Raw genomic sequence first — 57671 nt, 5'->3', positions numbered from 1 at the left:
TGAGCCTGCTGTCCGCTGATGTTTTTTTCGCTATGCGATGAGCTGCCGCCATCTTCCCGAGGACGTGTCATGCAACACGAAAAAAACCATTTCATCATCAAGATCACCTGTCCCGCGGTGTCCGGCATCGTCGCGGCCGTTACCACTTACCTGGCGGACAACGGCTGCTACATCGGGGAGATGGCGCAATTCGACGACGACTTCAGCGGCCGGTTTTTCATGCGCGCGGTGTTCCGTTTCAACGACGACTACCCGGGCGATATCCAGCAGATCAAGGACGGTTTCAGCGACGTCGCCAAGGCGTTCGACATGAGCTGGGAACTGCATGACACCCGCGAGCCGATGCGTGTGTTGCTGATGGTCAGCAAGTTCGACCATTGCTTGACCGACCTGCTCTACCGCTACCACAAGGGCGAGATGGACATGACCATCACCGCCATCGTCTCCAACCATTTGGATCTGCGGCCCATGGCCGAGCGCGAGGGTATCCGCTTCATCTATCTGCCGGTGACGAAAGACACCAAGGCCCGGCAGGAAGCCGAGCTGATGAAAGTTGTCGACGACACTGGCACCGAACTGGTGGTGTTGGCGCGCTACATGCAGATCCTCTCCGATGACCTGTGCAAGCAACTCTCGGGCCGGGCGATCAACATCCATCACTCGTTCCTGCCGGGGTTCAAAGGTGCCAAGCCTTATCACCAGGCCTACCAACGCGGGGTGAAACTGATCGGCGCTACGGCGCACTACGTCACCAGCGACCTCGACGAAGGGCCAATCATTGAACAGGAAGTGCAGCGCGTCGATCACGTCTATCTGCCGGACGATCTGGTCGCCACCGGCCGTGACACAGAAACCGTGGCCCTGTCCAAGGCGGTCAAGTACCACCTGGAACACCGGGTTTTCCTCAATCAGGACAGAACGGTGATCTTTCGATGAGCACGCCCAGACTGATTGACGGCAAAGCCGCCGCCGCTCGTGTGTTGATCCAGGTTCGCAAGGACGTGGACGATCTGCGCGAGCAAGACATTCAACCGGCCCTAGCGGTGATTCTGGTGGGCAGCGACCCGGCCAGCCAGGTCTACGTGCGCAACAAGATCCTGCGCGCCGAAGAGGTGGGCATTCGCTCCGTGGAGCAACGACTGTCCAGCGACACCAGCACCGAACAACTGCTGAACCTGATTGGCAGGCTGAATGCCGACCCTTCGATCAACGGCATTCTGCTGCAATTGCCGTTGCCGGCTCACATCGACGAATTGCACGCCCTGGAGGCCATCGCCCCGGCCAAGGATGTCGATGGTTTTCACAGTGAAAACGTCGGTGGCCTCAGCCAGGGCCGCACGGTGCTCGCCCCCTGCACACCCAGCGGCTGCCTGTACCTGCTGGAACAAACCTGCGGTGATCTGCGCGGTAAACACGCGGTGGTGATTGGCCGCTCGAACATTGTCGGCAAACCCATGGCCGCCCTGTTGCTCAAGGCTGATTGCTCAGTGACCGTGCTGCATTCACGCAGCCCGGATCCGAAGGCCTTGTGCCGTCAGGCCGACATCGTCATCGCCGCCGTAGGACGACCGCGACTGATCGACGCCAGCTGGCTGAAGCCCGGCGCGGTGGTGATTGATGTCGGCATCAACCGCATCGACGACCAGGGCCGCAGCCGTCTGGTGGGCGACGTCGATTTCGACAGCGCCCTGCCCCACGTCGCGGCGATCACCCCGGTTCCCGGTGGCGTCGGCCCGATGACCATTGCCTTTTTGATGAAAAACACCGTGACCGCAGCCCTGGTGCAACATCAGGCTCAACGCAGCCAATCGGAGGCCCTATGCCGTTCAATCTATTGAAGTACGGGTTGAGTTCGGAGTATCCGGTGGAAGTCGATCTACCGCCGCCCCGGGAACTCAAATCGAGCTATGACGTAGTGATCATCGGTGCCGGCGGCCACGGCCTGGCAACCGCTTATTACCTGGCCAAGTACCACGGCATTACCAACATCGCGGTACTGGAGAAGTCCTATCTGGGTGGTGGCAATACCGCGCGCAACACCGCGGTGATCCGCTCCAATTACCTGACCAGCGAAGGCGTGCGTTTTTACGCCGAGTCAGTGCGGATGTTCCAGGGGCTGTCCAATGAATTCGATTTCAACATCATGTACTCCGAGCGCGGCCAGCTGACCCTGGCCCATACCGATGCCACCGTGCGTTCGTTCCGTCAGCGGGCTGAGGTCAACAAGCACTTTGGCGGCCGAACCGAGATGATCGACCGCCAGCAGATTCGCGAACTGGTGCCCAGCCTCAATCTCGACCCCGGTCACCTGCCGGTCATCGCGGGCCTCTGGCACATCGACGGTGCCACCGCGCGCCACGACGCAGTCGCCTGGGGCTACGCCAAGCAGGCGGCCAAGCGCGGCGTGGAAATCCACCAGCTCACTGAAGTGCAGGACCTGATCATCGAGAATGGGGCAATCACCGCCGTGAAGACCAATCGCGGCACCATCAAGTGCGGCTGCGCCGTGCAGGCAATCGCCGGGCACAGTTCGTTGTTGATGGCCAAGGCCGGGATCCGCTCGCCGATCCAGACCTTCCCGCTGCAAGCCATGGTCACGCAACCATTCAAACCTTTTCTCGATCCACTGGTGAGCTCCTCTGCGCTGCATTGCTACGTGCAGCAGACCAGCCGCGGCGAGGTGGTGTTCGGCGGCGGCTCCGATCCTTATCCGCTGTTCAACACCCGTTCCACGCTCGATCTGAAGGAAAGCCTGCTGGCCCACGCCATCGAAATGTTCCCCTTTCTGGCCAACGCCAAGCTGATGCGCCAATGGGCTGGGATCACCGACATGACCCCGGATTACAGCCCGATCATGGGGCTTTCGCCGGTAAAAAATTACTACCTCGACGCCGGTTGGGGCACCTGGGGTTTCAAGGCGACACCGATCTGCGGCAAGACCATGGCAGAACTGGTGGCCAGCGGCGGCAAGGTGCCGGATCTGATCAAACCTTTCGGCCTCGAGCGCTTTTCGACCTTCCAGCAAGTCAACGAAATGGGCGCTACGGCGGCCAGCCACTGACGGAGAGCGGACCATGAAAATCATCAATTGCCCGCTCAACGGGCCACGCAACATCAGCGAATTCACTTATGGCGGCGAGTTCAAGCCAATGCCCGATCCCGTTCGCTGCAGCGATGCCGAATGGGCCGACTACGTGTTCAACACCGACAACCTCGCTGGCGTGGTACGCGAATGGTGGATGCATACGCCGTCGAGCTACTGGTTTCTCGCGGAGCGTCACACCGTGAGCGATGAAATTCTTCGCACCTTCGACCCCAAAGAACTCTTCACCGCCCGCGTCGACTTCAGCGCCGCCCAGGAGATCGCAGGATGAATCGCCTACCCGCCCCAATGGGCTTGTTGATCGACCGTGATCAGCCGCTGGATTTCAGTTTCGACGGTCATCGCTATCAAGGCTTGCAAGGTGACAGCATCGCCAGTGCCCTGTTGGCCAATGGACGCTTCCTGATCTCGCGCTCGTTCAAATACCACCGCCCGCGCGGCCCGTTGACCATGGCCGGACAGGACGCCAACAGCCTGGTGCAACTGCCCCAGGAGCCCAATGTGCTGGCCGATACTCATACGCTGTCGGCCGGTCTGCAGGTCACGGCGCAGAACGTCAACGGTTCGCTGGACAACGATCGCGATGCCTACCTGGGCAAGTTCTCCAAATTCATGCCGGTGGGCTTTTACTACCGTTCCTTCTACAAACCCAAGGGCATGTGGAAAGTCTGGGAACCGATCATTCGCAAGAAGGCCGGCCTCGGTGTACTCGACCTGAAGTTCCAGCCCGAGTATTACGACAAGTCTTACCTGTTCACCGACGTTGCCGTGATCGGTGCCGGGCCTGCAGGGCTGCAGGCGGCGCTGACAGCGGCCAATGCCGGGGCGAAGGTGTTGCTCATCGAACAACAACCGATTCTCGGTGGTTCGTTGACCTATGCCCGTTTCGATATCGAAGGCAAAAGAGCCGAAACCCTGCGCCGCGAGCTGCTGTCTGCGGTGGAGCAACACGCCAATATCCGGATCCTCACCGAGGCGACCTGCAATGCCTGGTTCACCGACAACTACCTGCCGGTCATCCAGGGCAAGCGCATGTACAAGGTGCGTGCCCGCCAATGCCTGGTGTGCAGCGGCGCTTTCGACCAACCGGTGGTGTTTCGCAACAACGATTTGCCGGGCGTGATGCTCACCAGCGCTGCGCAACGCTTGATGAAGTTGTATGCGGTCAAGCCGGGCAAACGCGCGGTGGTGCTGACGGGTAATGATGACGGTTACCTCGCCGCTTTGGATCTGCACGATCAGGGCGTGGAAGTCGCCGCAGTGGTGGACTTGCGTCATGGTCCTGGCGATGAGTCCCTGCTGCAGGCACTGGCTCAGCGCAAGATCCCTTGCCAGCGCAACAGCACAGTGTATGAAGCGCTGCACGAGAAAGGCATGCGTCATATCAATGGCGTCGATGTGCGCAAGATCACCGCCCAGGGTCAGGTCGCCACAAGCGGCCAACGCCTTGACTGCGACTTGCTGTGCATGTCCGCCGGTTACATGCCGGTCTATCAACTGCTCTGTCAGGCGGGCGGCAAACTCGCCTACGACGATCAGCGTGCCGAATTTACCCTCAGTAGCCTGCCACAAAACCTTGCAGTCGCAGGCTCGGTCAATGGTCGTCACCGCCTCGACAACGTGATCGCTGATGGCATGAATGCCGGAGCTGATGCCGCGCTCGCTTTAGGGCTGGCAGTCAGCGCACAACGCACACCATTGGGCAGCGAGGTTCGGGTCAACTTCAACTGGCCGATCTTCCCCCACCCCAAGGGCAAGGACTTCGTCGACTTCGACGAGGACCTGCAAGTGGCGGACATCGTCAATGCCACCCGGATCGGCTATCGCGACGTGCAACTGGTCAAGCGTTACTCCACCGTGGGCATGGGCCCTTCCCAGGGACGTCACTCGGCGCTGCCAACCGCACGGTTGGTCGCCTGGGCTACCCAGCGCAACATCAGCGAAACCGGGGTCACCACGGCACGCCCACCGTTTGTGGCGGAAAAGCTGGCGCATGTTGCCGGCAGGGCTTTCGACCCTTACCGCCAGACACCGATGCACGCCCGGCATGTACAAGCCGGGGCGAAGATGATGCCCGCCGGGATCTGGCAGCGGCCGGCCTACTATGGCAGTGCCAAGGATCGCGACGCCTGTATGCAGGCCGAAGCACTGCACGTGCGCAACAAGGTCGGGATCATCGATGTGTCGACTCTGGGCGGTCTCGACGTGCGTGGCCCGGACGCCGCCGAACTGCTCAACCGCATGTACACCTTTGCCTTCCTCAAGCAGCCGGTTGGCCGCTCTCGCTATGCGCTGATGACCAATGAACATGGGGTAGTGATCGATGACGGTGTGTGCGCTCGTTTCGCCGAGAACCATTTCTACGTCACCGCCACCACCAGCGGCGTCGACCGCATCTATCAGCAAATGCTCAAGTGGAACGCACAATGGCGCCTGGACGTGGACGTCGCCAACGTCACCGCCGCTGTCTGCGCGGTCAACGTCGCCGGGCCCGACTCGCGCAAGGTGCTGGAACAGGTCTGCACCGATCTGGATCTGAGCGCCGAAGCATTCCCTTATCTGGGCGTGCGCCAGGGTACGGTCGCCGGGATCAAGGCGCGTATGCTGCGGGTCGGTTTTGTCGGCGAACTGGGTTATGAAATCCACGTACCCGCGCGTCACGGGCTCAAGCTTTGGGACGCGCTGATCTCGGCTGGCAAAGCACACGACATACGTCCCTTCGGCGTCGAAACCCAGCGTCTGCTGCGCCTGGAAAAAGGCCATGTGATCATCAGCCAGGATACCGATGGCATGACCCATCCGGCGGAAATCGACATGGGCTGGGCGATCAGCCGCAACAAGCCATTCTTCATCGGCCGGCGCTCGGTGGATATCCTCGAAGCCCAGCCACAAAAACGCAAACTCGTTGGCTTCACTTTGCCCAAGGGCAGCCTACAACCGCTGGAAGGCCATCTGGTGCTCAATGGCCCGGACATCAGTGGCAACGTCACCTCCTGCGAATATTCCGCAAGCCTGGGCAAGATCATCGGCCTGGCCTATGCCGGCATCGACCAAAGCTTGCCGGGGCAGCGCATTCCAATCCGCGTCGAGGGTGGCATTGTGATCCAGGCCGAAGTGGTGCAATTGCCCTTCTTCGATCCCGTCAACCTACGCCAGGAGCTTTGAGCCATGACCAGTCTGATAGAACAACATAGCCTCGGCCAGCCGTCCCTGGCCCTATTGTCTGCCTGTACGCTGACAGACCTCACCGATCTGCCTCGGCTCGGTTTTCGCGGCGCCCATAGCGCGCAGTATTTGCTCAGCCGCCACTTCGTGCTGCCCGACGCCCCCAACCGCGCCATCACCCAGGAGGACAGCAGCTGCGTGGCGCGCCTGTCCCAGACCGAGTACCTGTTGCTGGGAAGCCATCGGGATCAGGGTGAACGCATTGCCGCTGAAGAGGCCCGCTGGGAGCTGGATCACAAGGCCAATTACCTGCTGCCACGCCAGGACAGCCATGCCTGGTTTCAGCTCGGTGGTGAACACCTCAGTGACGTAATGGCCAAACTCTGTGGTGTCGACTTGAGCCCTCAAGTCTTCGGCCCCGGAGCAGTGGCACAAACTTCGGCGGCACGCATCAACGTTATCGTGATCAACGCCAGTACCCTGCAACAGCCGAGCTTGTTCATCCTGTGTGACCGGGCATCGAAGGCTTACTTTAACGAAGCGTTGCTGGATGCAATGGAGGAGTTTTCGGGGTTGGCAACGGATGGGACGCCAGGCTGACGCTTGTCAGAAACAGGGTGAACCGAAGATCACCCAGGCGTTACAACAGAGGACGTCCGCTCACACGAAAGCAGTGAGGATTCCACCAAGTGCCAGTCGTTTCGTAGGGGCAAAAACGCCTAAAAATAAAAAGGGGTCGCGAGATAAAATCTCGCCCCCCTTGAATTATATGATCTGGGCGGAGTGATTCGAACACTCGATCCCTAGCACTCCATCTCCTTTTCCATACCTCTTGAAAGACTCCAAAGTTCCACCCTGGATTCGTCGAATCCAGTATTTACTTGAGCTCCAGCGGTGTTCAGCTCTACGAGAGTCCAGGAACGCCCATCAAGAGCCGACGTTTTTGTGGGGGGAAAAGTGGGGGGAACCCATTTCATGGCCAAAATTACCATCAAAGAACTCGAGTCGCTGACTACAGGCCCAACTCGCTACGAGGCCGGGTCAGGGTGTCGATCAGTGCGTACATGATTTTCTTGGCGCACGGCAGCAGAAAGTGGTTTTTCGGCCCTTCTTCGACCATTACTGCTCGGTTATTGGGTTGGTTTGAGGTTTTTTGCTTAGTGCAGACGCACCTATCCCGTGAGCGGTGGCCCTTGAGATGTAATTTTGGCCAACCGTTGCAGGTTCTGCACCGCGGCGGAGTGTTTTTCTACGCTCTGGGCCAGAAGCGACATTTATAGGACTCGGATAACCATGTAGGTACCGGGACAGCCGCTATCAATCCTGCTTAAGCTCATCCAAACGCCCTATCACAAACAAGCTGACAATCAGGTCCAGATGCGCCCCACCCGCATTCTTGTACACGGTAATCTCCTCCTCTCCCCGCTCAAAGGCCAGCAATTGACTCAGATCGAAAAGATCCCCCTCGATCTGCGCATCACTGATCGCTCCCGCTTCCAGCGGAATCAAGATATCCCCCGCCACTGCCGCCGACTGGCGGTCATCGACAAAGATCCGCGCCTTGCCCAGCAACACGTTATCCGCCTCCTGCATGTCCGGACGGAAACCACCGACCAGGTCGACGTGAGTACCCGGCCGCACGCAACGCCCGAGGATCAGTGGAGCAGATGAACTGGTGGCCGAAGTGATGATATCAGCCTTGGCTACCGCCTCGTTCAGATCCTGCACGATAGTCGCCTCAAGGCCCCGGCGCTGCAAGTCAGTGCAGGCATCCTGCAATTTCTCTGGTGAACGATTCCACAGCAGGACCTGGCGAATCGATGGACGGATGTGCAGGTAGGCGTCTGTCAGCGACCGAGCGACCGGCCCTGCGCCGACTACCAGCAGCACCTCGCTGTCCTCGCGGCTCAGCCGGCGTGCAGCCAGGACCGAATCTGCGGCAGTCTTGATGCTGGTGATGGCCGGGCCGTCGAGTACGGCGGCGATGGCTTTGGTGGTCTGGTCGATTACCATGAATGCAGCATGTTCGGTAGGTAGTGGCGGCGTGGACTTGGCGTTGGCGGAATAGATCGAGGCGAGTTTTATGCCTGCGCCAGCCCCTGGCAGAATCACGCCGCGACTGAACAGCCCGTAGTCGGCGTCGCCGATGAAGTAGCTATCGCCCAACGGGCGTGAGCCGAGGTGTGCCTCGTGCAGCGCCTGTAGTACGCCTTCCCAATCCAGTACCGATTGAATCTGTTGTGCGCTGATCATTTGCATTGTGTGTTTCCCAAGCATGAATCAGGCAGGGCCTGCTGTTCGCAGGTCCTGCTTGATTGTTCAGGTTGGCGCTGGATGATCTGGCATTTTCCGCCGATCACCAGCACCGGTTTACCAAGGACCGCCATGTCAGGCGTCCCCCCAAGCCCGGCGCGGACGAGGCAATCATGTAGTCGTCTTTGATCACCGGCGCACAGTCGGCGATTTTGAGACTGTGGTACTCGTGGACTGCTGACGACAGACCTCCAATGCGGCTGACGAAGTCCTTCTCGTGAGAACGCATACATCGAGCGAGTTCTATTCACAACCCTGCCACTAAAAAATCGCCAATGCAGCGCCAAAGAGACTTTCATCGGGCACTACGCCAAGCCCGACGCCCTTTGGTCGCTTAATATGGCCGCCCTCAATACGAATACCGTTTTCTGGATCGTAGTGGCCTTTGATATATGGAGCCGCTAACCACACACCCTCAAGCAGTTCAGGGGCTACCGTCGCACCAATATGGGTGCAGGCGGCCGCAATGATGTCTCCGCCCCAAGAGTCGTCGCAGGTATGAGGCAGGTTCCGCGCCGCACAAAGGTCGCGGAATGCACGCATCGGATGCAACCCACCGATCCGAGTGACCTTCATCCCGAAACCGTCGACCAATCCGGTGCCAGCGGCTGTAATGGCGGTATTCAGGTTGATGCCGCTTTCATCCATATAGATGCCGTGGCTGACTTGCTGGCGGATTTTTTGCAGGTCCTCGATAGTGTTGCAAGGCTGCTCCATGATAAAGGGGATATCCGGGCATTCGCGGCTTATCCGCAGGGCATCGCGGGTGGTCAAACTCCGATTGCCATCGATGGCAAGTCGCATACCCGAACCGCGGATCACTTCCCAAACTTTGCGGATGGTTTCAACGTCTTCTTCGACCGCTCTGCCGCCAACTTTTACTTGAATACGCAGGTAACCCTCGTCAAGTTTTTCCGCTGCGAGACGGGCTGTTTCATCCGGCGCGCCAATAACGGTAGAGTAGTAAGACGGCACGCGATCCGTCACAGCGCCCCCCAGTAAATCGGAAATACTGACACCAAGATGCTTGCCCAGTAGATCATGCGCTGCGATATCTATAGCGGCTTTGGCGTAATTGTGGCCAGTAAGCAAAGTGTCCATGCGGCGGTGCAATGGCACTGGCAACACCTCAGCGCCGATCAGGCCTGGGGCCATTTCTTTTAGTGCTGCCAACGCTCCTGCGGAGTTGCATTCGGCATAGGTAGGGCCTACCGGACAGGTCTCGCCCCAGCCGTACAGACCATTGTCGGCCACCAATTTGACTAGCGTAGTAGTCAGTGACCAAACTTCTGAGAGGGCCATCTTGTAGGGGCCATTAACGACCGGCAAATTGTACTGATACAGATGGACTTCGGTAATTTTCATTGATCGATCTCCGGAATGGTGAGGACGAGCTTCCCAATGAACCCCTTACTCAGGAATTCCTGATTTTTATAAATTTCCTTAAGAGGAAAGGTTGGAAGATTTGGCCTACGCCACTCAGGCCGCTATCAGCATGGTGCTGTCGCAGGCAGAAAATCTAATAGCCTTTAGACCGATCAACCACATTCAAGAGAGGCATTCCCTCACACTCTCTTCGGAGATTCTCAACAATCACCGCCACACCACCTTCAATCTGCACATCGCTTGCAATATGAGGAGTCAAGAGCACTCGAGGGTGTTTCCAGAGTGGGTTGTCTTGAGTGGGAGGCTCTTGTACCAAAACATCCAGTACGGCACCTCCCAGACGGCCTTCATTCAACGCAGAAAGCAGAGCTGTTTCTACAACGTGGGCGCCACGTCCCACGTTAATTAGTCCAGCTCCATGAGGCAGACAATCGAGCTTCGCAGCATTGAGTATCCCGTCTGTTTCGGGAGTCAGTGGCAACATGTTCACAAGGATGTCGCACTGCCCTAAAAACGCCTCCAGTTCGTCCGGGCCGACGTAACAGTGACCACCTGGCACCTCCTTCAAAGAACGATTCCAGCCACTGAGCTGAAATCCCAATGGCTGAAGGCGATCAAGCGCGGCACGTCCGAGATTGCCAACCCCCATGACACCAACACGCCGCTGTGAGGCTCGCACAATTGGTCGAGGTTGCCAGCGACCACTGCGCTGATCTTCTTGGTAAGCGAGGATGTCTCGATGCAAGGCAAGAACACCAAACAAAACATACTCGGCCATGATGTCAGCCATCGAGCTATCTACTAGCCTTATTAGCGACACGTGAGCAGGCAAACGGGCCAGATCAAACTGGTCGACTCCAGCCCCGGCAGCGTAGAGGAGTCGAAGATTACCAAACTGCTCCGCCATGTCGGCAAGAGGCTCCCAAGCCAGGATGTAGTGCACCTCTGCCGGGTTACCGATATCAGGCCATTGGCGGAACTCTAGTTCAGGGGCGAGCGTTGACAGGCAATCTCGCCATTTCTGCGCATCGGCGGGGTCGGCCATGTATAGGATGCACATAGAAAACTCCCTATTCGACTTTCAGATGCGCATAGCTATCAACGAAACGCTTAAATTTGTGTTTGCCACAAGTGTACGCTTCATACTTCGCGGGTAAAGCCTCACTCACGCAGGTTGGCACAGGCTCAACAACCGCATCGAAATCCAAATCAATAAAGAAAGGTATTGAATAGCGCTCTAGACCGCTAGTATTTATGACGCGATGCATTGTCGAGGTGTAGCGATCGTTGGTGAGAGTTTGAACTAGATCACCAATGTTGACGATAAACGTCCCTTCAACTGGTGGGGCAGTAACCCACTCCCCTGCACGGTTCTTGACTTGTAAACCGCCAACCGTGTCTTGAGACAGGACTGTCAGGAAGCCGTAATCCGTGTGAGCACCAATACCGATCTCTTCCAGGGAGACCTTTCCTAACTGAGGCGGATAACGCAAAACACGCTGAATAGTGATGGGCTTACGTTGGCGTTGTTCAAAATAATTTTGCGGCAAATCCAGACTCAGCGCGATGCCGCCGATGAGCGTTCTCGCAAGCGCCAATACGGCTGAATGATAAGCCTCGGCAACCGTTTCGAATTGCGGCAGTCCGGACGGCATTTGATTAGGGCCAAAAAACGGAGAAACTTCATCGTAATGGGCGCCGTAATCAAAGCACTCTTTGAAGTCGCGCGTATTAGCAGGATCTACGTTTTCCGCATACATCGGGATGTAACCACGTAGCGTAAGCCCGGAGTTCACGATGTTAAGTGTGTTCTTCTCTTCGGATGGAAGCTTGAAAAAAAGTTTGGTGAACCTGTACATCTCATCTATCAGTTGCTGCGAAACGCCATGGTTTTTTATATAAAAAAAACCCACTTTTTCGCACGCTTCGCCTATCTGGCTTGCCACCCGCAGCGGATTTTCGCCGTTTATGAGTGGCGAAATATCTATGACCGGGATTTCAGTAAAGGCAGTTTGTTTGCTGGCCAAACGAATATCAAATAACTCAGTCACGCTTCTCTCCTTTCTAAATGGATGACAGACGCGGACGAGCCACATTCGTCCTTGTTTGGGCGGATGTTAATCCTGGTTTTTTTGGCACGCAAGCAAAATGTACACCTGTGTCACCAAACGTTGACACAGGTGTACATTTATCCTAATTTTAAGTCACCGAGCCCGATGAAGCCCACTTTGGAGCGCACCACGATGTCCAGCGATCCCTTGCTGCAACCCTATAAAATCAAGAATCTGACCCTCAGAAACCGGATCATGACCACCTCCCATGAACCGGCCTACCCTGTGGACGGCATGCCCAAGGATCTCTACCGCGCCTACCACGTGGAGCGCGCAAAGGCCGGTGTTGCCTTGACCATGACTGCCGGTTCCGCTGCCGTATCCCGAGACAGCCCGCCGGTATTCAACAATGTGCTCGCCTACAAGGATGAAGTGGTCGGATGGTTGAAGGACCTGACCGATGAATGCCACGAACATGGCGCAGCAGTGATGATCCAGTTGACTCACCTGGGCCGCCGTACCCGCTGGGACAAGGCCGATTGGTTACCGGTGGTGTCACCGTCACACCGTCGGGAGGCTTCACACCGCTCTTTCCCGAAGAAAATGGAGGAATGGGACATCGAGCGGATCATCAAGGACTATGTAGACGCCGCGGAGCGCATGAAGGCGGCAGGTCTCGATGGTCTGGAGCTTCAGGCTTACGGGCATTTGATGGATCAGTTCTGGTCGCCGTTGACCAATGACCTCGACGGCCCTTACGGCGGCTCGCTGGAAAATCGCATGCGCTTTACCTTCGACATCCTGCGTGGCATCCGCCAGCGGGTAGGCGAAGATTTTCTGCTGGGAGTTCGTTACACCGGTGATGAAGAATTACCCGGCGGCTTCACTGCCAGTGAGGGCATGCAGGTTTCTCACATGCTCAAGGACAGCGGACTGGTCGACTTCCTGAACGTCGTGCGCGGTCACATCGATACGGATGCAGGGCTGACCGATGTCATCCCGATTCAGGGTATGCGCAACTCACCCCATCTCGACTTCGCTGGCGAGATCCGCTCGTCGACAGGCTTTCCGACTTTCCACGCGGCGAAGATTCCCGATGTCGCCACCGCGCGCTACGCGATCGCCTCGGGCAAAGTGGACATGGTGGGCATGACCCGCGCGCACATGACCGATCCGCACATCGTGCGCAAAATCATCGAGAAGCGCGAAGAAGACATTCGCCCGTGCGTCGGCGCCAACTATTGCCTGGATCGCATCTACCAGGGCGGCGCGGCCTACTGCATCCACAACGCAGCGACGGGGCGGGAAACCACCATGCCTCATGACATTCCCAAAGCCGCAGTCAAGCGCAAGGTGTTGGTGGTCGGTGCCGGCCCTGCTGGGCTGGAAGCGGCGCGGGTCGCCGGTGAGCGCGGCCATGATGTAACGGTGCTTGAGGCGGCTGACCAACCTGGCGGGCAGATTCGTCTGACTGCGTTGAGCGAGCGTCGTCGCGAGATGATCAGCATCATTGATTGGCGAATGGCGCAATGCGAACGGCTGGGGGTGAAGTTTCACTTCAATACCTGGGCCGAAGCCGACACTGTGCAAGCCTTCGAGCCAGACGTGGTTATCGTTGCGACCGGCGGCCTGCCGGATACCGAGGTGCTCAGCAAAGGCAACGAACTCGTGGTTTCAACCTGGGACATCATTTCTGGCGACATCAAGCCCGGTCGCAACGTACTGATCTTCGACGATGCGGGGGATCATGCTGCCCTGCAGGCTGCCGAGGTCATCGCGCAAAGCGGTGCGAGAGTTGAAATCGTCACCCCTGACCGCTCGTTTGCACCTGAAGTCATGGCCATGAACCTGGTGCCCTACATGCGCAGCCTGCAGGATCTGGACGTCACCTTCACCGTGACCTACCGGGTCGATACAGTGGAAAAACGTGATGGCGGGCTCGTTGCAACCTTTGGCAGCGACTATGGACAGGTTCACAAGCAGCGCGTGGTCGATCAGGTGGTCGTCAACCACGGCACCCTTCCGCTGGACGACTTGTACTTCGACCTGCGTCCTCTCTCCACCAATGGCGGCGCGGTAGAACAGCATGACCTGATCGCCGGCACGGCTCAGAACATCGTCACCAATCCCGAAGGACGCTTCCAGCTGTTCCGGATCGGCGACGCCGTGTCTGCTCGCAATACCCATGCAGCCATCTACGACGCTTTGCGCCTGGTGAAAGAAATCTGAATCCGAGCCTCCATTGCTGTTGGAACGGAGGCTCGCCATGAACAAGAGGGAAACCATGTCAGCAGTGACCATTAAATCGAAGGCGGCAGTCGCTTTCGGCCCAGGACAGCCGTTACAGCTGGTGGACATCGATGTCGCACCGCCCAAGGCTGGCGAAGTACGGGTACGAATCGTGGCAACGGGTGTCTGCCACACGGATGCTTTTACCCTGTCGGGCGACGATCCCGAGGGGATCTTTCCCGCCGTGCTGGGTCATGAGGGCGGCGGGATCGTCGAGTCGATCGGCGAAGGCGTGACGTCATTGTCGGTCGGCGACCATGTGATTCCGCTGTACACGGCCGAGTGCCGGCAATGCAAATTCTGTCTGTCGGGCAAGACCAATCTGTGCCAGGCAGTCAGAGCGACGCAGGGCAAGGGCCTGATGCCTGACGGAACATCGCGCTTCTCCTTTCAGGGCCAGCCGGTGTTCCACTATATGGGCTGCTCGACCTTCTCCGAGTACACGGTATTGCCGGAGATCTCCCTGGCGAAAATCCCCAAGGATGCGCCGCTGGAACAGGTGTGCTTGTTGGGTTGTGGCGTGACCACAGGCATTGGTGCCGTACTCAATACTGCCAAGGTCGAGGCTGGGGCAAGCGTTGCGATATTCGGGCTCGGCGGGATCGGGCTGGCGGCCATCATCGGCGCGAAAATGGCCAACGCCGGGCGAGTCATCGCCATTGATATCAACCCGGCCAAGCGGGACGTCGCCCTGTCGCTCGGCGCGACCGACTTCATCAATCCCATGGACTATGCCAAGCCCATCCAGGACGTGATTGTCGAGCTCACCGACGGTGGCGTGGACTATTCGTTTGAATGTGTCGGCAACGTCAAGTTGATGCGAGCTGCTCTGGAGTGCTGCCACAAGGGCTGGGGTGAATCGATCATCATCGGTGTCGCCGGTGCTGGCCAGGAAATCAGCACCCGCCCTTTCCAGCTGGTGACCGGGCGCGTCTGGCGCGGCAGCGCGTTTGGCGGGGTCAAGGGCCGCACGGAGCTTCCCAGCTACGTCGAGAAAGCGAGCACCGGCGAAATTCCGCTGGAAACCTTCATCACCCATAACCTTGGCCTTGAGGACATCAACAAGGCTTTCGAATTGATGCATGCCGGGCAAAGCATTCGCACCGTCATTCATTTCTGACCAAGGCACTGCCGTGATATCGGCCAGCACTCACACCCGCATCACAACCCAAAGGAAATGAAAATGTCTGTTTTTACCCATGTCACTGTCGGTACCAATGACCTTGCCAAAGCACGGACCTTCTATGATGGCGTTCTCAAAGAAATTGGTCTCAACCGTATTGCCGACCTTGATGAATCCGGCTCCATTTGGGGCGTGGATAAACCGTCGTTCTTCGTGCTCAAACCCGCCAATGGCAATCCTGCCAACGTTGGCAATGGCGTGACTGTCAGCTTCGAAGCGCCTAATCGCGCTGCGGTACATGCATTCCACGAAACCGCACTCGCGGCTGGTGGCATCTGTGAAGGCCAACCGGGTTCGCGTAACTGGGCTGAAAATGCCTATGCCGCTTACGCTCGGGACCTTGATGGCAACAAACTGGCTGTCTACTGCTTCAAGGCCGAATAATCGCAACCGGCTGACGTCTACTGCAGTGAAGACCCTTCAGCAGGCCTTCACTGCATATCTCTTGCCCTGGCTACATTCCCCGCCGCGCAACCTCAGCGCCTGCCTTCACTGCCTGCCCCACAATGGACTCGATGTTTTGATCGGCCATCGACTGCAGCGCTGCTGCCGTCACGCCACGGTAAGCCATCAATGACTCAATCATTTGCCGCGGATCGCGACTGGCAAGCATCTGGCCGCCCCCCACTACTACGCCTTGTGCAGCGCGCTGCGCGATAACAAGAGGAATTCCCGCAGCCACCGCCTGATTAGTCAGTGCCATTTGCAACATTGCAGGGAAGGCCGGCCCAGTCCCGGACAACGCGCTGAGGTAATCAATACAGTCTTCATCAGGCACTTCGTCCGCCGAACCTACGCACTCGAACAGCCGCTGCACCCACTGGCGGTCGTGTTCAACAAGGCTTCCAGCACAGTACCAGGGCGTGAACGACTGCCTGATTTCCACGGCCGCATTCGGCATGGCCCGCACTATTACATCCGCACCGGTTGCCGCGCTGATGGCTGCCGCCGGAACTCCGGCCATCAGAGAAATCACTACCTTGCCGCGGGCGTTGATCAGCAGTTCGCGAAACTGCTCCGGCCGGATAGACAGCACGACAATATCGCTGAGGTCCACCAACTGTTGGTTGTCGGCCAGCAGTCTCACGCCAGGCTCGAAGGTACTGACGCCGGAGCGGTTCGAGATCAACAAACGGTCAGGCTCGATGAACCCGCTATCGAGCACCGCCTCGGCGATTGCGCGCCCGAGCCAGCCTGTGCCTCCGATGATGCCCAGAGTTCTATTCTCCATCGGCAGGGGACTCCTCGAATGTTTCGACCAAGGGAACGAAAACGCCAGGTTCTTTTTCCGCGTAGCCAAACTTTCCATAAAAGCGGTCCAGCTCGCGCCGCTTCGGTACTTTGCCGGTGAACACGCTCACGTACTGAGGAATCCGTCGAAATCGTACGACGATATCTTCATTGGTTTTCATGGAGATGTAGCCGATCTGCGTGAGGTAGATCGTCCTGGCCCGAACATCGGCCCCCTCGCCGTCGTAGCCAAACCGTCGGAACATCGCGGCCAAGGCATTCATCCGTGCCTCATCGGCCAGAGCGATTTCAGCAGTGACCTCGTCCGATTGCAGCGCCCAACTGCGCACGGCAAATTCGAATTGCGAGTCGAACAGCTCAGGGTTCACCCAACACTCGAAGACGTTGAGAATCGCTTCGGAAATACTTTCTGCGTAACTCTCGCATTGGCTGACCATACCGCCGGTGTTCTTGTCCCGCCATCGAGCCAGGAGTGCCGCGAGCAGCTGTTCCCGATCTTCATAGAACCAGTAAAAGCTGGTACGAGACAAATTCAAGCGTTTGGCCAGCGGCATCACCCGCACAGCATCCACACCCGACTCTTTAAGAGCATCGTAAGCGGCGTCCAGCCAGCCATCGACGGAGCCTCGCCAGCCTGCGTCCTGCGCTTTGGTTTTCGCCCTTCCTGTCTGTGACATTCGGGTTGCACCTATATTTGAAAATTCTTCTCCACTGTACACCCCACGACCTGTCACGTACACGGCATGTACACGGGCGTACATTTTCGAGACGCTCATTCGCCAATCTACTGACCAAGCCATCAATGGATCCACTGAAAGGTTTGTGCTTGGATTTAATTTGACAAAACGGGGTTAAATTTACGTTAATGGATCCACTAATTAACAACAAATAGCCTTGGAGAATCTCCATGTACCCCAAGAACACTTGGTATGTCGCCTGCACGCCCGATGAAATCAACGACAAACCACTGGGTCGCCAGATCTGTGGTGAGAAGATGGTTTTTTATCGCGGGCACGAAGGCAAGGTGGCGGCTGTCGAGGATTTTTGCCCCCATCGCGGCGCACCACTGTCCCTCGGTTATGTGGAAAACGGCAATCTGGTGTGCGGCTATCACGGCCTGGTGATGGGGTGCGACGGCAAGACCGTGGAAATGCCTGGGCAACGGGTTCGCGGCTTTCCATGCAACAAGACATTCGCCGTGGTTGAACGCTATGGCTTTATCTGGGTCTGGCCCGGTGATCAGGCGTTGGCCGATCCGACGCTGATCCAACACCTGGAATGGGCGGTCAGCGATGAGTGGGCCTATGGCGGTGGCCTGTTCCACATTCAGTGCGACTACCGCCTGATGATCGACAACCTGATGGACCTGACTCATGAAACCTACGTTCATGCGTCCAGCATCGGCCAAAAGGAAATTGACGAAGCGCCGCCGCTGACCACGGTCGAAGGTGACGAAGTGGTTACCGCCCGCCATATGGAAAACATCATGGCGCCATCCTTCTGGCGCATGGCCCTGCGCGGGAACAATCTGGCTGACGATGTGCCGGTGGACCGCTGGCAGATCTGTCGCTTCACCCCGCCCAGCCATGTGCTGATTGAAGTCGGTGTGGCCCATGCCGGCAAAGGCGGTTATCACGCCGACCCGCAGTTCAAGGCGTCGAGCATCGTCGTCGACTTCATCACACCGGAAACCGAAACCTCGATCTGGTACTTCTGGGGCATGGCGCGCAACTTCAACCCGCAGGATGAAGCCTTGACCGCGAGCATTCGCGAAGGTCAGGGCAAGATTTTCAGTGAGGACCTGGAGATGCTCGAACGCCAGCAACAGAACCTGCTTCGCCATCCCCAGCGCAACTTGCTCAAGCTCAATATCGACGCCGGCGGCGTGCAGTCACGCCGCGTCCTGGAGCGCTTGATCGCCCATGAACAAGTGCCGCAGGAATCGCTTATCGCCTCAGCCAGCTAAAACGCTGCAAGCACGCAACCCTCCTCCCAAAATGCCGTGCCTCGTCACGGCATGAACCCCGTGAACAATAACCGGAAGTGACCATGTCGCTGGTAACCCTCCGAGGATCGAACATGATCGAAGTGCTGGTGGTATCCCGCAATAACGAAGCCCAGGACATCTGCAGCTACGAGTTGGCCAGTGTCGATGATCGACCGCTGCCGGCCTTCAGCGCCGGAGCCCATATCGACGTGCATTTGCCTGACGGCTTGATCCGGCAATATTCCCTGTGCAATCACCCTGAGGAGCGCCATCGCTACCTGATCGGCGTGCTCAAGGACCCGACCTCTCGGGGCGGCTCACTGGCCATGCACGAGCAGATCCATCCTGGCACGCACCTGACAATCAGTGAGCCGCGCAACTTGTTTCCGTTGGCCCATGAAGCCAGGCGCAGCCTGCTCTTCGCCGGCGGCATCGGCATTACCCCAATCCTCTGCATGGCCGAACGCCTGACCCACAGCGGCGCGGATTTCGAACTGCATTACTGCGCCCGTTCTCGGGAGCGCGCAGCCTTTGTCGAACGCTTGCAGCACTCGCCTTTTGCCGACCGGGTGTTCCTGCATTTCGATCAGGAGCCCGAGACTGCACTGGATGCAGCCAAGGTATTGGCCGCGCCTCAGAACGACGTCCATTTATATGTGTGTGGCCCCGGCGGCTTTATGCAACACGTGTTGGACACGGCCAAGGCCGAAGGCTGGCAGGAACAATGCCTGCATCGCGAGTACTTCGCCGCCACCCCCATCGACACTGGCGCCGATGGCAGTTTCTCGATCAAGATCGCCAGCAGTGGTCAGGTCTTCGAGGTACCGGGCGACAAAAGCGTGGTGCAGGTCCTGCAAAATCAGGGCATCGAGGTCGCCATTTCCTGCGAACAGGGCATTTGTGGCACCTGCCTGACGCGGGTTCTGGAGGGCGTGCCGGAGCATCGAGACCTGTTCCTCACCGAGGATGAACAGGCCTGCAACGACCAGTTCACCCCTTGCTGCTCGCGTTCGAAAACGCCGCTGCTGGTGCTGGATATCTAGGGCGCCGCGTCTATTCCGAGCGGAGAATGACCTTCATCCGCTCGTCAGCCGCCGCTGAGCCGAAGATCTCGGCGTAACGCAACGTGGCGTTGGCGTGCTCACGCATGATCGCTTCGGCACGCGCGCCCTGGCGGTTGACCAAGGCATCGAACACCGAATGGTGTTGCATGTGGGCGTAGTTGAAGCGTCGGTATTCCCGGACCATGTCGTTGCGGTCCACTGCCAGGGCTGTCACCGAAGCGAAGGGCAAATGATCGTTGCGCGCCAATGCGTCGGCAATTGCCGGGTTATGGCTGCCTTCGACGATCACCTCATGAAATCGCATGTTGAGGTCGTGATAGACCTCCAGGTCCTCTACGGTTACGTAGCCCTTGTCGAACAGCTGATCACCCTGCAACAGGCACAGCTCAAGGGTCGCACGGGCTTCGTCCGACAACCCTCGCTCGGCGGTCTGACGCGCCGCAAGGCCTTCGAGTACACCCCGCACTTCAACCGCACCGGCAATGTCATTCGGACTGACCGAACGCACCTGAAATCCGCGACCGCCAAAGCGCACCAGTAAGCCTTCTTGCTCCAGCGTGCGGAACGCCATGCGTACCGGCATCCGCGAGACACCAAACAGCTCCGCGGTGGGAATTTCCATCAAGCGCTCGCCAGCCGCCAGCTCGCCCGAGGCGATCATCTTGCGCAACGCGACCAGTACCGTTTGACCGGGCTTACTCATCCAGGCAACTTCCAGAAAGGTGGGCCTGCATAGTAACGCAAGGTTCAGGCAGCACACTCACATCAGAAAGGCCGCGGTGTCCTGCCTCAGCCTTGATACGCCGGGTTCTCGATCAGCAGCCTCGCCGGTTGAGCCGGTCGCCGTCCAGTTCCAGCACCTGCGCCACGGCCCGCTACCAAACGGCGATATGGGAATCGGCCCGCGGCTCGGTGCCGCCGCACAGCACACCGGTGTCCGGGTCACGGATGATGATCTGCCCTCGGCCATAGTTGATCAGGTCGCAATCAACCTGAATCTGGTGTCCGCGCCGTGCCAGCGAAGCGGCCAAGTCCCGAGACGCCCCGTGTTCGATACCGACCTTCATATCCCCCAGCCATTGCCACCGCGGAGCGTCCAGCGCGGCTTGGGGGTTGAGACCAAAATCCACCAGATTCATGACCATCTGAACATGGCCTTGGGGCTGCATGTAGCCTCCCATGACGCCGAACGGCCCCACCGGTGCGTCGCCTTTACTGAGGAAACCGGGAATGATGGTGTGAAAGGTTTTTTTGCCCGGTGCCAGGCAGTTGGCATGGTCGGGGTCAAGACTGAATTCCTGTCCGCGGTTCTGCAAGGCGATGCCGCTGTCTGGCAATACCACACCGGAACCAAAGCCGTGGTAGTTGCTCTGGATGAAGGACACCATATTGCCCTCCGCATCCGCCGTGGCCAGATACACCGTACCGCTGGCGTGGGGATCGCCAGGATTAGGTTCACCCGCCTGATCAGTGATTTGTTCGCGACGTTGGCTGCTATAGGCATCGCTGAGAAGGTCAGCCACGGCCACACGCATGTACAGCGGATCAGTGATGTAATGCAGGCCGTCGCTGTAGGCCAGCTTCATGGCTTCCAACTGACGATGCCAGGTCCGCTGGCTGTCCCGGTGATCGAAGTCGTAGCCCTGAAGGATTTTCAGGGTCATCAAGGCCACCAGTCCTTGCCCGCTTGGGGGGATTTCCCAGACGTCGTAGCCGCGGTAGTTGATGCTGATCGGATCCACCCATTGGGCGCGATAGTCCTGCAGATCGCTGGCTCGCAGGTAGCCGCCAGTGGCGCGGGAATGGGCATCCAGACGCTGAGACAGATCACCGCGATAGAGGCTTTCGCAAGCGCTGTCCGCCAGTTCTTCCAGCGTTCGGGCTTGCGCCGGGTTGCGGAATAACTCACCGGCCTTTGGCGCACGGCCTTCAATCAGGAACGTGTCGAACCAGGCGTCGAGCACTGGGTCTCGATGAGGGCTGAACTCATCCAGAGCAGTCTGCCATTGTTGGGCGACCACCGGTGATAGTGGAAAGCCATCCCTCGCCAGACTGATGGCGGGCTGCAGCAATTCGGCAAAGGGCAGCTTGCCGAACCGTTTAGACAACTCTGCCCAGGCCGATGGGCAACCAGGCACCGTTACTGGAGTCCAGCCATAAAGCGGCATCTGCTCGTGACCACAAGCCTTGACGGCATCGATAGTCAGCGCTGCCGGCGCATGGCCGTTGCCGTTGAGTCCATGCAATTGGCCTTTGCTCCAAACCAAGGCAAAGGCGTCGCCGCCCAAGCCGCAGCCGGTGGGCTCAACCACCGTCAAAGCCGCCGCCGTGGCGATCGCGGCATCAATGGCATTACCGCCGTTGCGCATGATCTCGATTCCAGCCTCGGCGGCCAATGGCTGGGAAGCCGCGACCATGCCACGGCGCGCAAACACGCTCTGACGTTGCGACGGATAGGGGTATTCGTGGGCAGAAAATTTCAACATGGCAAAAATTCTTCCAAACAAAGATTCATTGGCCGCAGGTGTCCGGTTCCACTGCCGGGTGAAAAAGACCCGACTGAGAGGGTCACAGCACGCGGCTGAGAAAGGCCTGGGTTCGCGGGTGTGTCGGTCGACTGAAGATCTGCTCCGGCGGCCCCTGTTCGATCAGTTCGCCCTGATCGAGGACCACCACGCGGTCAGCAACTTCTCGGGCAAAACCCATTTCATGGGTGACCACCACCATGGTCATGCCGTCATCGGCCAACTGCTTCATCACCTGCAGCACCTCGCCGACGGTTTCCGGATCCAGGGCGCTGGTGGGCTCGTCGAACAGCATGGCTTGGGGCTTCATCGCCAGCGCCCGAGCGATTGCCACGCGCTGCTGCTGCCCACCGGACAACATCGACGGGTAATGCATGGCCTTGTCCGCCAGACCGACCCGGGCGAGCAAGGCCCGAGCCTGTTCCAACGCTTCGGCGCGTGGCACGCCGAGCACCTGGATCGGTGCCTCAATGATGTTTTCCAGCGCGGTCATGTGGGGGAACAGATTGAAACGTTGAAAGACCATGCCGATGTCCCGACGCTGGCGAGCGATGTTGCGCTCGGAGTCGCGCACCAGGCTGCCGTCGGCGCGCTCGCGGTAACCCATGGAGCGACCGTTGACGCGAATGCGCCCACCCTGAATGTCTTCCAGCAGATTGATGCAACGAATGAAGGTGGTCTTGCCTGAACCCGATGCACCGATCAATACCACCACTTCACCGCGCCGCACCTGCAAGGAAATCCCCTTGAGAATCTCCAGGTCACCGAAGGACTTATGAATGTCCAGGGCTTCGATTATCAGTTCTTCACTTTTGTGCGCCATGCTTAACGCCCCCTCAGCAATTTGAGCGTGCCGCGGCCGAACATACGACTACCAGCCGCTGGCGGTGCGGGTCGATCGGACTGTCCGAAACGCGCTTCCAACCAACGCTGGAAGAAACCCCAGAGGGTGGTCAGCAGCAGGAAATAAATCGCCACCACCAAGTACAGTTCAAACACCCGGAATGTCGCCGACGTGACCATTTGCGTGCTCAGCAGCAACTCCTGCACGCCAATCACGCTGACCAGGGTCGTATTCTTGAGCATCACGTTGAACTCGTTGCCCAACGGCGGAACGATGACCCGGAACGCCTGAGGCAGAACGATTCGCCGCATCAGTTTGGCGAAGGTCATGCCCAGCGAACGCCCAGCCTCGTACTGACCCTTGTCCACGGCACCGATGCCCGCACGGATGATCTCGGCCATGTAGGCGCCTTCGTTCAGGCCCAGGGAGATGATCGCTGCCTGGATGTTGCCTGGCACCACCAAGCCAAACAGCTCCACGTCCTCGAAACGGAAGATCCCGCCGGCTGCCAATGCGGTGTAGAGAAAGACGATCTGCACCAGCAGTGGCGTGCCACGCATCAGCCACACGTAAAACCGAACAGGCAAGTTGAGTAGTGGGTTGCGCGACAGACGCATCAGCGCCGCCGCCAGCCCCAGCACACAGCCCAACGCCATCGCCAGCACGCTGATCAGACAGGTCAGCCAGAGTCCGGTGAGGTACACCCCGCTGGGCTGCAACAGGTATTGCCAGAACACATCCCAATTGAAATTCATCGAGCGTTCGCCTCAGTCGAGTGTGTCGCTGGAAACATGCCATTTGCTTAGCAACTGCACGTAACTGCCGTCGCTACGCATGTCACTGATGACCTGTTGTACCGCTGCAGTGAGCTGCGGATCATCCTTGCGAATTCCCAAGCCAGTGAGGATCCGGCTGAACGCTGGCACTCCTTCCTCGAACAGATCGGGCGCCATGGCGGCGTAGTAACCGGCGGTTTCCACGGTGGTACCGTAAGCGTCTACCTGACTGATGCGCAGCGCCTGAAAGGCGTCGGTGTCACTGTTGTAAACCACCAGCTTCATTGGGGTCTTGCCAGCCTTGGTCAGCTTTTCGTTTTCGGCGTCCAGCAAGGTTTTGATTGTGGAGCCATTGAGCACTGCCACCTTGTGCCCGGACAGTCCATCCAGGGTTTTGATGCCCTTGGGATTCCCTTTGGGAACTACCACTGACTGGCTGGAATACATGTAGTTGACGATGTCGATCACCTCCCGCCGTTCGGGCTTGTCGAACAGCTGATCAACGATCATGTCGCACTGCTGGGCGAGCAATGCCGGCAGCAACCCGGAGAAAGGAATGACCCGCCATTGCACCGGTTTGCTTCCCAGCCGCTTGGCGATTTCCAATCCCAGATCGACCGTCAGTCCCCTGGGTTTTTGCGCCTCATCGAAAGACACCAAGGGCGGTGAATCCATGCCCGAGCAATAAGTGAGTTTGTCGGCCTTTTGCAGTCGCTCCGGCACCTGGGGCGCGGCAACCGCCCACTGTGCACAGAGCCCGAGGGATACAGCGGCAAGTAACATATGGCGTTTATGCATGACGAGACACTCCAGTTGTTTAGTAACGGGGCAGTACTCAAAGTCAAAACACTGTCGGGTTTAAGCCCGATTCTATTTTTCCGATTGCAGAAACTGGATCAGCGCCGGCACCGTGCCCTCGATGTGCTCGCGCACCACTGCCTCGGCCCGGTCGACATCGCCTGAGCGAATGGCGTCAAGGATCACCGCGTGTTCCTGGCGAGCGCTCAAGGGTTTTTCGCTGTGTTGCAGCCACAGCCGCATCGGCGCCTCGATCAGCGAATACAGCGCCGAGATCTGCTTCATCAACCGAGGACGGCCGCTGAGGCTGCACAGGTATTCATGGAAGGCACGATGAAGCCTGACCCACTCGGCGCTTTCGTCACGGTAGTCATCCATCTCGTCCAGCATGCGTTCCAGAGCCGCGAGCTGACGCTCGCCGATCTTGGCCACGGCCACGCGGATGGCCAGGCCCTCGAGGGCACTGCGCATCTCGAAGACTTCGTGTAATTCGTCGAAATCCAGGCCACTGACAATGGCCCCACGGTTAGGCCTCAGGGTGACCAGGCCTTGGGCATCGAGACGGCGAAAGGCTTCGCGCACCGGCATCCGGCTCATGCCGATTTCGCCGGCAATGTCCTCAGCGATCAGACGGTCGCCTTTGCGGTAACGACCGCCACAGATCGCTTCCAGCAGAAAGTTGTAAGCCTCCTCCTCGGCGGTCAGGGGCTGACGTTCAACGTAGGTGGGAGCGAATTGCATAAAGTCACCTTTTGCAGTTTTGTATCCAATTATCCATGTATTCAAAAAAGCAGAAAACGTGCCAGTCTGCTTAGAACTGCCTCAAGTTCTTAATTGGAAAGGAGTTTTGACTTAAAAACCGGTGATCTTTAGATCGGCGTGATACTTGCCGTGTGCTACGAAATGGCCCAGCGCGCCCCAAATGGGTGAATAACGGTATCCAGGTAACAATTCATTTCGCCTCCGAAGTCTTTCGTTCCCACGAAAGAGTGCACTACAGAAATTAGCGCTTTAAAAATTTTACTCGATTAAGTATTTTGCATGAATGATTGGGCGACATCCGCCCCCCTTATTCATAGCGACAAGGATTTCCCGTGAGCGGACTACGTGAACGTCAGAAAGTCGAACGACGCCAGGCCATCAGCAAGGCAGCGATCGAACTGTTTGAGCGCCAGGGTTTCCAGAACACCACCATCGAACAGATCGCCAACCAGGCTGGGGTGTCGGCGCCCACCGTGTTCAAGTACTTCGGTAACAAACAGGAAATCATTCTGGAAATCCTGCACGACGCCGACCAGCGCGCACTCAAGGACACCCGCAGCCAGATCCCTGACATTGAGGATCCGGTCGACGCCATGTGTTACCTGGAACGACGGCTGACCGGTTACGCACTGGAGGTCATGCACCCCAGCCTCTGGCGTGAACTATTGCCACTGATATTGTTTGGCGGCGACAACGGGTTGCCCGAAGGCTATCGCGCCATGAACGATGCGCTCAGGGCTGAAATCAGTGGGTTGCTGAGAGAATTGCAGCAGGCCGGAAAACTTCGCGCCGACCTCAACGTCGACTTGGCCGCTTTCCTGTTGAACGACTATTCACACCTGCAGTTGTTCAGGCTGGTCAACCAGGAGCAACCGGATGTCGAGGCCCACTCCGCTCAGGTAAGGCATATCACTGAGCTGCTGTTTTACGGCATGCGGGCCTGAGAAAACACACAGCTGCAATCACCTCGCGAGGTGTTTGGCTGAACACCAAACATCAGAGGGCTGATTACTAAATCGAACGGCGGACCGGTATGAAAAAAGACTATTTGGGCAGTTCTACGATGGAGAGTTCTCGCCTGGTGCTGGGCGGCAATGTCTTTGGCTGGACCGTCAACGAACACGATTCGCTGAAGCTACTCGACGCTGCGTTTGAGCTCGGCATCAACACCTTTGATACCGCAGACGCCTATTCCATCTGGGCCAGTGGTAATAGCGGCGGCGAGTCGGAAGCCATCATTGGCAAATGGCTGAGTCAGAACAGTCACCGACGCAGTGAAGTGAAGATTATCACCAAGGTCGGGGCCGAACTCTCGCCTCATCAGCACGGGCTCTCGAAAGGCAGAATCCTGCAAGCCGTGGATGACTCGCTACGTCGACTGCGAACCGATTACATCGATTTGTACTTCTCCCACTATCCGGATTTCTCGACAGCACACGAGGAAACCCTGGAGACTTACAGCACGTTGATCGCCTGCGGCAAGGTTCGCTCGATCGGCGCATCCAACTACACCCTGGAAGATCTACAGGCCGCCAAATCCTCTGCCGATCGCCACGCCCTGCCCCATTACGCCTCCCTTCAGGTGGAGTACAACCTCTATGATCGCCATGACTTCGAACAGCAGTTGCGTTCTTTTTCCCTGGCCGAGGGCTGCGAGGTCCTGACTTACTTCAGCCTGGCCTCGGGTTTCCTCAGTGGCAAATACAAAGACCTGAATGACCTGACTCATAGTGCTCGCCGCGACGACCTGGAAAAGTATTTCGATGAGCGCGGCATGCGCATTTTGCACGTTCTGCATCAGGTGGCGCAGGAACAGCAGGTCTCACCTGCGGAAATCGCCTTGGCCTGGGTCATGCACCAACCCGGTATTACCTCTGCCGTTGCGAGTGCCACCAACCTGGAGCAACTGAATAGCCTGGCGCGTTCGACGCAGCTGGATCTGGATGCTCAATCCCTTGAGCGACTGGACCTCGCCAGTCTCCTTTGAGACTGGCTGTGCGCGATAGCCCAGACACGTGGCTGGCATGATCAGCCAGAAAACCGAGTACCACTCATCTTAGGTCTTGAAACGCTCCAGCAAACGTCCTTGCTCAGTGGCCTGCCCACTGACATCGGCGATCTCCTGCGCCGATTTACCCGCGCTGACCGTCATGTCCTCGCTGAGCTGCCGGATGCGACCGACCGAACTGTTGATCTGCTCCGACACCGCGCTCTGTTCTTCGGCTGCGCTGGCAATCTGGACGTTCATCTGAGCCACCCGACCTATGCCTTCACCGACGCCGTACAGCGATTCGACTAACGCTCCAAACAGCGCCGCCAGTTCCTGGCCAAGATTCTGATTCAGAGTCATCGAATGCACTACGACGACGGTATCCTGCTGCAGGTCTTCGATAATCAAGCGCGTTTCCTGAATCGAGTCCTGAATACGGCTGGACAGGTTGCGTACCTCATCGGCCACCACGGCGAACCCTCTACCATATTCACCGGCCCGTGCAGCCTCGATCGCTGCGTTGAGCGCCAGCAGGTTGGTCTGTTCGGCGATGTCGCGGATGATGTTGAGGACGCCGCCGATTTTTTCACTCTTGAGGGATAGCTGCGTGACCTGACGGTTGGCGTTGGCCAGGTCCTCGCCTTGACGGGCAACTATCTGGGTGGTTCTTTCGATCAGTCCGGTGCCGTCGTCGATGGTCTGCAAAATAGTCCCCGTCGCTTCCGATGCCGATGCGGTATTGCGAGCAATCTCCTGCGCCGAAAGGTTCATCTGGTACATAGCCGTCGCGACCTGATCGATATCCTGGCGTTGGCGCTCCATGGTTTGCAAGTTGTCGGTGCTGCCTTGGGCAGATCTGGCCGCCGCCGCCCGCAACTCTGTCATCGAGCCCTTTAGCCGGGTGACGATAGGCTGCAACACATCAAGAAAAGCGTTTAGTCCGCTCGCCACGCCGCCCAGTTCGTCGGCACGGGCATAGTCCAGGCGCTTGACCAGATCGCCTTCGCCACGCGCCAGATCGTCGGCCATCAGCGACATTGCCCGCAGTGGTCGTACGATGTTCAGGGACGCGAGCCAGATCACCACCAGTCCAAAAACCATCAGCGCCAAGCCTATCAGCACCTCCTTTTGCACTGCCGCGAGCAGGTGCTCATTCATCGCTTCGTGCAACTTAAGCAGCGGTGCGAACAACTGCTCCGAGGGGACCTTGACGACAATACGCCAGGGCTCAGCCCCGGGAATGGGTGAGAAAGTCTGATTGACGAGCAAATCCTGCAGCGGTCGTGATTGTCCTGGCAATAATGCGGAAGACTCCACGCCAGGTTCCTTGAATTGACCGCCCAGTGCATCCTTGTCCAGCGTATTGCCAGCAACCAGTCCAGAGGCGCTGACAATCCACACGTCCCCGCCCTGCCCCGGCAAGCCTGTTTTGGCAGCCAGGACCACGGCCTGAATCTGGCTTAACTGAATGTCGATACCCAGCACCGCCACCACGCGACCGTGATCAATCACTGGTAGGGTCAGTGAGGTCATGAGAATCGGACTGCCGGAGGCATCATCAAGATAGGGATTCAGCAGACAAGGTTGCGTCGTTCGTAGCGGACAGTCATACCAGGTGCGGGACGCCTTGCCGTCGGCCATGGGCTTGTCGTCGACAATGCTTTTTTCTTGCACCGTGACCTGCTCCAACTGCCCGCCGCTCATGCGAAACCAGACCGGTGCAAAACGCCCCAGCTCGTTGCTGCCCAGTTCGCTCTGCCCGGCAAAGCGCGCGTCCTGCCCGTCGAAAGCGTTGGGCACGAAGGCGACATAAGTGCTGATAAACGCCGGATGGGCTTGCAAGCTGGCCTGCAACTGTCCGGTGATGTAGGCCCGGGCGTGCTCTGGTGTCAGCGCCCCACTACGGCTCAGCGACATGATTCGCATGACCTCCGCTGATGAGGCCTCACCGACGCGCAGGGCATCGCGGAAAAACACCTGGACGCCAGAGGACTGGAAACGAACGGACTCGGCCACACGCTCCTCGATAGCTTGGGTCATGCTGGTAGAGGTCAGCCCCTCGGCGCGCTGACTCAAGCCACTCATTTCCTTGATTGCGGTGCCGATCAGGGCCAAGGCCAGCAGTGTCAGGCATAGCCCGACCAGTACAATAATTCTGGCTCGTAAAGTGACAAACATGGCGCGTCTCCTGTGCCGAGCGTCCACACAAAAAAATGGCGACATGCCTGTCGCCGATCAGAAGAAGAGCCCGTCACACCCCGCTGCGCTGCCTGTCATCCACACGCGTCCGACCGGCGATGCGCGCCAGCGACAAGGGTTAACAGAGGCAGTACTCAACAGCAGAAGTGAATCTCGGGCATTAATAGAAGCGGTAACAGCGAATCACCACCTGGCTTGCGTTGGGGTAATGCACCAGGCCGATAAAGCTTGCGCGGGTGAGCCAGTCCAGGCGCCCCTTGGGCACTTGAAACACCGGCGTGCAGGTGCAGTGGTACTCCGACTCAGGAATCGGCCACTGGCCTTGACGCTCCAGCTGACGACCGTATTCGGTCATGTTCAGCAGACCGACGTTACGGATGTTGATCAACTCTCCCTCGTCAGTGCGCAAGCTGTAGCGTGCGTCCAGTTGACCGACGCCGTCAGGGCGCAGTAGGAAGAAATCCTCGCCCCCGACCAGCACCTGACCTTTGAAGTCCAGCCCTTCGAAATCACCCCCGAGAACAGGGTAGTTGCAACGCATTCCTTCGACGCTCTCCCCCAGCATCTGCCCAGGGCCGATATCGACGCGCAGGGTCAGCACCCGTTGCAGGTGAGGCTCCGCGCCCATCAACTCCACTGGTTCAGACATGGCAAACACTCCTGTCGAGCCCGGCAAAAAAACGCCGGGCCACGATGATCATTGATTGGTCTTGATGCTGGTCCAGGTACGAGTGCGGATCCGCTCCACGGCTGGCGGCATGGGCTGTAAAGCGAACAGGGTTTTGCGCGCTTCGTCCGGTACATACATGTTGGGGTTATTACGAATGTCGGCGTTCACCAGCGCGGTAGCATCCTTGTTCGGGTTGGGGTAACCGATCTTGTTGCTGATCCGGGCGATCACATCCGGGCGCAGGATGTAATTGATGAACTCGTGGGCCTCCTTGGTGTGCGGGGCGTTAGTCGGCACCATCATTACATCTGACCACATCGGCGCACCTTCCTTGGGTAACGCCATTGCCACCCGAACACCTTTGCCGGCGGCATCGGCCAGTTGTTTGGCCAGCGCCACGCCGCCCGACCATCCCACGGCGACGCAGATGTCACCGTTAGCCAAGTCCATGCCGTAGCGTGACGAATTGAAGTAGGTGACGTAAGGGCGAATTTTCATCATCGCCGCCTGAGCCTGCGGATAGTCCTCGCGCTTCTGGCTGTTGGGATCGAGGCCCTTGTAGTGCAAAGCAATGGGCACGATCTCGTTGGCTGCATCGAGGAAACCGACACCGCAACTGGCCAGCTTGGCGAGGTTCTCTTCCTTGAAGATCATGTCCCAGGTGTTCATTTGCACATTGGCGCCCAGAACCTGCTGAACCTTGTCGACGTTGTAGCCAATCAGCGTGGTGCCCCACAGGTACGGTGCAGCGTAGCGGTTGCCCGTATCACCCACTGTTTCCAGGGATTTCATGAACTCGGGGTCCAGATGCTGCCAGTTCGGCAGCTGGCTGCGGTCCAGAGGTTGGACGGCACCCGCCTTGATCAGGTGGCTCAGGTTGGCGCTGCCGGGGTAGACCACATCATAGCCAGAGTTGCCGGTGAGCAATTTTGACTCCAGCGTCTCGACGCTGTCGAACACGTCGTAGATTGGACGTATCCCGGTTTCCTCCTGGAAGCTCTTGAGGATCTCCGGTGGCAAGTATTCGATCCAGTTGTAGATCCGCACCGTGCGCTCTTCAGCCAGGGAAACGCCTGCCGTCAGCAACGACAGCGCAACGGACAACAGGGTGTTGCGTACATTTTTGTTCATGGTGGAAACACTCCTACGCGGCCGCGACGGCTCGCGACACTTAATAGCGGTAGGTGAAGTACAGTTCCAGCGCGCTGAATTTCTGATCATCGCCGAACACTTGCTTGGCAGCGGCCAGCGGCTTGACCCAGTTATAGGACAGCGACGTATAGAACGACGGAGTCGGCGTCCAGTCGAGGAAAACCACGCTCTCATCGGCAAAGCGCCGATCACTGACGGGGGCGCCCATGTAGTTCTTCTCGTCCAGCCAGAACTGATAGTGAATCGCACCGAGGGTCAGGGTTGGGTTCAGGTGAGTTTTGAGTGAGAACTGCTGAACGTTTTCGTTGCTGTTGAACAACAGGTAGTTACCGACGATGTCCCCTACCAGCCAGGTGCTCCAGTCGATGAAGCCTTTGCTCAGAGGGTCCCAGGCTTTCTGACGGTTGTCGGTGAGGTTGTCATCGCCGGAAAAACTGGCGTAGCGATAGCCGATGACCGGCGTCAGGGGCAAGGTATTGAAGGTATAGTCCGCCTGACCATACCAAGCCTTGGCATCGTAATCGACGCCCTCGCCGCTGCCTTTCTCCAGCGCGTATTCGGCGTTGAGCGTCAGGGCGGAAACCCCCGGTACCTTGGCATTGAGTGCCCTTACGTTGTACACCAGCATCCCGTCCCGGAATCGAGGGGCCGTGCTGCCCTTGGGGCCCAGCGCATCGACCTTCATCGCCATGGCGCCCAGCGTCACCTGGTCGTCGAGGTTGTAATCCAGGTTGGCGCCCGTCATGCGGAAGTCGCCCAGATCGTCGTCGGTTCGCAAGCTGAAAGCCTGAGCCTTCAACGCGCCATGATCCCAGGCCAGGAGGGCCGAATCCTTGAAGGCGGTTCTTGGGCCAAGCCAGTAGGCGCCGTCATCGAATTGGTCAAGGTTGCCGTCCATGACGATGAAGCCAGTACCGATCATGTAGTTCTGGCGCCCGGCAGTCAGCGTCCATTCCCCGGCGCGGAAACCTCCGTAGAGTTCTTCAGCGGCCACATCACCATCAGAGCTGCGCGTAAAGCCGCCGGCATCGCCATCGCCAAAGGTGGTCGCCGCCACCAGCGAGCCGCCGGCCAGCAGGCTAAAGTCAGGCTGCAGCGAATAGTCCAGTTTGATACCTGGCTTGACGTAGAACTCCTGCCAGTCGATTTTCGTGCCGCCATTTTTGCCGCTGCGCACATCGACGCGACCATTGCCAAAGTTGACGTTGCGAGTGGAAATGGTCGCCCCCCCGGCGCTGAAGTTGACCTCACCCTTGAGGTTGCCGTCCTCGAAGGTGTAGCCCGCCAACGCAACGTGGGTGGTCAGGGGTAAGCCGAACGCTAAGAGCGCTCGAGAGAAACGCGTCATCGAAACCATATGAAGCTCCTGTGTGATTATTGTTGTTACAGGGCAGTGAAATGGCGGCGCAGAGCGCCGCCAACACCTGGCCGAGCCAGGCGAATAGGACGCAAACTTCTTGTATTTATGGGGCGTTTCAGTGGCTGAGGTGCGCAGCAAGGGCACGCAGCATGCGCACGCTGTCAGCATCGAACTGGCTGACGGCGTCGGTCAGCGATGACTGCTTGACGATCACCACACCGGACGGCTTATCGACAAACAGGTATTGGCCGTGAATACCACCCGCCATGATCGCCTGGCTGTGGTCGTTGAAGACGTACCACTGACTGCGGTAGGAAGCGCCGGGGGTCCATTGGGAGAAGTCGGAGTCTTGGGCGTAGATCGCCGGATCGGCGCCAGCGAAGAGGCGTGCGACCGTCTCGGTCGATAGCAGCTGCAGTCCATCCTGGCGACCATCGTTGGCCAGCAGGCGGCCGAAACGCGCCATGTCACGCAAGGTGGCGCTGAACCCGGCACCGGCGACGCTGCGCCCCCAGGGGTCGGCCATAAAGTAGCCGTCACGCTCACACCCCAACTGGTTCCAGATTTCTTGCATCAACTGATCGCAGGCCTTGCCCGAGGCGCGCTCCATGACCCAGGCCAGGGCTTCGGTGGTGGCGGTCACGTAGTGAAAAAAGCCGCCGTGGGTACCGCGTTTTTTTAGAGACGGCAGGTACTGGTACAGCGACTCGAATTGGGCGTACTGCGCAGGTGCAGGCTGAAAACCGCAGGCATAGCCGTATTGCGAACTCTCCGAGTTGGGGTCGTCATAGACCTCGCTGTACTCGATGCCCACGGCCATGTCGAACAGCTGGCGTACGGTGGCATCACCAAACGCGCTGCCCACCAATTCAGGCACGTAAAACGCTGCGGGCAACGTTGGGTTGAGTACACCGTCACCGACCAGTTGCTCACCGAGGGTGCCGATCAGTGACTTGGTCACCGAGAACATGATGTGCCGGTCTCGGGGCCGCTGGCCGTTGAAGTAGCGCTCGAACAACACGGTGTCGCCCTGCATCACCAAAAAGGCATCGGTCTGACTGGCCACCAGGTGGTCGATGACGCTGACCCCCAGACCACACTCACTGTCGAAGTGCAGCTCATCCAGCGCTTGTGGAGACTCTTGTAAAGTACTGACCGGCCCGGAACCCGCCTGCACATCAATGGAGGGACGCAGGCGCGCCAGATTACGGAAACCCCACTGGTTGAACGGTGGGCGCATCCAGTTGTTCCAGGTGACGCGGCGTTGCGGCTCTGCCGGGAAGCCCTGCATAAGCAAAGGCGCCTGGCGCGCGTAGAATGACGATCCATTAGTCTCGACGTAATGACTGGCCAGTGAAGGCACGGTGTTCTGACTCATCGGGTTGACCCTGAAAATGACTCTGCGTGAGAGCAGATGCAGGAAAATAATTACCCGATATTATTCTTTAGTCAATAAAACATTTATCCGGATTAACATATTTTGTGATTGCTGCGCTTTTGCGAGCACCCGAGTCGATCCACTGGCAGGAAAGGCTCAGATTTCACAAAAAAAAGCGCGGCGCACGAAGTACTTCATGCGCCGCGCTGCTGGAGATCAACTCAGCGATATACCGTTACGGGTTCACCGACGACGTCCCGATTGATCGTGATGCCCAATCCTGGGGTCTGCGGGGCACGGATACGGCCATCCACCACGGGAATGTCGACGTGCGCCGTGATCGGTGGATACATATCGCGCGTATCAAGCACGCAGCGCAGATTTCGGTGTGGGATAGATTGCCCGAGGTGAGTCAGCGCAGCGAACGCTACCTGTGAACCAGCGGTCTCCTGGACGCTCATCGTCAAGCCGGAGGTCATGCACATGTCGCGCAGACGTCGGGCTCTGGTCAGGCCGCCATGTTTGGAGACTTTCAAGCCAATACCGTCCGCAGCCTTCTCGCTGATCAGTTGCATCACCGAAGCTTCATCTGTCGCCAGCTCGTCCATGATCAGCGGCACATTGGTTCGCTGGCGCAGGGACATGTGCTCAGCCCAGGTGGCGCATGGCGCCTCAAGCACGAAGTCCAGCCCGGATGGCAGCAGCTTCAGCATGCGCAATGCATGTTCTACCGTCAGGCCACCGTTGCAATCAACGATGAAGTACTCCTCGGGACGGGCATCGGCAAGGGATGCCTCAATGCGCGCGGCATCCAGCGCGGGCCCACCCTCCTCCGGTGTCGCGCCGACCTTCACCGAATGCCCCAGGTATCCTTGCTTACGAGTCTGAGCAACTCGACGTCGCATGTCTTCAGGATCGCCGGCATAGGTGGAGTCGATAATCGGCATGGACAGTCCTGTACTGCCCCCCAGCAGTTCACAAACCGGCATCCCGACCGCTTTGCCCAGAATGTCCCAGCAGGCCACATCAATCGCAGCTTTCGCATGAAGGTGGCCCATCAAGGTGCTGTCCATGAGATCGTTGATACGGTCAACCTGACGGGGATCCCGGCCAATAAGCAGGTCCGCCATTTCGGCGATACCCGCTCTCACACCCAGGGCGTGCGCTGCAATATAGTTTGGGCCAAAAGGCGTCGACTCGCCCCAGCCTTCAAGACCAGTGTCTGTGCGAATACACACTATCGTGGAGTCAAAACTTGTGTAAGTACGGCCGCCTGACAGCTTATAAACGCCGCCAGCATAGGGTAGATCGACTTGATAAACTTCAATTTCAATGATCTTCACAAACACTCTCCTGTGGTGGCACCAATACCAGTTTTCCCGCATAACGCTTTTCTATGAAGTCATTCTGTGCCTTGGCAATGTCGGACAATGGATAACTGTTGCTGACAAAGGGACGAATACGACCGTGTTCAATATGACTGATCAACTCCTCGAAAACTGCATCCTCCTGGAAAGTGCAGCCATGAAATGTGAGGTCTTTCAAGTAAAGCGTTCTTAGATCCAGTTCGACGATTGGGCCAGCAATAGCACCCGAAACAGCGTAGCGACCACCCCGCTTGAGCACTTGCAAGAGTGCGGGCCAGTCTTTCCCGCCCACCAGATCCAGCACCACGGAGACGCTATTTTCACCCAGCGCCTCAACTAAGTTTGCGTCTCGATGAATAACGCGATCGGCGCCCAGAGACAGAATTTGATCCGCCTTGCTTGCGCTGGTAATCGCAATTACCTCGGCGCCGCGGCATTTTGCCAACTGGACCGCAGCCGATCCCACACCGCCGCTTGCACCGGTGATCAGTACTTTGTCAGCACCATTGACGGCTGCACGCTGGAGTAAAAGTTCGGCGGTTGAATAGGCACATGGGATAGAAGCTAACTCGATATCGCTCCAATCACTGTTCACCGGCCAGGTGTCCGCTGCCGGCGCAACTGTAAACTGCGCAAAAGCCCCATTGCAGTCCGAACCGTAAGTCCAGCACTCGAACGGCCGATTCTCAACAGGGGCTCGCAGCATGTTCCGTACCAGTACCCGCTGACCGATTCGAGAATCGTCCACCCCTTGGCCAACCGCAACAATGCGCCCGCAGCAATCGGCGCCCTGGATCAGCGGAAATTTGAGCGGAACACCAGACCAGGATGCGTCCTCAGTGTCGATCTGAGCGAATCCGGAAGCGCCACCCGAATTTGTATCGCCGGTTATTTGTTTGGAGTACCAACCAATACGCGTGTTGATGTCAGTGTTGTTGACTCCAGCAGCGCCAACTTTTATCAAGACTTCGCCGACACCAGGGCGAGGCACTGACACATCTGTTCGATACTCCAGTTGCTCTGTACCCCCATGCCCCTTCAGAAGCACAGCGTGCATGGTCTTGGGTAATGTAAACGTCATTCGGCTCTCCTAGTCGTTTGAGGGTTATGCAACCTGTCTTCGATTTTTATTTGTCGTCGGATTTGCCAATAGATTGTTTGCTGCGCGCGCAAACGAAAAAGCTTCACTGGCGTTAATTTTTTCTTATTCATTAGGCGCTTAAACTCTGTGTATTCAACGCCTTAAGTGATACCAGTAAAAATAATGAGGCTTGCAAACTGCAAGCTTGTAGCTTCCTACTTATAGAAAACCTTAGCAGCTGGTACCCCCTGACCATAATGATATTTTAGATACATAAATGATGACTTCACGTTATGAGCGGCTGGCGCTCTGTCGTACCGCCCGCTATGCAAATGTTCATTGTTTTCGCAGGGTCCGGGCTGGCGGCAAAACTACATTTTGCCCCACACCGACCGGCCCGAGCGTGACTCCAAAAGCTCGAATCAGAATTTTTTGATAACGCCACGTTATCTTTGGTCCAGTAAAAAAGTTGCTAGACGCTGCGATCCTTTGAAATTAAATAATGGCTGCGCCAAAAAACTACCAGGTAGGTTGCCATATGAAATTCAATAATAAAGTGGTGGTCATTACCGGCGCTGCCGGCGGTGTCGGACAGGCGTTAGCATTATTGTTCGCCCGAGAAGGCGCAAAGCTTGTTTTGTCTGATCTTGATGAAGCCGGTTGCAAATCAATCTCAGCCAAAGTTCGTGACTTGGGCGCCGAAGTGTACTACGTGGCAGGCGATTTACGCCGTAAAGAATATTGCGAAGCGATTGTCCAAACTGCCGTTGATGTTTTTGCAGGGATCGACATCGTATTGAACAATGCGGGCATCATTCCCCGCGGCTCGATTGAGGAAACCACTGACGACATGTGGTTTGACGCCATGGGCGTAAACCTGAACGCGGTGTTCTTCATCTGCCGTGCCGCGATACCGCACATGAAAAATCGCCCGGGTGCCGCAATCGTCAACACATCATCTGTCTGGGGCATTTATCCCGGCCCCGCCCACGTGGCGTATTGCACAAGCAAAGGGGCCGTCGCGGCTTTAACCAAGAATCTGGGCCGCGATTGCGCCCCCTTGGGCATCCGCGTCAATGCCGTCTGCCCGCACGAAATCAACACCCCGATGATACGCAGCGGCTTTGAGCGTCGCGGCCTGGATCCGGACAAAGCCGTGCAAGAACTGAACAAGAGCGTGCCATTAGGCCGTATCGCCGAACCTGAAGACATTGCGGATGTCATCGCATTTCTGGCGTCCGACGAGGCCAGGTACATCGCCGGCGAAACGGTAGAAGTCACAGGCGCCAAGCCGGTGTCCGGCTAAGGAGAGGTAGCGATGCTCAAAGGTAAAAATGTAGTGGTGACCGGGGGCGGCAGAGGGATTGGCCGAGGCATTACCGAACAATTGCTTGAGGCGGGAGCTTGCGTGTTGATCGCTCAGCGCCAGGCACTGGACGACGACTTGCGAAATCACCCTCAAGTCTATTTCGTCGAGGCTGATCTCGCCTCGATGGAGACACCGAATTTGATTGCACAGTTCGCCCAGGAGCAGCTTGGCGGAATCGATGTATTGGTTAACAACGCCGGGTTCATGTTCGAAAAATCCATTGATGATATGACCGAACAAGACTGGGATCGCATGATGGCTGTCAATCTGCGAGCACCAGCGTTCTTGTGCAAGGCGTTGGTGCCCCAGATGCGTCAGCGAGGCGGTGGCAGCATCATCAACATCGGGTCGATCGAAGGGATAGGCGCCAACCCTGAACATGCCGCGTACTGTGCATCCAAGGCGGGCATCCATGGGTTGACCCGAGCCTTGGCAATCGATCTCGGCCGAGATGGTATTCGCTGCAATGCCATTGCTCCGGGGTGGATAAATTCCGAGCTGAGTGATGCATACCTCGCCGCTCAAGCTGATCCGCGTGCGGCGCGCCAGGCACTCCTGCGTCTTCACCCGGTCGGGCGTACCGGATTGCCGGCGGATGTTGGCGGGACAGTCGTTTTCCTGGCCTCCGAATCATCGGCCTTCATCACCGGTCAGGTGCTGGTGGTGGATGGGGGGCGCACGGCGAAACTGCCACTGCCGTTTTGATCGAAGCAGCCCGACTTGCGACGGAGGAAGTCACTTACTCTCCTCCGCTGCAAAATTTCGCGTCGGGCCCGCATTGATTACTTGGGTGCTTTGTTCTCTATCAGGCAATTGCCACCATCGATCACCAGCAACTCGCCGGTAATGTAACTGGACTCAGGTGAGGCCAGGAACGTAACGGCAGCAGCCACTTCTTCCGGGCGACCAGCCCTGCCAACCGGTACATACTTCGCTGCATTCTCTTCCTCTGGAGTGCTTGACCCTGTGGCGATCCAACCCGGCGCGACCGAATTCACAGTGATTCCATAGCCCGCGACCTCAAGGGCCAGGCTCATGTTCATACCCACCATTCCGGCTTTTGCCGCGGCATAGGCCGCCTCTCCCCGATTACCGGCTCGAGTGCCAGTCGTGGAGCTGACATTGACGATACGACCGTAGCGTCTGTTACGCATCCCCGGCAGAATTCCACGGGTCAACAGAAAGGCAGTTGTCAGATTTCGAGCAATTGAAAGATTCCAGCTATCGACACTCATGTCCGCCAGATCGGCAAAAGGCTCCGGATGACCTTGGGCGGCCATGCCGGCATTGTTCACAAGAATATCGATTCGCCCCCATACCGATTCGGCCCAAGTGGTAAGTTCGAGGACTTGATCCTCTTCACTCAAGTCCGCCGTACGCCCTTGCGCTTCAAATCCTGCGGTACGTAACTCCTCCACCCGATCATGGATGCGAGCGCTGCTGCCTGTGACAATCAACCTCACGCCCAGGCTGCCCAGACGCTTTGCAATCGCAATACCAATTCCTCGCTCACTACCGGCTCCGCTGACAAGCGCTACCTGACCAGTCCAGTCCGCAATCATCGCGTTTACTCCTATCGTCCGGGGTTAGCCCTGAATCCATGGAAATTGAGGGGAAAGAGATACTCAACAGGGACTAAATGCTCTCGCCGGGTGCTGATACCAGGCGTAGGATCGATACGATAACTGCTAATCACGCGTCGTTGGAAGATGACTTCCAACCAATCTGCATTCACGCGCAAACGCAAGACATATACCACTGCACTGTAAGGCCGCGCGCCCCTTCGCAGTACAAGGGCCGTGTTCTCACAACAACAAAAGCGAGGTGAAAGCATGTCTGGTAATCGTGGTGTCGTGTATCTCGGCGCAGGCAAGGTCGAGGTGCAGACCATCCCCTATCCAAAAATGGAAGACCCGCGCGGCAAGCGCATCGACCATGGCGTAATCCTGCGCGTGGTTTCGACCAATATCTGCGGCTCCGACCAGCATATGGTGCGTGGTCGGACCACGGCCCAGGTCGGGCTGGTGCTTGGCCATGAGATTACTGGTGAGGTGATCGAGAAGGGCCGTGACGTGGAAAACGTGCAGATCGGTGACCTGGTCTCGGTGCCGTTCAACGTCGCCTGCGGCCGTTGTCGCAGTTGCAAGGAACAGCACACCGGCGTCTGCCTGACGGTCAACCCGGCGCGCCCCGGCGGTGCCTATGGCTATGTGGACATGGGCGACTGGGTTGGCGGCCAGGCCGAATACGTGCTGGTGCCGTATGCCGACTTCAACCTGCTGAAGCTGCCCGACCGCGACAAGGCCATGGAGAAAATCCGTGACCTGACCTGCCTCTCCGATATCCTTCCGACCGGCTACCACGGCGCGGTTACCGCCGGTGTCGGCCCTGGCAGCACGGTGTATATCGCCGGTGCCGGTCCGGTCGGACTGGCTGCTGCCGCCTCCGCCCGTCTGCTTGGTGCGGCGGTGGTGATAGTCGGCGACGTGAATCCGCTGCGTCTGGCGCATGTCAAGGCTCAGGGCTTCGAGATCGCCGACCTGACCAAGGACACTCCGTTGCACGAGCAAATCGCCGACCTGCTCGGTGAGCCGGAAGTTGATTGTGCGGTCGATGCGGTCGGCTTCGAAGCCCGTGGCCACGGCCATGACGGCGCGCAGCACGAGGCCCCGGCCGACGTGCTCAACGCGCTGATGGGCGTGGTGCGGGTCGCCGGCAATATCGGGATCCCGGGTCTGTATGTCACCGAAGACCCGGGCGCAGTCAACAAAGCCGCCAAGCATGGCAGCCTGAACATCCGTTTCGGCCTCGGCTGGGCCAAGTCCCACAGCTTCCACACCGGCCAGACCCCGACGATGAAGTACAACCGTCAGCTGATGCAGGCGATCATGTGGGACCGGATCAACATTGCCGAGGTCGTCGGCGTGCAGGTGATCAGCCTGGACGACGCGCCGCGCGGTTACCACGAGTTCGATGCCGGGGTGCCGAAGAAATTCGTCATGGATCCGCACAAGCTGTTTAGCGCAGCCTAAGAAGTAGGTTGGGAAAAGGGCCGCTTTGAGCTGCCCTTTTTTATGGCAGTGCTCATCCAGGAAACCAACCACACATTGATTACTTCATACACTCAGGTACGTTCACACCTTCGCTTTAATCGCATACAGCCCCCCGATAATCACCAACGCTGCGCCGACAACCACCCAGGTATCAGGGCGCTCGGCAAAAACGATCACACCAATCAAAGTGGCGAACACCAGAAGTGCATAGTTGAAAGGCTGCAGGGTAGAAGCGGTTGCGTATTTCAGTGCTTGAATGAAGAGAATCTGAGCGACTACGCCCGTCAATGACAGGATCCCCAACAAGAGGCCCTGGACCGGAGTCGGAGCAACCCATGCGGGTAGCCCCGCAAATGTGACCGTCAGGGCACCCACACTTGCCATAAAGAGCATGTTCGTAGCAAAGGAGTCGTGCTGGCTAATCCGGCGCGTCAGTACGTTGAACACCGCGAACGCCAAAGCAGCCAGCAGGGGAATCAGCGCCGCGAGTTCAAAAACGCCCGCGCCAGGTCTAAGGATGATCAGTGTCCCGGTGAACCCTATGGCGGCGGCAATCCAGCGCCGCAGACCTATGAACTCCCCAAGCACGGCCCCCGCCAATGCCAGTGCCATCAGCGGAAATACGGCATAGAGCGCATGCATTTCGGCCAGGCCCAAATATCGTAGCCCCACTGCAAACAGTATGGTTTCACCCACGGCTAACAGCGCTCGAATGATTTGGAGCCAAGGGTGCTTACTGCGAAATGACTCTTTGCCCCTACCTTGGTAGGCGGCATATCCGAGGGCAAAAACGACAAACACCCAATAGCGCATCATGACCAGTTGGGCAACCGGGAAGTCTTTGACAAGCACCTTGGTTAGTCCGTCCTGGCTCGCAAAGATAAGCATCGAAAGCAGGCATAAGAAGATCCCGAGTTGGGGCCTTGCGACCCCAGGACTAGCAGCAACGGTGGGCGCAGCATTTTCTGTTCGGTCGCACTTCAATCGCAACTCGGTCATGCCCTCCTCCTTAAAATTTTTGCGACAGCCCTTTTTTACTTCACCAGCCGTGTTTCTCTCGAAGGCCGGTAACCAAAATACGAGCTGTAGCATTTGCTGAAATGGCTCGGTGAAACAAAGCCGCATGCGACCAGCACATCAACCTGAGACAGCTCTGTGTGCTGAAGTAATCGCCGTGCTTCGGTAATGCGCAATTCCAGGTAATACCGTTGCGGCGTGGTACCCAGTTGCTCTTTGAACAAGCGCTCTATTTGGCGACGGGAACGTCCGGCATAGACCGCCAGTTGGTCCATTTGCAACGGTTCTTCCAGGTTGGCGTCCATCAGTTTGACCACCTCTTTGAGGGGGGCGCTCAACGAGATGTTCTGTGTCGGTTTGATACGCCGATACCGCGACTCTTCGAAAGACAGAATGTCTTCGATACCCTCGACAAGCGCCTTGCCATGCAGCCCTTTGATCCACTCGAGAGCCATATGAAAAGCACCCGCCGGACTCGAAGCCGTGAGCCGGTCTCGATCCATGACAAATGCTTCACTGGTGACATGCGTGACTTTTGAAATTTCTGCGAGCGCAGGGCGGTGTTCGGGATGAATCGCACAACGATACCCCTCAAGCAAACCTGACACGCCCAAAAACCACGCCCCATTCCACAGCCCGGCCAGGGTGATACCAAGTTCTGATGCCGTTTTAAGGATGCTGATCAGCTCGTGATTGACTTTGAGTTCGGTGCGATAGCCGCCGCATATGACCAGCAAATTAAGGTCTTTGAGTGCTGCCATGTCCAAACGCGCATCCGGTCGAATGATCAGGCCAAGGTCGCTGGTAACCTCTCCGTCCTGCAACCCGAAGGTACGTGAAGAGAACAACGTAGGACGCAAAAGGTTGGCAGTGACAATCGTATCGAGCGCTTGCGTAAATGCAGGCAACGAGAAGTGTTCGAGCAATAAAAATCCTGCCCGAGCATGAGCCGTCGGCTCACTACGAGTCTCTTCCAGATAGCGCAGGTTTTTACCTTTCATACACCCGCTGAAATCTCGTCGTTCGATCACTTTACGCCTCGCTTCTTTACGCTGACGAACGCAGCCTTTGTGCAAACCACGGTTGAATCTGCGCTTGCGAAGAATCAATCGCTGGCGCCGTGACCGTACTGTTTATGCGAGCTGGAACCCGTGGGCCAGAGGGTCTTTGTCATCGACGAAAATAGTGTTGTGACCTATCACCTCAGCCCAGCCGCTGACACTTGGATTCATGCCGTCGAAGGTTCCGACCTTTACCGACGCCTCCACTTTTCCTTCGTAGATTGTACCGATCAGACTTTCGAGTCGATAAACGTCGCCGACGTTCAGCCGACCTTTTCCGAAGAGCTGAGCCATCCGGGCCGAGGTACCGGTACCGCCGGGAGAACGATCAATAGCTTTATCACCGTAGAACACTGCACAGCGGCCATGCACGGTTCTGCTCTGTGGTTTGTCACACCAGATGACGTGATGAACACCACTGATTCTGCTGTTCTCTGGATGCACAGGGTCACAAATGGCCGAGAGCGCTGCGCGCAGCTTCTGGCTCATCCCCACGATGTCAGCCGTCGTCTGCCCTTCGAATCCAGTCCAGCACTCCTGTGGTTCGACCACCGCATAGAAATTCCCGCCGTAGGCGATGTCCACCGTAAACGTACCAATTCCAGGTACTTCCACCACCACATCGGCGCTGTGCAGGTAGCTGGCTACGTTGAACAAGCGAATCGACTCAACAAACTCGCCGCCCATTGTGTATTCGACATCGACCCGTCCCGCCGGTGTTTCAATCGCCAGTTTTCCCGGCTCACGAGGTGTCACCAAGCCCTCTTCAATGACCACGGTCGATAATCCGATGGTGCCCGCTCCACACATCGGCAGGCAGCCACTGACTTCGATAAACAGCGCACCGAAGTCGCAGTCATCACGTACCGATGGATAAACAATGACGCCAGACATGATGTCGTGCCCCCGAGGCTCGAACATCAATGCGGTGCGTACCCAGTCGTGGTCACGCACGAAAATATCGCGACGCTCCGCCATCGATACGGAGGGCATCAGCGGTGCTCCGCCCGCTACAACCCGAACCGGGTTGCCGCACGCGTGCGAATCAATGCAAAAAAAGCTGCGTCTCATACTGATGCCCTTTCAAAGGAGTTTGCTGGGGGAGTGACGCTGTAACGCGCCCCGTGACAGTCGATCCAACAGCAGCGCAATAGCGACAATTGCCAGGCCCGCTCGAAGGCCTAATCCCATCTCCATCCTGGAGAGGCCACGGGTAACTTCAGCCCCCAGACCGCCCGCCCCCACCAAACCTGCCAGCACCACCATCGCCAGCGACATAAGGATGCATTGGTTCAGGCCTACCAACAGTGTGGGTGCAGCAGTCGGCAGTTCAATTTTGAACAGAATGTCTTTAGGTGAAGCACCGGACGCCTGGCCCAACTCAAGGAGATCCTTGGGCAACTGCTTGAAGGCCAGAGTCGTCAATCTGAGCATCGGCGGGATGCCGTAAACAATCGTTGCGATGATCGCGGGCACCCGTCCTAAGCTGAACAGCATCACTGCGGGGATCAGGTATACCCAGGGCGGCACCGTTTGCATGATGTTCAGAATCGGCAGCAACGCTTCATCTACACGCTTCACCCGGGCGGCCAGAACCCCCAGCGGGAAAGCAATGGCAACAGAGATCAGGACCGACACGCTGACGAGCGCAATCGTCTGGATGGACGCGACCCAAAGGCCAGCGAACAAACAGAAAGCCAACATCACCGCAGCGAAAACAGCGACTCGTTTATTGGCAAAAAAGAAGGCCGCAACGACGACAATACCGATGAACAAGTACGGATGGGGAGCAAGCAGCGCCCCCTCCACTGCACCGAGTACCGCCTCAATGACCTGACTTATCCCTTTGAACAATCCATGTAAATTAGTGTTCAGCCAATCAACGGCGGGAGCCAGGTAATCGCCTGGAGAAAACTGAATGTGCGTTGTCATTGGGAAGCCCTCACCCGCGCCTGTGCAGCACTCTGCGCCAGACGATCCAGGATCATGGTCAGGATAACGATAGCGATGGCCGCGTTGATCGACTTGGCGATATCCAACGTACGGATGGAACCGTAAATCGCCTCGCCCAAACCGCCCGAACCCACAATGCCGGCGATGACGACCATACCGAACGCCATCATCAGGCTTTGGTTGACACCGGCCATAATGCTGGGCATGGCGAACGGTAAGCGGATCTTGAAAAACATCTGCATTCCAGTCACGCCGCTGGCATCTCCCAACTCGATGAACTCCTTGGGTGTCATGCGAATACCCAGCGAGGTCAGTCGTAGCGCAGGGGGAAGCGCGACGATAAAAGTCGCCAACAGCGCCGTGGCAGGGCCATAGCCGAGCAGTGCAATGGCCGGTAGCAGGTAGATGTAGGGCGGCATCGTTTGGATCAAATCCAGACAAGGATCAACCACGCGATCAAAGGCCGGCGCCAGACCGGCAATGACCCCCAGCGGAATGGCGACAACCAGTGCCAGGACAGTTGCTGTGAGTACCAGGGCAAGCGTGCTGACTGTCTCTGGCCACAAGCCGATGACGTCGCAAAACAACAGGGCCATACCTGCAAGAATTGCAAAGCGAACGCCAGCCAGACGCCAGCCAATCAACGCCATGACAATCGCTACAACGTAGTGCGGTGGATAGGCGACACACCACAGCACACCTTCGTAAATGCCCTTCAGCACTGCATTGACGGCATCGAACACGAACTCGCCATTGTCCGAAAGCCATTCCAGTCCTGTATCAATGGAGGTATCAAACTGACTAGAAAAATCCGGCGTGCTCATGCGGACGCCTCCATCGCACCGGCGGTTGGTACTGGCACCAACTCGTTGGGAATACCTTGTACGCCACGCAGCAGATCACGAGGCGTAATGATCCCGACCACTGTTCCGTTATCGACGACGGCAAGCCCGTCGCGCTTGGACTTCATCGTCAAGCTGATGAGTTCATCAATATCGGCGTCAAGCGAGGTTTGAGTGAGCCTGGAAATATCGCAAGTCGGCTGTGCAGCCTTGTAGGCCTGGACAGACGTCATGACCGAGTGAGCCTTGACCAGATGCAATCGGGAAATACCGGCGACGAATTCCGCCACGTAGTCGTCAGCCGGGTTGAGCACGATTTCCTCGGCGGTGCCAACCTGAATGATGGCGCCATCCTTCATGATCGCAATGCGGTCACCGATGCGGATGGCCTCGTCCAGGTCGTGTGTAATAAACACCGCGGACTTGCCCAGCTCCTTGGTCAGCTGGCGGAACTCATCCTGCAACTGTCGGCGAATCAGCGGATCAAGCGCGCTGAACGGCTCATCCATCAAAATTATTTCTGGGTCAGCTGTGAGTGCACGCGCCAGTCCGACCCGTTGTTGCATGCCGCCTGACAGTTCGCTCGGATAGCGTGAAGTCCACTCGCTTAATCCAACCTTTGCTAGCGCCTGCTCGGCCACTTTGTAACGTTCAGCCTTGCCCACACCCTGCACTTCCAGGCCAAACGCGGTGTTCTCAAGAACCGTACGGTTAGGCAGCAAGGCAACGCTTTGAAAGACCATACCGATGTGACGCGCCCTCACCTCTCGCAGTTGTGCCGGCGACAAGGATGAAACGTCCTTGCCTTTGACCAGCACCTTCCCCGAGCTCGGGGTGATCAGCTTGTTCAGCAACCTTATAAGGGTGGATTTGCCACTGCCGGACAAACCCATGATGCAAAAGATTTCCCCCCGGCGAACCTGGAGACTGACATCGGAAACCCCGACCACGCAGCCATGGTTTTGCAGGATCTGGGTCTTTGAAAGACCCTGCTGGACAACCGCGTCCATGGCTGCCGGTGCATTTTTACCGAAGATTTTCCAAACCGACTGGCAATCTACCAGCACTTCGTCAGTATTAATTGTGGCCATCGTCATTTCGCAATCCATCGAACCAGTTGTTTGCTGGGTTCTTTAATTAATCAAAGGGCGGCAGTGGCAAACAAACAGAACTCAATAGTTCTTGATATTTCCCCAACGATTTACAAGATCTGTATGGCTATCTATCCAGCCCTTGATAGCCTCGTCCATGGTCTTGCCATCCTTGACTTCAGCATTCATTGCGGTGATGTCGGTGATGGGTACATAAACGCTGGCCATCAGTTCGCGCGCACGCGGATTGGCTTCAGCGAAGCCTTTGTGCCCGATCCAGTAATAACCCTGCAATGGCGGGAAGATTCCTTTTGGATCTTTCAAGAATTTGAGATCAAATTTCTTGGTCATCCAGGAAGGATCCCAGACGGTTACCGCCACCCATTCTTTTCGGTCGACTGCCGACTTTAAAGCCGCGGTCATGGCCGAAGTACTGCCTTCGACCAGCTTTAGCTTGATGTCGTACGCTTTGACCACGTTGTTCGCGTCACTCATCAAACCCGAACCTGGCTCAATACCAATGATTCTGTTCCCCAGTTTGTCCGCGTTTGCATTCAGCTGTTCGATGGAGTCGATGTCTACGTAACTGGGCACTGCCATGCCCTGATAAAGACCAAAGGAGACCGGTGACAGCTTCTCGATCTTGTTCTTGTTCTTTTTCCAATAATCGGCAGCGGCGTAATCAATCTGGGATGCCAACACCTGAATATCCCCTTTGCTGAGTGCAGCGTAGGCGATACCCCACTCGGAAAACTCCACGACTTTTACGGTATACCCAGCGTTCTCAAGTACCTTCTTGGTAATGCCGGTAATGGGCACCAAATCCTCCCAAGACATGGTCCCCATTACTATGTTTTTTTCCTCAGCGTGCGCCTGCAAACTCATCATGCCCACAAACGCGAGCGCGCAGAATGCCTTCCAGATATTCTTCATGGATTGTTCCGTTCTTATTAGTGACTTATTAAACGGCCTTTATAGGAAAAGCCGACAACTTAAATTTGTTAACCTTCTCGCCCGGCCCAAAATTCATGCCAACGAATGACCGAACTGACGCCCAGCTTCGTTATTATCTTGGGGGGTAGCCTGCTGGGCCCTGGCGCGTGACTGAAACTATCCAGAAAATCAGAACGTATACCCGAAGCCAATTCCGCCGCCATGACACCTGCCAGGGTGCTCTTGACCGTTCCCAACCCATTTTCGCAGCAAGCCGAATACAGGTTTTCTTCGATCTCGCCAAATGCGGCGGCACTGTTACGGCTCAAACACAGACGGCCGGCCCAGCTGAACTCCAACGCAGTGGATTTCAATTCGGGAAAGCGTGCATCCAAGGAATGTCGCTGTTCTTTGGCAACCGCAGCTACACGTTCTGGGGTGACCTGAATACTCGGGTCATAGGTGAACTTTGTCCGGATGACGATACGTGAGAGACCGTCTGTAGAGATTTTACGAACAGTTGCTCCCATTGGATCAGCCGGCAACAATGCCCATTTGGCTTTACCCGGCACATCTTTCTTGAATGCAGCATCACTGTACGCTGCCGTCATGGAGGCGTACGTAAAGACGTGTAGCAGGCGTCCTTGATAATGGCCAAAGTCTTCAATGTGCCCGTTAACCCCCAGAATGACCTTGGGTGCGTGCACCGTCCCGTTATGAGATCGAGCGCTCCAACCACTTCCCTGCTTGGTCAATTCAATAATCGGAGAGCGTTCGAACAGCGTGATTTTCCCTTCCAGCCCTGCTGCCAGGTCTCTGATGTATTGTGCGGGTTGAATCAGCACTGCGCCGGGGGTGTAGATCCCACCTTGGTAATAGGTGGAGCCGGTGATTTCGCGCATTTGCGCAGCATCAAACATCTTGAACTTCTCGCCAATGCGTTCAAGGGATTGCGCGTAATTGACGTTCAGCTTCAATCCCCGCTCAGTGGCGGCCGCGTTGATCTTCCCGGAGGGATCGAACGTGTCGGCAGACATCCCGTACTCCCGCGCGGCTTCAGCGGCAAAAGCAATCGCGAAACGATTTTGCGTGATTTCCAGAGCCGTTGCAGACTCACTCGCCACGGAATACTCCCCGGACGACAGGCTGTGCGGCACATCGATCATGAAGCCAGAGTTTCTGCCCGCCGGGCCTTTGGCTACTTCATGAGCATCGACCACAACAATGCTGTCACCCGGGTGCAGTTGTGAAAGTCTGCGAGCGGCGGAAAGGCCGGCAAAACCGGCACCGATAATCAGCCAATCCGCCGTCACGTTTCCATCAAGCATGCGGACAGGCGCAGTGCGTGCGGAAATCGCCTCCCAACCTGAAACCCCGGTGTCTACCGGCAGGCGCTTGATGGTATGGGTGCTCATTTTTCGGTCTCTTCATCCGACCGATCAGACACATCGATCCAGATTGTTTTGATTTCGGTGTACTGGTCATGGGCAAAAATGGATTTGTCCCGACCACCGAAGCCCGACTCTTTGTAGCCGCCGAATGGCGTTGAGGCATCGCCCTCACCAAAGCAGTTCACGGTGACAATGCCGGCGCGAATTTCCCGCGACAACCTGATTGCTCGGCGAAGGCTGCCGGTGTAAACCGAGGCCGCCAGGCCGTACACCGTGTCATTGGCCAGCGCAATGGCTTCGGAGATCGTGTTGAAGGTGGTGACCGAAAGAATCGGGCCGAAGATCTCTTCCTGAAACAGCCGGTTGTCTCGACCAACACCGTCAATCACCGTCGGTTCTACGAAGGCACCTTCTTTGGTTGCGCCGCCATACACGACTGCGAGCTTCCCGGCAGTGGCGTGCTCAAGGTACGACTTCACTTTTGCGAAATGCTCTGGGCTGACCAGCGACCCTACGCGGTTCTGCGGATCGAGTGGGTCACCCATCTTCCATTCGCGGATGTAGGCGCCCATGCGCTCCAGCAGCTCGTCCTTAACAGACGCATGGACGATCAGGCGCGAAGTCGCGGAGCAGTTTTCGCCCATGTTCCAGAACGCGCCGTTGACGACGTGTTGAGCGACGAGATCCAGGTCTTGGGCATCGTCCATCACCACGGCCGGGTTTTTTCCGCCGCACTCAAGGACGATGCGTTTCAAGTTCGAATCGGCGGCGTAATGCAGGAAACGGCGGCCGGTCGCGGTGGAGCCGGTAAAGCTCACCATGTCGACATCGTTATGCAAGCCAATCGGCTCACCGACCTCTTTGCCCGTACCGGTGACAATGTTGAGCACACCAGCGGGAACACCCGCCTCAAACGCCAATTGAGCGACGCGCAACGTGGTCAGCGACGTTTGTTCTGCAGGTTTGACGATGACCGAACAGCCCGCAGCGAGCGCCGGGCCGATTTTCCAGGCGAGCATCAGCAGCGGGAAGTTCCAGGGCAATACGCAGCCCACCACGCCGATCGGCTCCCGGACCACCATGGTCAGCGCGTCGCTGCCCACCGGGGCGGTGTTGTCATAAATCTTGTCGATCAGTTCCGCGTGCCAACGCAGGGTGTGGATGGTGTCCGGCACATCGACCAGCTGACACTCACTCACAGGCTTGCCGCTATCGAGGCTCTCGAGGACGGCCAGTTCGTGTTGATGGCTTTCAAGCAGGCTCGCAAACTTCAGCAGAACAGCTTTACGCTCCCTGGGAGAAATCGATCTCCAGCGTCCATCCTCGAAGGCCTCTTTGGCGTTACTCACCGCAAAGTCGACATCCTCGGACGAACAGGCAGCGACGTCTGTCAAAAACTCACCCGTTGCCGGGTTGTTCGTGGCGAAGGTTTTGCCGGAGATCGCGGGCTTGAACGTGCCATTGATGAACGCCTTGGATGGCAGCGAAATGTCTTTGGCCAGTGCGGCGTACTCGGCCTTGCTCAGAAGATCACCCATGGTTGGCTCCCGAAGAAATGTTGGCTACGTTACGTTTGAGTTCAGTAATGATCGACGCGAAACTCTGCTTTTCGTCCGTTTCAAGTGGCTGCAATGGCAGGCGCACGTTACCGACTTTCAATCCGGCAACTTCACAGCCGTACTTGATCGACTGCACGAACTTGCCACCGTCCAGGGCATTCATCAGCGGCATCATTGCCGACATGATTTGACGGCCTTTGTCGAAGTTCTTTTCGATCACGCAGGCTTCATAAAGCGCAACGTGTTCCTTGGGCAGGAAGTTGGAACCTGCGCACACCCAACTGCGGGCGCCCCAGGCAAAAAACTCGAGGGCCTGGTCGTCCCATCCGCAGGACAAAGCGATGTTGGGGAACTGCCGGGCCAGCATATGCACCTGACCCATGTCGCCGGAACTTTCCTTGATGGCGACGACGTTTTTCGATTGGCTGACACGCGTGAAATACTCTTCATCCATCGAAACGCACATGCGCCCCGGATAGTTGTAAAGCATGATCGGCAAGTCCGCTGCGCGATCGATAGTGAGCGCGTGAATCGCGTTTTCCTGTGAGGTTGGCAGCGCGTAAGGCGGGGACGTGACGAGAATGGCGTCCGCTTTGATCGATTTGGCATCCTTGGCGTACTGAACCGCATCTTCAGTACGAATCGCCCCGGTGCTGACGATCAGTTGCACCCGAGTGCCGATCACATCTTTGGCGTAGGCCGCCAACTCGGTGCGCTCTTCCGAAGTCTGCGCATAATACTCGCCGGTTGAGCCGCCGATAATAATGCCGTGTACCTTCGCCTCAATCAGCGACTCCAAAACATCCGAGTACACATTCCAGTCAATATCCCCATCAGAGTTATAAGGAGTTACTGCTGGCGTATAAATACCTTCAAATTTCAAGATAAATGCTCCGAATGCGAGTTAGGTGGAAGATCAATGAGTGCATCAGCCTTGATGCCTTGAGGCGCGAAAAAAATCTCCATGTTTTCACGGGACAGTTCCCAATGCTCAAACACGAGATCAACTACGGCACTTTCATCACGCCGTTCAATGGCTTCAATAAAAGCGTCATGATGTCCGGCAGATTGCTCGAGACGTTTCTCCATGTCCCCGTTTTGAGGGCGAAAAAACGTATTGCCGATACGAGCATGATCAATAAGCAGTCTTCCCAGACTAGGTTCCAGGTAATGATTGCAAGCCATTTCGCCCATGATGGCGTGAAACCGATTGTTCTCAACCACCATCGCCAGTGCATCTTTAGACGCAGTGGCTTTGCGAAAGCGCTTCTGGGTTTCTTTCAACTCAATCAATTGACGTGGCTTGAAATTTTGTACCGCCAAGCGGCCAATGGCTGCGTAGATCATTGGCGCAACCAGAAAAAAGTTTCGAAGAGTCGCATAATTCATGGGAATGACCCGGGCGCGCTGGTTCTCGCGGATGTCTATATAACCTTCGCCAGCCAAGCGCCTGAAAACTTCTCGAACAGGCGTTCGCGAGAGACCATAACGCTCACTAATAACAACCTCGTCCAGTGCTTCATCTGGATCAAGTTCCATTGTCAGAATCTGACGCTTCAAGTCTTCGTAAAGAGCACTTTTGCTGCTTTTCACAAATGACCTCCAGAGGTTGTTTTGCCGACTAGTACGGTTAACTGTTGAATCCAGACTGGCATGGGCCAAGAAGGCGGTCAATAGAGTGTATTTCTGGCGTATACATTCTCAGATCGAAAAATCAACCACCGCATAAAACATTTTTTCTTTGATATTCAATGGCTTGGAATGAAACAGCTGGAGTCATATCTTCAATCGATAACATTTGTTTATGCATTGATCAGCGTAAAAGTTTCTTGTTGATGCATGATTACCGTCGTAGCCTTACAACAGCGATATTCTACCGACGAATTGGCGACGAAGATTTCTCGTACACTCGTCCCATTAGTTAGGACCCGTTTGCCCGAGCTCGAATAAGGAGCTGTAGAAAATATTGCTATCGATGCAAACATCGGCATTAAATAATTGTCTGCATTAGTAATGGTTCAGAAACGAAATGAGTGCACGGATGGCGCCACCATCCAAGAAGGCACATTTTTCGTAAGGCGCTTCCTGGACGTGGCAAACCGTTCCGGTTCGCGGATAGAAGCAGCACGGTTTGATGGCTTGCGTCCACAGACGGTACTGCGAACTCAAGACCGTTTAGCCTCATCTCGCTGAGCAGGCTGAACGTGTCGCCCCCCTTGGTATTTTGGAGTGTGTTGACCGTGAGCACTAAATCGGCAGTTTCAAATCTTATCGCGCAGCGCAAGCCTGACCACGCGCTGCCAGGTGCCCTTTATAGCGATCCAGACGTTTATAGGCAGGACCTGGAACAGATCTGGCACAAAAGCTGGATCTTCGCAGGGCACACATTTGAGCTGGAGAAGTCGGGTCAGTACCTGTCGCTGCAAATCGGCGATTACCCTGTCGCTATCGTGCGCGGCGCAGACAAGCAGATTCGTGCATTCCACAACGCCTGCCGCCATCGCGGCTCCAAGGTGTGCCCGGAAGCAAGCGGCAAGGTCGCCAAGCTGGTGTGCCCTTACCACAAATGGACATTCGAGCTGGATGGCAGACTGCTTTTCGCCGGGAACATGGGGGATGATTTCGACAAGTCTCAGCATGGGTTGAAAACCGTGCATTGTGAGGTCGTCGAAACGTACATCTATGTGTGCGTAGCAGATGTCGCCCCAGACTTTTCGTCGTTCAGAAAATCCGTCACCCCTTTCGTTGCGCCTCATAACCTGGACGACTGCAAAGTCGCGTTTGAGTCGAACATCATCGAGAAAGGCAACTGGAAACTGGTTTTCGAGAACAACCGCGAGTGTTACCACTGCGATTTTACTCACCCGGAATTGATGCACTCATTCGTCGACAACCCATCAGTGGGTGGCGCCGGCGGCGATGAGGATCTTGAACTCAAAGAGCATTGGGATCGTTGCGAAGCAGCAGGCCTGCCCAGCCAATTGGTCATGGACGAAGACGGTCGTTTCCGCATGACGCGCATCCCCCTTTTTTCCGGGGCCGTCAGCTACACAATGGATGGCAAGCCAGCGGTTGCCGGTCGCTTGGACACAACCGGTGAAGCCAACATCGGTGCGCTGCTTTATTTCAACTACCCATCAACCTGGAACCACTTTCTGGGCGATCACGCGCTGAGCTTCCGCGTTCTGCCCATCGGTCCGGGCGAGACGTTGGTCACTACAAAATGGATCGTCAAGAAGGACGCGCAGGAAGGTGTCGACTACGACATCGATCGCCTGACCAAGGTTTGGCTTGCAACCAATGACCAGGATCGTACCTTGGTTGAAGGCGCACAGGTCGGCGTCAGCTCTCCTGCTTACGAGCCAGGCCCGTTGTCGGTGGCCAGCGAAATTGGTGTGTGTCAGTTTGATGATTGGTACTGCAAAACGATGCTTGATCAGCTCAATGACACGATCCCGTTAAGATCTGTCGGCTAAGTGCAAAACTGCCGGTGGTGAGAACCACGAATGATCACCACCGGCATACCCAAACTTCTCCCCTCCTCGCACCCCGAGTCACTGCTCAGTCAGTACTCCTATCTTCTTAAACAGCTCAGGAAAACTGGGCGAGAATCCAGTCTCGTAGCCGGCAACAGGCGTCGTCATTGATCCGGTCTTCACGAAATGTCAGATAATGCTGACTTTCATGGAGAACCACTTCCTCTTCGATCGGGCGAATCAGCGTGCCGTTTTCGATCAGGTTTGCCACCAGGTGATTCCATCCGAGGGCTACGCCCTGATGGGTCAACACCATGCTGATTACCAGGTTGTAGTCGTTCGCGTTGAACACGTGAGGGCTGTCGTGGGGGCGTTTCTCGATATCAACATCGTGATAAGCCAGCCAAACACCCCAATCAACGTGCTCCGCTACCTGGGATCTGCCATAGGGACTGAGGTTTAGCAAAACCCCGTCGCGTAATCCTTCCAGGCTGGACAGCTCAGGATGCTCCTCTTTGTAACGAGGTGTGCACACCGGGTAGATGACGTCATGAAACAACGGATAACTGCGGTAGCCATCCTGAATCCTGGCCATTTTGGTGATGAAGATGTCCGGAGTAACACCCGGCTCCATCGACAAAAAGTTTTGAGTGGTTACCAGATTGAGGTCGATGTCTGCGTTCTTGGTAAAAAACCCCGGCAGCTTCGCTGCGAGCCAGAGGGCTGAAAACGCGGGAGAACAGCAAAGCGTCAACGTGCGTTTGCCTGCATTGTTGGTGCGAATACGCTCCGCCGCCTGGGAAATGTTGACGAAAGATATCTGTGCCGCATCAAAAAAGATGGATCCGGCTTCCGTCAACTCGACTGCTCGCCCCACCCTCTTGAAGAGATCCACCCCAAGGTACGCCTCAAGCTCCCGAATCTGACGGCTGATTGCCGCTTGAGTAACGCACAGTGCTTCTGCCGCACGCGTAAAGCTCTGATATTTGGCGGCGGCTACGAATGACTTTACTGCTTTCAGGGACGGCATTTTCAGCAGCGTCATGTCTGGATCGATGTGCTTAACCATAACCTAGAGTATTGAATATCCGGTTCGGGGCCCTTTGGAGGGCCGTTAGGGACGAGATCGGCGAGAGGGTTCCACCTAGAGCCTATGCTGGAGCGTAGCTGAAACAGAGGGTCTAAGACAGGGCCCGCGGCAGTCGCCTTCGCAACCAGCACTGTCGCAGTCGCAAATTGATACGCTTAATTGATTGATAACATGACGTTATTGATTGGCTGGAGGAAATGTTGTTAGACGCTGACTCTATAAGGTAATAACTTGGGTCTCAAGGCACTGATTAATTCAGCGCCGATAAAACAAGAATAATAAACATCACATAATAAAGAGGATGGTCACAAATGACTAACTCCCAACCTTTCTCCCAGCTTGACTGCCCCCATAAGCACCGTCTTAACTGATTAAGATACGTATATCTAAATTCTTGATCTTACGTCGTATTTGCAGCAGGAGGGGTTATGAGTCTTGGTGACGAGATACTCTCGGTAAAAAACATTTACAAAGTCTTCGGCGCCCAGCCGAAGCTCGCGATGGAGATGCTGGCTCGCGGTGCTGATAAAAGTGAAATTTTCAGCAAAACCGGTCAAGTCGTTGGCGTTTTTGATGCCAGTTTCTCCGTAAAACGTGGAGAGATTTTCGTCATCATGGGGCTTTCCGGTTCCGGGAAGTCGACGATGGTCCGCTTGTTCAATCGACTGATCGAGCCAACCTCCGGAACAATCCATCTTAACGGACAGGAAATTACCGGTCTGTCGGATGCTGATCTCCTTAGCGTTCGTCGCAAAGACATGAGCATGGTGTTTCAGTCGTTTGCCCTGATGCCCCACATGAGTGTGATCGACAACGTTGCTTTCGGCCTGGAAATCTCGGGTGTCGAGGAAAGCGAACGGCATAAACGTGCACTCGAGGCACTTAAACAGGTGGGGCTCGATGGCCACGCCTACAGCTACCCGCACCAACTGTCCGGCGGTATGCAACAGCGGGTAGGCCTGGCCCGAGCGCTGGCTAACGACCCAGCCATCCTGCTAATGGACGAAGCCTTCTCGGCACTCGACCCGTTGATTCGCCACGAAATGCAGGGCGAACTGATCCGCCTGCAGGCAGAACAGCATCGCACCATCATCTTCATCTCCCATGACATTGACGAGGCGATTCGCATCGGCCATCGCATTGCGATCATGGAGGGTGGCCGGGTAGTACAGATCGGTACCCCGCAAGAGCTGCTTTGCAACCCGGTGAACGATTACGTCAGGGCTTTCTTCAAAGGCTTTGATGCCTCGAAGATCCTCAAGGCTGGTGATGTTGCAAAAATTTGCGCAGAGCATCCGTACGCCGTGGATCAATCCACGCCTACGCTGCGCGACGATGTACTCCTGCAGGACGTCTTTCACATCGTTGCTGATGCAGTTAATCCAGTTGCCGTCCTGGATCGCCAGGGTGTGTTCAAAGGCACGATCTCCAAGAGCCTACTGCTTCAGACAATGAGCCGACACTAATAGTCTCTATTTGCTGGCTTGCCAGGCTCGGACATTCAGGTGATGACATGAACGAATTCAGTTTTCTAGACCCGTTTCAATCCATCAACGTCCCTTTGGGCCAATGGGTAGAAGTTGCCTTAAATTATCTGGTTCATAATTTCCGCGAGGTATTCCGCTCGATTAGATGGCCAATCGACCAGGTACTCAATGGTATTCAGTTCGGATTGTTGGCTATTCCTCCATCAATATTCATTACTATTGCGACGCTCTTCGGCTGGCAGGTAGGAGGGAAAAAGATAGGAATCCTCTGTCTCGTCACCCTCACCCTCTTAGGAGTGATCGGCGTATGGAATGACGCCATGATCACCCTCGCGCTGGTGCTCACTTCACTGTTTTTCTGTGCAGTTATTGGCATACCGCTGGGTGTCCTGTGTGCTCGGAGTGACCGGCTGGAGATGCTTCTGCGGCCGGTGCTCGATGCAATGCAAACACTGCCTGCTTTTGTTTATCTGGTACCCGTGGTGATGCTGTTTGGTATCGGCAACGTACCGGGGGTACTGGTCACGATCATCTTTTCGGTAGCACCACTGGTCAGGCTCACCAATCTGGGAATTCGCCAGGTACCGGAAGACAAGGTTGAGGCGGCCCGGGCTTTCGGATGCACCCCACGCCAGATGCTGAGGCGGGTTCAACT

At 56.8% G+C, this 57671-nt stretch carries 51 protein-coding genes and 1 pseudogene (1 of these 52 cut by a window edge); 19 read left to right on the top strand and 33 right to left on the bottom strand.

Annotated elements, in window-relative coordinates:
• The first annotated feature begins 69 nt into the window (after nt 1-69).
• From purU to EI969_RS07640, 6 genes are read left to right on the top strand one after another with little or no spacing between them, the layout of a single operon-like run.
• Nucleotides 70-936 (top strand): formyltetrahydrofolate deformylase, encoded by an 867-nt coding sequence (gene purU / locus EI969_RS07665; RefSeq protein ID WP_160386918.1) that lies wholly within the window; start codon nt 70-72, stop codon nt 934-936.
• Entirely contained in the window at nt 933-1838 is a 906-nt protein-coding gene (gene folD, locus EI969_RS07660; protein WP_160386917.1) for a bifunctional methylenetetrahydrofolate dehydrogenase/methenyltetrahydrofolate cyclohydrolase FolD, read from the top strand. The genes purU and folD overlap by 4 nt, the downstream gene beginning before the upstream one ends.
• The gene (locus EI969_RS07655; protein WP_160386916.1) at nt 1820-3061 is read left to right on the top strand and encodes an FAD-dependent oxidoreductase; all 1242 of its coding nucleotides are present in this window, start codon (nt 1820-1822) and stop codon (nt 3059-3061) included. Before folD ends, EI969_RS07655 begins: the two co-directional genes overlap by 19 nt.
• A gap of 13 nt (nt 3062-3074) precedes the next feature.
• Nucleotides 3075-3374 (top strand): sarcosine oxidase subunit delta, encoded by a 300-nt coding sequence (locus EI969_RS07650; protein WP_160386915.1) that lies wholly within the window; start codon nt 3075-3077, stop codon nt 3372-3374.
• The gene (locus EI969_RS07645) at nt 3371-6268 is read left to right on the top strand and encodes a 2Fe-2S iron-sulfur cluster-binding protein (protein ID WP_160386914.1); all 2898 of its coding nucleotides are present in this window, start codon (nt 3371-3373) and stop codon (nt 6266-6268) included. Before EI969_RS07650 ends, EI969_RS07645 begins: the two co-directional genes overlap by 4 nt.
• A 3-nt stretch (nt 6269-6271) precedes the next feature.
• Nucleotides 6272-6868 carry a sarcosine oxidase subunit gamma gene (locus EI969_RS07640; RefSeq protein WP_160386913.1) on the top strand — a complete coding sequence of 199 codons (597 nt, stop codon included), beginning with the start codon at nt 6272-6274 and terminating at the stop codon, nt 6866-6868.
• 717 nt (nt 6869-7585) lie between these two features.
• Here the strand turns inward: EI969_RS07640 and EI969_RS07635 are convergent.
• From EI969_RS07635 to EI969_RS07620, 4 genes are all read right to left on the bottom strand, one after another.
• Nucleotides 7586-8527, bottom strand: a complete 942-nt coding sequence (locus EI969_RS07635; protein ID WP_160386912.1) for an ornithine cyclodeaminase family protein — start codon at nt 8525-8527, stop codon at nt 7586-7588.
• Between the two features lie 315 nt (nt 8528-8842).
• Entirely contained in the window at nt 8843-9946 is a 1104-nt protein-coding gene (locus tag EI969_RS07630) for a mandelate racemase/muconate lactonizing enzyme family protein (RefSeq protein WP_160386911.1), read from the bottom strand.
• A 154-nt stretch (nt 9947-10100) separates the two neighbouring features.
• The gene (locus EI969_RS07625) at nt 10101-11027 is read right to left on the bottom strand and encodes a glyoxylate/hydroxypyruvate reductase A (protein ID WP_160386910.1); all 927 of its coding nucleotides are present in this window, start codon (nt 11025-11027) and stop codon (nt 10101-10103) included.
• Nucleotides 11028-11037: 10 nt separating this feature from the next.
• Entirely contained in the window at nt 11038-12018 is a 981-nt protein-coding gene (locus EI969_RS07620; protein ID WP_160386909.1) for a 2-oxoglutarate and iron-dependent oxygenase domain-containing protein, read from the bottom strand.
• 192 nt (nt 12019-12210) lie between these two features.
• Between EI969_RS07620 and EI969_RS07615 the strand changes: the two genes are divergently transcribed.
• The 3 genes from EI969_RS07615 (at nt 12211) to EI969_RS07605 (ending at nt 15874) form a co-directional block, all read left to right on the top strand.
• The gene (locus tag EI969_RS07615; RefSeq protein WP_160386908.1) at nt 12211-14247 is read left to right on the top strand and encodes an NADH:flavin oxidoreductase; all 2037 of its coding nucleotides are present in this window, start codon (nt 12211-12213) and stop codon (nt 14245-14247) included.
• Between the two features lie 55 nt (nt 14248-14302).
• Nucleotides 14303-15427, top strand: a complete 1125-nt coding sequence (locus tag EI969_RS07610; RefSeq protein WP_160386994.1) for an S-(hydroxymethyl)glutathione dehydrogenase/class III alcohol dehydrogenase — start codon at nt 14303-14305, stop codon at nt 15425-15427.
• Between the two features lie 63 nt (nt 15428-15490).
• Nucleotides 15491-15874 (top strand): VOC family protein, encoded by a 384-nt coding sequence (locus EI969_RS07605; protein WP_160386907.1) that lies wholly within the window; start codon nt 15491-15493, stop codon nt 15872-15874.
• 70 nt (nt 15875-15944) lie between these two features.
• On the opposite strand, the gene EI969_RS07600 is transcribed toward EI969_RS07605, so the two are convergent.
• Together EI969_RS07600 and EI969_RS07595 are read right to left on the bottom strand one after the other, a co-directional pair.
• A complete protein-coding gene (locus EI969_RS07600) occupies nt 15945-16721 on the bottom strand; it encodes a pyrroline-5-carboxylate reductase (protein WP_160386906.1) in 777 nt (258 codons plus the stop codon).
• Nucleotides 16711-17418: a TetR/AcrR family transcriptional regulator gene (locus EI969_RS07595; protein ID WP_160386905.1), complete on the bottom strand. Its 708-nt coding sequence runs from the start codon at nt 17416-17418 to the stop codon at nt 16711-16713. The genes EI969_RS07600 and EI969_RS07595 overlap by 11 nt, the downstream gene beginning before the upstream one ends.
• Nucleotides 17419-17648: 230 nt before the next feature.
• Here EI969_RS07595 and EI969_RS07590 point away from each other — a divergent pair, with 230 nt between their 5' ends.
• Nucleotides 17649-18707, top strand: coding sequence for an aromatic ring-hydroxylating dioxygenase subunit alpha (locus EI969_RS07590; protein ID WP_160386904.1), 1059 nt, complete (start codon nt 17649-17651; stop codon nt 18705-18707).
• A 113-nt stretch (nt 18708-18820) separates the two neighbouring features.
• Nucleotides 18821-19771, top strand: coding sequence for a PDR/VanB family oxidoreductase (locus tag EI969_RS07585; protein ID WP_160386903.1), 951 nt, complete (start codon nt 18821-18823; stop codon nt 19769-19771).
• Nucleotides 19772-19781: 10 nt separating this feature from the next.
• On the opposite strand, the gene EI969_RS07580 is transcribed toward EI969_RS07585, so the two are convergent.
• The 6 genes from EI969_RS07580 to EI969_RS07555 all read right to left on the bottom strand — a co-directional run bounded on the left by EI969_RS07580 (nt 19782) and on the right by EI969_RS07555 (nt 25476).
• Complete coding sequence (locus EI969_RS07580) at nt 19782-20495, bottom strand: GntR family transcriptional regulator (protein WP_160386902.1); 714 nt, start codon at nt 20493-20495, stop codon at nt 19782-19784.
• A gap of 172 nt (nt 20496-20667) precedes the next feature.
• Complete coding sequence (locus EI969_RS07575) at nt 20668-22278, bottom strand: gamma-glutamyltransferase family protein (protein WP_160386901.1); 1611 nt, start codon at nt 22276-22278, stop codon at nt 20668-20670.
• 82 nt (nt 22279-22360) lie between these two features.
• On the bottom strand, nt 22361-23140 hold the full coding sequence (locus EI969_RS07570; protein ID WP_084320064.1) for an amino acid ABC transporter ATP-binding protein: 780 nt from the start codon (nt 23138-23140) through the stop codon (nt 22361-22363).
• Between the two features lie 2 nt (nt 23141-23142).
• Nucleotides 23143-23916, bottom strand: coding sequence for an amino acid ABC transporter permease (locus tag EI969_RS07565; protein ID WP_160386900.1), 774 nt, complete (start codon nt 23914-23916; stop codon nt 23143-23145).
• A gap of 12 nt (nt 23917-23928) precedes the next feature.
• Nucleotides 23929-24735: an ABC transporter substrate-binding protein gene (locus tag EI969_RS07560; RefSeq protein WP_160386899.1), complete on the bottom strand. Its 807-nt coding sequence runs from the start codon at nt 24733-24735 to the stop codon at nt 23929-23931.
• A gap of 72 nt (nt 24736-24807) precedes the next feature.
• On the bottom strand, nt 24808-25476 hold the full coding sequence (locus tag EI969_RS07555; protein ID WP_160386898.1) for a GntR family transcriptional regulator: 669 nt from the start codon (nt 25474-25476) through the stop codon (nt 24808-24810).
• Nucleotides 25477-25829: 353 nt separating this feature from the next.
• Between EI969_RS07555 and EI969_RS07550 the strand changes: the two genes are divergently transcribed.
• Both EI969_RS07550 and EI969_RS07545 read left to right on the top strand, forming a co-directional pair.
• Entirely contained in the window at nt 25830-26441 is a 612-nt protein-coding gene (locus tag EI969_RS07550; protein ID WP_160386897.1) for a TetR/AcrR family transcriptional regulator, read from the top strand.
• 89 nt (nt 26442-26530) lie between these two features.
• Entirely contained in the window at nt 26531-27484 is a 954-nt protein-coding gene (locus tag EI969_RS07545; protein ID WP_160386896.1) for an aldo/keto reductase, read from the top strand.
• A 69-nt stretch (nt 27485-27553) separates the two neighbouring features.
• On the opposite strand, the gene EI969_RS30940 is transcribed toward EI969_RS07545, so the two are convergent.
• The 8 genes and pseudogenes from EI969_RS30940 to EI969_RS07510 form a co-directional block, all read right to left on the bottom strand.
• On the bottom strand, nt 27554-28309 hold the full coding sequence (locus EI969_RS30940) for a methyl-accepting chemotaxis protein (protein WP_371925892.1): 756 nt from the start codon (nt 28307-28309) through the stop codon (nt 27554-27556).
• A 102-nt stretch (nt 28310-28411) separates the two neighbouring features.
• A pseudogene (locus EI969_RS30935) lies at nt 28412-29404 on the bottom strand (HAMP domain-containing protein); the annotation flags it as partial.
• Between the two features lie 442 nt (nt 29405-29846).
• Complete coding sequence (locus tag EI969_RS07535; protein WP_160386894.1) at nt 29847-30335, bottom strand: DUF3237 domain-containing protein; 489 nt, start codon at nt 30333-30335, stop codon at nt 29847-29849.
• 48 nt (nt 30336-30383) lie between these two features.
• Nucleotides 30384-31487 (bottom strand): polyamine ABC transporter substrate-binding protein, encoded by a 1104-nt coding sequence (locus EI969_RS07530; protein WP_160386893.1) that lies wholly within the window; start codon nt 31485-31487, stop codon nt 30384-30386.
• A gap of 40 nt (nt 31488-31527) precedes the next feature.
• Nucleotides 31528-32865 (bottom strand): alginate export family protein, encoded by a 1338-nt coding sequence (locus tag EI969_RS07525; protein ID WP_160386892.1) that lies wholly within the window; start codon nt 32863-32865, stop codon nt 31528-31530.
• 118 nt (nt 32866-32983) lie between these two features.
• Nucleotides 32984-34246, bottom strand: a complete 1263-nt coding sequence (locus tag EI969_RS07520) for a serine hydrolase (protein WP_160386891.1) — start codon at nt 34244-34246, stop codon at nt 32984-32986.
• Nucleotides 34247-34467: 221 nt separating this feature from the next.
• The gene (locus EI969_RS07515) at nt 34468-35589 is read right to left on the bottom strand and encodes a mandelate racemase/muconate lactonizing enzyme family protein (protein ID WP_371925885.1); all 1122 of its coding nucleotides are present in this window, start codon (nt 35587-35589) and stop codon (nt 34468-34470) included.
• Nucleotides 35576-36694, bottom strand: a complete 1119-nt coding sequence (locus tag EI969_RS07510) for an alcohol dehydrogenase family protein (protein WP_256678266.1) — start codon at nt 36692-36694, stop codon at nt 35576-35578. Before EI969_RS07510 ends, EI969_RS07515 begins: the two co-directional genes overlap by 14 nt.
• 538 nt (nt 36695-37232) lie before the next feature.
• On the opposite strand from EI969_RS07510, the gene EI969_RS07505 reads away from it, so the two are divergent.
• Nucleotides 37233-38000: an SDR family NAD(P)-dependent oxidoreductase gene (locus EI969_RS07505; protein ID WP_160386889.1), complete on the top strand. Its 768-nt coding sequence runs from the start codon at nt 37233-37235 to the stop codon at nt 37998-38000.
• A 12-nt stretch (nt 38001-38012) separates the two neighbouring features.
• The gene (locus tag EI969_RS07500) at nt 38013-38768 is read left to right on the top strand and encodes an SDR family NAD(P)-dependent oxidoreductase (RefSeq protein WP_160386888.1); all 756 of its coding nucleotides are present in this window, start codon (nt 38013-38015) and stop codon (nt 38766-38768) included.
• 77 nt (nt 38769-38845) lie between these two features.
• Here EI969_RS07500 and EI969_RS07495 read toward each other — a convergent pair whose 3' ends face one another.
• The gene (locus EI969_RS07495; protein ID WP_160386887.1) at nt 38846-39625 is read right to left on the bottom strand and encodes an SDR family NAD(P)-dependent oxidoreductase; all 780 of its coding nucleotides are present in this window, start codon (nt 39623-39625) and stop codon (nt 38846-38848) included.
• A 270-nt stretch (nt 39626-39895) separates the two neighbouring features.
• Between EI969_RS07495 and fdhA the strand changes: the two genes are divergently transcribed.
• On the top strand, nt 39896-41095 hold the full coding sequence (fdhA, locus tag EI969_RS07490) for a formaldehyde dehydrogenase, glutathione-independent (protein WP_160386886.1): 1200 nt from the start codon (nt 39896-39898) through the stop codon (nt 41093-41095).
• A gap of 102 nt (nt 41096-41197) precedes the next feature.
• On the opposite strand, the gene EI969_RS07485 is transcribed toward fdhA, so the two are convergent.
• From EI969_RS07485 to EI969_RS07435, 11 genes are all read right to left on the bottom strand, one after another.
• Nucleotides 41198-42115: a DMT family transporter gene (locus EI969_RS07485; RefSeq protein ID WP_160386885.1), complete on the bottom strand. Its 918-nt coding sequence runs from the start codon at nt 42113-42115 to the stop codon at nt 41198-41200.
• 35 nt (nt 42116-42150) lie between these two features.
• Nucleotides 42151-43164: a GlxA family transcriptional regulator gene (locus EI969_RS07480; RefSeq protein WP_371925891.1), complete on the bottom strand. Its 1014-nt coding sequence runs from the start codon at nt 43162-43164 to the stop codon at nt 42151-42153.
• A gap of 102 nt (nt 43165-43266) precedes the next feature.
• Nucleotides 43267-44265, bottom strand: coding sequence for a 4-hydroxyproline epimerase (locus EI969_RS07475; RefSeq protein WP_160386884.1), 999 nt, complete (start codon nt 44263-44265; stop codon nt 43267-43269).
• A 12-nt stretch (nt 44266-44277) separates the two neighbouring features.
• Nucleotides 44278-45126 (bottom strand): proline/glycine betaine ABC transporter permease, encoded by an 849-nt coding sequence (locus EI969_RS07470; RefSeq protein ID WP_160386883.1) that lies wholly within the window; start codon nt 45124-45126, stop codon nt 44278-44280.
• Nucleotides 45123-45971: a proline/glycine betaine ABC transporter permease gene (locus EI969_RS07465; RefSeq protein WP_160386882.1), complete on the bottom strand. Its 849-nt coding sequence runs from the start codon at nt 45969-45971 to the stop codon at nt 45123-45125. The genes EI969_RS07470 and EI969_RS07465 overlap by 4 nt, the downstream gene beginning before the upstream one ends.
• A complete protein-coding gene (locus EI969_RS07460) occupies nt 45968-47086 on the bottom strand; it encodes a glycine betaine/L-proline ABC transporter ATP-binding protein (protein ID WP_160386881.1) in 1119 nt (372 codons plus the stop codon). The genes EI969_RS07465 and EI969_RS07460 overlap by 4 nt, the downstream gene beginning before the upstream one ends.
• A gap of 75 nt (nt 47087-47161) precedes the next feature.
• Nucleotides 47162-48013 carry a glycine betaine ABC transporter substrate-binding protein gene (locus EI969_RS07455; protein ID WP_160386880.1) on the bottom strand — a complete coding sequence of 284 codons (852 nt, stop codon included), beginning with the start codon at nt 48011-48013 and terminating at the stop codon, nt 47162-47164.
• Nucleotides 48014-48081: 68 nt separating this feature from the next.
• Entirely contained in the window at nt 48082-49428 is a 1347-nt protein-coding gene (locus EI969_RS07450; protein ID WP_160386879.1) for an FAD-binding oxidoreductase, read from the bottom strand.
• On the bottom strand, nt 49425-50942 hold the full coding sequence (locus EI969_RS07445; RefSeq protein ID WP_160386878.1) for an aldehyde dehydrogenase: 1518 nt from the start codon (nt 50940-50942) through the stop codon (nt 49425-49427). The genes EI969_RS07450 and EI969_RS07445 overlap by 4 nt, the downstream gene beginning before the upstream one ends.
• Complete coding sequence (locus tag EI969_RS07440; protein ID WP_160386877.1) at nt 50935-51846, bottom strand: dihydrodipicolinate synthase family protein; 912 nt, start codon at nt 51844-51846, stop codon at nt 50935-50937. Before EI969_RS07440 ends, EI969_RS07445 begins: the two co-directional genes overlap by 8 nt.
• Nucleotides 51843-52556, bottom strand: a complete 714-nt coding sequence (locus EI969_RS07435) for a GntR family transcriptional regulator (protein WP_160386876.1) — start codon at nt 52554-52556, stop codon at nt 51843-51845. Before EI969_RS07435 ends, EI969_RS07440 begins: the two co-directional genes overlap by 4 nt.
• A 647-nt stretch (nt 52557-53203) precedes the next feature.
• Here EI969_RS07435 and EI969_RS07430 point away from each other — a divergent pair.
• Nucleotides 53204-54439: an aromatic ring-hydroxylating dioxygenase subunit alpha gene (locus tag EI969_RS07430; protein ID WP_160386875.1), complete on the top strand. Its 1236-nt coding sequence runs from the start codon at nt 53204-53206 to the stop codon at nt 54437-54439.
• Between the two features lie 115 nt (nt 54440-54554).
• Here the strand turns inward: EI969_RS07430 and EI969_RS07425 are convergent, their stop codons facing one another.
• Nucleotides 54555-55508 carry a LysR family transcriptional regulator gene (locus EI969_RS07425; protein ID WP_160386874.1) on the bottom strand — a complete coding sequence of 318 codons (954 nt, stop codon included), beginning with the start codon at nt 55506-55508 and terminating at the stop codon, nt 54555-54557.
• A gap of 449 nt (nt 55509-55957) precedes the next feature.
• On the opposite strand from EI969_RS07425, the gene EI969_RS07420 reads away from it, so the two are divergent.
• Nucleotides 55958-56995, top strand: coding sequence for a glycine betaine/L-proline ABC transporter ATP-binding protein (locus EI969_RS07420; protein ID WP_150723827.1), 1038 nt, complete (start codon nt 55958-55960; stop codon nt 56993-56995).
• Nucleotides 56996-57003: 8 nt separating this feature from the next.
• Nucleotides 57004-57671 carry the 5' portion of a glycine betaine/L-proline ABC transporter permease ProW gene (gene proW, locus EI969_RS07415; RefSeq protein ID WP_371925890.1) on the top strand. The gene runs 337 nt beyond the window's last position, so the window shows 668 of its 1005 coding nt (coding positions 1-668); its start codon is at nt 57004-57006; its stop codon lies off the right edge, out of view.

It is taken from the genome of Pseudomonas sp. PB101, from assembly GCF_009764265.1.
Classification (GTDB): Bacteria; Pseudomonadota; Gammaproteobacteria; order Pseudomonadales; family Pseudomonadaceae; genus Aquipseudomonas.
This window is presented reverse-complemented; position numbering and strand designations above follow the sequence as displayed.

Coding starts and splice junctions, on each gene's coding strand:
- EI969_RS07640 (WP_160386913.1), top strand. CDS start 6,272: ATGACCAGTCTGATAGAACAACATAGCCTCGGCCAGCCGTCCCTGGCC.
- EI969_RS07575 (WP_160386901.1), bottom strand. CDS start 22,278: ATGTTGAAATTTTCTGCCCACGAATACCCCTATCCGTCGCAACGTCAG.
- EI969_RS07595 (WP_160386905.1), bottom strand. CDS start 17,418: ATGTCACAGACAGGAAGGGCGAAAACCAAAGCGCAGGACGCAGGCTGG.
- EI969_RS07530 (WP_160386893.1), bottom strand. CDS start 31,487: ATGAACAAAAATGTACGCAACACCCTGTTGTCCGTTGCGCTGTCGTTG.
- EI969_RS07645 (WP_160386914.1), top strand. CDS start 3,371: ATGAATCGCCTACCCGCCCCAATGGGCTTGTTGATCGACCGTGATCAG.
- folD (WP_160386917.1), top strand. CDS start 933: ATGAGCACGCCCAGACTGATTGACGGCAAAGCCGCCGCCGCTCGTGTG.
- purU (WP_160386918.1), top strand. CDS start 70: ATGCAACACGAAAAAAACCATTTCATCATCAAGATCACCTGTCCCGCG.
- EI969_RS07630 (WP_160386911.1), bottom strand. CDS start 9,946: ATGAAAATTACCGAAGTCCATCTGTATCAGTACAATTTGCCGGTCGTT.
- EI969_RS07545 (WP_160386896.1), top strand. CDS start 26,531: ATGAAAAAAGACTATTTGGGCAGTTCTACGATGGAGAGTTCTCGCCTG.
- EI969_RS07520 (WP_160386891.1), bottom strand. CDS start 34,246: ATGAGTCAGAACACCGTGCCTTCACTGGCCAGTCATTACGTCGAGACT.
- EI969_RS07510 (WP_256678266.1), bottom strand. CDS start 36,694: ATGACGTTTACATTACCCAAGACCATGCACGCTGTGCTTCTGAAGGGG.
- EI969_RS07445 (WP_160386878.1), bottom strand. CDS start 50,942: ATGGGTGATCTTCTGAGCAAGGCCGAGTACGCCGCACTGGCCAAAGAC.
- fdhA (WP_160386886.1), top strand. CDS start 39,896: ATGTCTGGTAATCGTGGTGTCGTGTATCTCGGCGCAGGCAAGGTCGAG.
- EI969_RS07460 (WP_160386881.1), bottom strand. CDS start 47,086: ATGACGATGGCCACAATTAATACTGACGAAGTGCTGGTAGATTGCCAG.
- EI969_RS07425 (WP_160386874.1), bottom strand. CDS start 55,508: ATGGTTAAGCACATCGATCCAGACATGACGCTGCTGAAAATGCCGTCC.
- EI969_RS07655 (WP_160386916.1), top strand. CDS start 1,820: ATGCCGTTCAATCTATTGAAGTACGGGTTGAGTTCGGAGTATCCGGTG.
- EI969_RS07610 (WP_160386994.1), top strand. CDS start 14,303: ATGTCAGCAGTGACCATTAAATCGAAGGCGGCAGTCGCTTTCGGCCCA.
- EI969_RS07450 (WP_160386879.1), bottom strand. CDS start 49,428: ATGAGCACCCATACCATCAAGCGCCTGCCGGTAGACACCGGGGTTTCA.
- EI969_RS07570 (WP_084320064.1), bottom strand. CDS start 23,140: ATGGCGCACAAAAGTGAAGAACTGATAATCGAAGCCCTGGACATTCAT.
- EI969_RS07500 (WP_160386888.1), top strand. CDS start 38,013: ATGCTCAAAGGTAAAAATGTAGTGGTGACCGGGGGCGGCAGAGGGATT.
- EI969_RS07650 (WP_160386915.1), top strand. CDS start 3,075: ATGAAAATCATCAATTGCCCGCTCAACGGGCCACGCAACATCAGCGAA.
- EI969_RS07590 (WP_160386904.1), top strand. CDS start 17,649: ATGTACCCCAAGAACACTTGGTATGTCGCCTGCACGCCCGATGAAATC.
- EI969_RS07485 (WP_160386885.1), bottom strand. CDS start 42,115: ATGACCGAGTTGCGATTGAAGTGCGACCGAACAGAAAATGCTGCGCCC.
- EI969_RS07580 (WP_160386902.1), bottom strand. CDS start 20,495: ATGAGTAAGCCCGGTCAAACGGTACTGGTCGCGTTGCGCAAGATGATC.
- EI969_RS07420 (WP_150723827.1), top strand. CDS start 55,958: ATGAGTCTTGGTGACGAGATACTCTCGGTAAAAAACATTTACAAAGTC.
- EI969_RS07615 (WP_160386908.1), top strand. CDS start 12,211: ATGTCCAGCGATCCCTTGCTGCAACCCTATAAAATCAAGAATCTGACC.
- EI969_RS30940 (WP_371925892.1), bottom strand. CDS start 28,309: ATGGAGCGCCAACGCCAGGATATCGATCAGGTCGCGACGGCTATGTAC.
- EI969_RS07585 (WP_160386903.1), top strand. CDS start 18,821: ATGATCGAAGTGCTGGTGGTATCCCGCAATAACGAAGCCCAGGACATC.
- EI969_RS07525 (WP_160386892.1), bottom strand. CDS start 32,865: ATGGTTTCGATGACGCGTTTCTCTCGAGCGCTCTTAGCGTTCGGCTTA.
- EI969_RS07475 (WP_160386884.1), bottom strand. CDS start 44,265: ATGAGACGCAGCTTTTTTTGCATTGATTCGCACGCGTGCGGCAACCCG.
- EI969_RS07560 (WP_160386899.1), bottom strand. CDS start 24,735: ATGCATAAACGCCATATGTTACTTGCCGCTGTATCCCTCGGGCTCTGT.
- EI969_RS07625 (WP_160386910.1), bottom strand. CDS start 11,027: ATGTGCATCCTATACATGGCCGACCCCGCCGATGCGCAGAAATGGCGA.
- EI969_RS07600 (WP_160386906.1), bottom strand. CDS start 16,721: ATGGAGAATAGAACTCTGGGCATCATCGGAGGCACAGGCTGGCTCGGG.
- EI969_RS07605 (WP_160386907.1), top strand. CDS start 15,491: ATGTCTGTTTTTACCCATGTCACTGTCGGTACCAATGACCTTGCCAAA.
- EI969_RS07565 (WP_160386900.1), bottom strand. CDS start 23,916: ATGAATTTCAATTGGGATGTGTTCTGGCAATACCTGTTGCAGCCCAGC.
- EI969_RS07470 (WP_160386883.1), bottom strand. CDS start 45,126: ATGACAACGCACATTCAGTTTTCTCCAGGCGATTACCTGGCTCCCGCC.
- EI969_RS07535 (WP_160386894.1), bottom strand. CDS start 30,335: ATGTCTGAACCAGTGGAGTTGATGGGCGCGGAGCCTCACCTGCAACGG.
- EI969_RS07555 (WP_160386898.1), bottom strand. CDS start 25,476: ATGCAATTCGCTCCCACCTACGTTGAACGTCAGCCCCTGACCGCCGAG.
- EI969_RS07465 (WP_160386882.1), bottom strand. CDS start 45,971: ATGAGCACGCCGGATTTTTCTAGTCAGTTTGATACCTCCATTGATACA.
- EI969_RS07635 (WP_160386912.1), bottom strand. CDS start 8,527: ATGCAAATGATCAGCGCACAACAGATTCAATCGGTACTGGATTGGGAA.
- EI969_RS07455 (WP_160386880.1), bottom strand. CDS start 48,013: ATGAAGAATATCTGGAAGGCATTCTGCGCGCTCGCGTTTGTGGGCATG.
- EI969_RS07495 (WP_160386887.1), bottom strand. CDS start 39,625: ATGATTGCGGACTGGACTGGTCAGGTAGCGCTTGTCAGCGGAGCCGGT.
- EI969_RS07505 (WP_160386889.1), top strand. CDS start 37,233: ATGAAATTCAATAATAAAGTGGTGGTCATTACCGGCGCTGCCGGCGGT.